Annotated in this window: 42 protein-coding genes and 1 pseudogene; 16 read left to right on the top strand and 27 right to left on the bottom strand. The window is 74.8% G+C overall.

Annotated elements, in window-relative coordinates; genetic code table 11:
* Nucleotides 1-112: 112 nt before the first annotated feature.
* From ABTX81_RS37465 to ABTX81_RS37450, 4 genes are all read right to left on the bottom strand, one after another.
* The gene (locus tag ABTX81_RS37465; protein WP_350555022.1) at nucleotides 113-466 is read right to left on the bottom strand and encodes a DUF2516 family protein; all 354 of its coding nucleotides are present in this window, start codon (nucleotides 464-466) and stop codon (nucleotides 113-115) included.
* Between the two features lie 114 nt (nucleotides 467-580).
* Complete coding sequence (locus ABTX81_RS37460; protein WP_350555020.1) at nucleotides 581-1,099, bottom strand: hypothetical protein; 519 nt, start codon at nucleotides 1,097-1,099, stop codon at nucleotides 581-583.
* A 20-nt stretch (nucleotides 1,100-1,119) separates the two neighbouring features.
* Nucleotides 1,120-1,533: a helix-turn-helix domain-containing protein gene (locus tag ABTX81_RS37455; protein ID WP_350555018.1), complete on the bottom strand. Its 414-nt coding sequence runs from the start codon at nucleotides 1,531-1,533 to the stop codon at nucleotides 1,120-1,122.
* A gap of 75 nt (nucleotides 1,534-1,608) precedes the next feature.
* A complete protein-coding gene (locus ABTX81_RS37450; RefSeq protein ID WP_350555016.1) occupies nucleotides 1,609-2,739 on the bottom strand; it encodes a DNA polymerase III subunit beta family protein in 1,131 nt (376 codons plus the stop codon).
* Nucleotides 2,740-2,910: 171 nt separating this feature from the next.
* Here ABTX81_RS37450 and ABTX81_RS37445 point away from each other — a divergent pair, with 171 nt between their 5' ends.
* Nucleotides 2,911-3,525, top strand: coding sequence for a YceI family protein (locus ABTX81_RS37445; protein WP_350555014.1), 615 nt, complete (start codon nucleotides 2,911-2,913; stop codon nucleotides 3,523-3,525).
* Between the two features lie 228 nt (nucleotides 3,526-3,753).
* On the opposite strand, the gene ABTX81_RS37440 is transcribed toward ABTX81_RS37445, so the two are convergent.
* Nucleotides 3,754-4,719 (bottom strand): LysR family transcriptional regulator, encoded by a 966-nt coding sequence (locus ABTX81_RS37440; protein WP_350555012.1) that lies wholly within the window; start codon nucleotides 4,717-4,719, stop codon nucleotides 3,754-3,756.
* A gap of 147 nt (nucleotides 4,720-4,866) precedes the next feature.
* On the opposite strand from ABTX81_RS37440, the gene ABTX81_RS37435 reads away from it, so the two are divergent.
* Nucleotides 4,867-6,099, top strand: a complete 1,233-nt coding sequence (locus tag ABTX81_RS37435) for an MFS transporter (protein ID WP_350555010.1) — start codon at nucleotides 4,867-4,869, stop codon at nucleotides 6,097-6,099.
* 10 nt (nucleotides 6,100-6,109) lie between these two features.
* Nucleotides 6,110-6,595, top strand: a pseudogene (locus ABTX81_RS37430) (macro domain-containing protein).
* Here the strand turns inward: ABTX81_RS37430 and ABTX81_RS37425 are convergent.
* Nucleotides 6,583-7,122 carry a GNAT family N-acetyltransferase gene (locus ABTX81_RS37425; RefSeq protein ID WP_350555008.1) on the bottom strand — a complete coding sequence of 180 codons (540 nt, stop codon included), beginning with the start codon at nucleotides 7,120-7,122 and terminating at the stop codon, nucleotides 6,583-6,585. The pseudogene ABTX81_RS37430 and the gene ABTX81_RS37425 overlap by 13 nt on opposite strands.
* Nucleotides 7,123-7,302: 180 nt before the next feature.
* Between ABTX81_RS37425 and ABTX81_RS37420 the strand changes: the two genes are divergently transcribed.
* Complete coding sequence (locus ABTX81_RS37420) at nucleotides 7,303-8,130, top strand: TetR/AcrR family transcriptional regulator (RefSeq protein WP_350555006.1); 828 nt, start codon at nucleotides 7,303-7,305, stop codon at nucleotides 8,128-8,130.
* Nucleotides 8,131-8,184: 54 nt separating this feature from the next.
* Here the strand turns inward: ABTX81_RS37420 and ABTX81_RS37415 are convergent, their stop codons facing one another.
* The 6 genes from ABTX81_RS37415 to ABTX81_RS37390 all read right to left on the bottom strand — a co-directional run bounded on the left by ABTX81_RS37415 (nucleotide 8,185) and on the right by ABTX81_RS37390 (nucleotide 16,483).
* Complete coding sequence (locus tag ABTX81_RS37415; RefSeq protein WP_350555004.1) at nucleotides 8,185-9,498, bottom strand: GNAT family N-acetyltransferase; 1,314 nt, start codon at nucleotides 9,496-9,498, stop codon at nucleotides 8,185-8,187.
* 121 nt (nucleotides 9,499-9,619) lie between these two features.
* Nucleotides 9,620-11,089 carry a C40 family peptidase gene (locus tag ABTX81_RS37410; RefSeq protein WP_350555002.1) on the bottom strand — a complete coding sequence of 490 codons (1,470 nt, stop codon included), beginning with the start codon at nucleotides 11,087-11,089 and terminating at the stop codon, nucleotides 9,620-9,622.
* A gap of 260 nt (nucleotides 11,090-11,349) precedes the next feature.
* Nucleotides 11,350-12,465, bottom strand: a complete 1,116-nt coding sequence (locus ABTX81_RS37405; RefSeq protein ID WP_350555000.1) for a hypothetical protein — start codon at nucleotides 12,463-12,465, stop codon at nucleotides 11,350-11,352.
* Between the two features lie 69 nt (nucleotides 12,466-12,534).
* Complete coding sequence (locus ABTX81_RS37400; RefSeq protein ID WP_502892944.1) at nucleotides 12,535-14,445, bottom strand: threonine/serine exporter family protein; 1,911 nt, start codon at nucleotides 14,443-14,445, stop codon at nucleotides 12,535-12,537.
* 67 nt (nucleotides 14,446-14,512) lie between these two features.
* Complete coding sequence (locus ABTX81_RS37395; protein ID WP_350554996.1) at nucleotides 14,513-15,214, bottom strand: DedA family protein; 702 nt, start codon at nucleotides 15,212-15,214, stop codon at nucleotides 14,513-14,515.
* 60 nt (nucleotides 15,215-15,274) lie between these two features.
* Nucleotides 15,275-16,483 (bottom strand): TetR/AcrR family transcriptional regulator, encoded by a 1,209-nt coding sequence (locus tag ABTX81_RS37390; RefSeq protein ID WP_350554994.1) that lies wholly within the window; start codon nucleotides 16,481-16,483, stop codon nucleotides 15,275-15,277.
* Between the two features lie 265 nt (nucleotides 16,484-16,748).
* Here ABTX81_RS37390 and ABTX81_RS37385 point away from each other — a divergent pair, with 265 nt between their 5' ends.
* Nucleotides 16,749-17,906: an acyl-CoA dehydrogenase family protein gene (locus tag ABTX81_RS37385; RefSeq protein WP_350554992.1), complete on the top strand. Its 1,158-nt coding sequence runs from the start codon at nucleotides 16,749-16,751 to the stop codon at nucleotides 17,904-17,906.
* 60 nt (nucleotides 17,907-17,966) lie between these two features.
* Here the strand turns inward: ABTX81_RS37385 and ABTX81_RS37380 are convergent, their stop codons facing one another.
* Nucleotides 17,967-18,233: a hypothetical protein gene (locus tag ABTX81_RS37380; RefSeq protein ID WP_350554990.1), complete on the bottom strand. Its 267-nt coding sequence runs from the start codon at nucleotides 18,231-18,233 to the stop codon at nucleotides 17,967-17,969.
* Nucleotides 18,234-18,389: 156 nt separating this feature from the next.
* On the opposite strand from ABTX81_RS37380, the gene ABTX81_RS37375 reads away from it, so the two are divergent.
* Nucleotides 18,390-18,707: a cupin domain-containing protein gene (locus ABTX81_RS37375; protein ID WP_350554988.1), complete on the top strand. Its 318-nt coding sequence runs from the start codon at nucleotides 18,390-18,392 to the stop codon at nucleotides 18,705-18,707.
* Nucleotides 18,708-18,733: 26 nt separating this feature from the next.
* Here ABTX81_RS37375 and ABTX81_RS37370 read toward each other — a convergent pair whose 3' ends face one another.
* Nucleotides 18,734-19,366, bottom strand: coding sequence for a TetR/AcrR family transcriptional regulator (locus tag ABTX81_RS37370; protein ID WP_350554986.1), 633 nt, complete (start codon nucleotides 19,364-19,366; stop codon nucleotides 18,734-18,736).
* 109 nt (nucleotides 19,367-19,475) lie between these two features.
* Between ABTX81_RS37370 and ABTX81_RS37365 the strand changes: the two genes are divergently transcribed.
* Nucleotides 19,476-21,020: an MFS transporter gene (locus tag ABTX81_RS37365; RefSeq protein WP_350554984.1), complete on the top strand. Its 1,545-nt coding sequence runs from the start codon at nucleotides 19,476-19,478 to the stop codon at nucleotides 21,018-21,020.
* Between the two features lie 28 nt (nucleotides 21,021-21,048).
* On the opposite strand, the gene ABTX81_RS37360 is transcribed toward ABTX81_RS37365, so the two are convergent.
* Nucleotides 21,049-21,366 carry a type II toxin-antitoxin system Phd/YefM family antitoxin gene (locus tag ABTX81_RS37360; RefSeq protein WP_350555024.1) on the bottom strand — a complete coding sequence of 106 codons (318 nt, stop codon included), beginning with the start codon at nucleotides 21,364-21,366 and terminating at the stop codon, nucleotides 21,049-21,051.
* Here ABTX81_RS37360 and ABTX81_RS37355 point away from each other — a divergent pair.
* The 4 genes from ABTX81_RS37355 to ABTX81_RS37340 all read left to right on the top strand — a co-directional run bounded on the left by ABTX81_RS37355 (nucleotide 21,308) and on the right by ABTX81_RS37340 (nucleotide 23,697).
* Nucleotides 21,308-21,433, top strand: a complete 126-nt coding sequence (locus ABTX81_RS37355) for a hypothetical protein (protein WP_350555026.1) — start codon at nucleotides 21,308-21,310, stop codon at nucleotides 21,431-21,433. The two genes, ABTX81_RS37360 and ABTX81_RS37355, sit on opposite strands and share 59 nt — an antisense overlap.
* Before the next feature lie 203 nt (nucleotides 21,434-21,636).
* Nucleotides 21,637-22,275: a class I SAM-dependent methyltransferase gene (locus ABTX81_RS37350; protein WP_350554982.1), complete on the top strand. Its 639-nt coding sequence runs from the start codon at nucleotides 21,637-21,639 to the stop codon at nucleotides 22,273-22,275.
* Nucleotides 22,276-22,614: 339 nt separating this feature from the next.
* Nucleotides 22,615-22,917 carry a Sec-independent protein translocase subunit TatA gene (tatA, locus tag ABTX81_RS37345; RefSeq protein WP_350554980.1) on the top strand — a complete coding sequence of 101 codons (303 nt, stop codon included), beginning with the start codon at nucleotides 22,615-22,617 and terminating at the stop codon, nucleotides 22,915-22,917.
* Between the two features lie 153 nt (nucleotides 22,918-23,070).
* Nucleotides 23,071-23,697: a potassium channel family protein gene (locus ABTX81_RS37340; RefSeq protein WP_350554978.1), complete on the top strand. Its 627-nt coding sequence runs from the start codon at nucleotides 23,071-23,073 to the stop codon at nucleotides 23,695-23,697.
* Here the strand turns inward: ABTX81_RS37340 and ABTX81_RS37335 are convergent.
* From ABTX81_RS37335 to ABTX81_RS37325, 3 genes are all read right to left on the bottom strand, one after another.
* Complete coding sequence (locus ABTX81_RS37335; RefSeq protein ID WP_350554976.1) at nucleotides 23,694-24,068, bottom strand: VOC family protein; 375 nt, start codon at nucleotides 24,066-24,068, stop codon at nucleotides 23,694-23,696. The genes ABTX81_RS37340 and ABTX81_RS37335 overlap by 4 nt on opposite strands.
* Nucleotides 24,069-24,143: 75 nt before the next feature.
* Nucleotides 24,144-25,814 carry an alkaline phosphatase D family protein gene (locus tag ABTX81_RS37330; protein ID WP_350554974.1) on the bottom strand — a complete coding sequence of 557 codons (1,671 nt, stop codon included), beginning with the start codon at nucleotides 25,812-25,814 and terminating at the stop codon, nucleotides 24,144-24,146.
* Nucleotides 25,815-25,937: 123 nt separating this feature from the next.
* Complete coding sequence (locus ABTX81_RS37325) at nucleotides 25,938-26,867, bottom strand: hypothetical protein (RefSeq protein ID WP_350554972.1); 930 nt, start codon at nucleotides 26,865-26,867, stop codon at nucleotides 25,938-25,940.
* 308 nt (nucleotides 26,868-27,175) lie between these two features.
* On the opposite strand from ABTX81_RS37325, the gene ABTX81_RS37320 reads away from it, so the two are divergent.
* Entirely contained in the window at nucleotides 27,176-29,683 is a 2,508-nt protein-coding gene (locus ABTX81_RS37320) for a helicase-associated domain-containing protein (protein WP_350554970.1), read from the top strand.
* A 6-nt stretch (nucleotides 29,684-29,689) separates the two neighbouring features.
* Here ABTX81_RS37320 and ABTX81_RS37315 read toward each other — a convergent pair whose 3' ends face one another.
* Nucleotides 29,690-29,956 (bottom strand): hypothetical protein, encoded by a 267-nt coding sequence (locus ABTX81_RS37315; protein ID WP_350554968.1) that lies wholly within the window; start codon nucleotides 29,954-29,956, stop codon nucleotides 29,690-29,692.
* A gap of 129 nt (nucleotides 29,957-30,085) precedes the next feature.
* Between ABTX81_RS37315 and ABTX81_RS37310 the strand changes: the two genes are divergently transcribed.
* From ABTX81_RS37310 to ABTX81_RS37300, 3 genes are all read left to right on the top strand, one after another.
* Nucleotides 30,086-30,490, top strand: a complete 405-nt coding sequence (locus ABTX81_RS37310; protein ID WP_350554966.1) for a hypothetical protein — start codon at nucleotides 30,086-30,088, stop codon at nucleotides 30,488-30,490.
* 115 nt (nucleotides 30,491-30,605) lie between these two features.
* The gene (locus ABTX81_RS37305; protein ID WP_350554964.1) at nucleotides 30,606-32,243 is read left to right on the top strand and encodes a DNA repair helicase XPB; all 1,638 of its coding nucleotides are present in this window, start codon (nucleotides 30,606-30,608) and stop codon (nucleotides 32,241-32,243) included.
* Between the two features lie 196 nt (nucleotides 32,244-32,439).
* The gene (locus tag ABTX81_RS37300; RefSeq protein WP_350554962.1) at nucleotides 32,440-34,491 is read left to right on the top strand and encodes a HelD family protein; all 2,052 of its coding nucleotides are present in this window, start codon (nucleotides 32,440-32,442) and stop codon (nucleotides 34,489-34,491) included.
* A gap of 55 nt (nucleotides 34,492-34,546) precedes the next feature.
* Here ABTX81_RS37300 and ABTX81_RS37295 read toward each other — a convergent pair whose 3' ends face one another.
* The 3 genes from ABTX81_RS37295 to ABTX81_RS37285 form a co-directional block, all read right to left on the bottom strand.
* Entirely contained in the window at nucleotides 34,547-35,233 is a 687-nt protein-coding gene (locus ABTX81_RS37295) for a copper homeostasis protein CutC (protein WP_350554960.1), read from the bottom strand.
* Between the two features lie 160 nt (nucleotides 35,234-35,393).
* On the bottom strand, nucleotides 35,394-36,386 hold the full coding sequence (locus ABTX81_RS37290) for a hypothetical protein (RefSeq protein WP_350554958.1): 993 nt from the start codon (nucleotides 36,384-36,386) through the stop codon (nucleotides 35,394-35,396).
* Entirely contained in the window at nucleotides 36,383-36,787 is a 405-nt protein-coding gene (locus ABTX81_RS37285) for a PadR family transcriptional regulator (protein ID WP_350554957.1), read from the bottom strand. Before ABTX81_RS37285 ends, ABTX81_RS37290 begins: the two co-directional genes overlap by 4 nt.
* An 81-nt stretch (nucleotides 36,788-36,868) precedes the next feature.
* Here ABTX81_RS37285 and ABTX81_RS37280 point away from each other — a divergent pair, with 81 nt between their 5' ends.
* Entirely contained in the window at nucleotides 36,869-37,519 is a 651-nt protein-coding gene (locus ABTX81_RS37280; protein WP_350554955.1) for an HD domain-containing protein, read from the top strand.
* 44 nt (nucleotides 37,520-37,563) lie between these two features.
* On the opposite strand, the gene ABTX81_RS37275 is transcribed toward ABTX81_RS37280, so the two are convergent.
* The 5 genes from ABTX81_RS37275 to ABTX81_RS37255 all read right to left on the bottom strand — a co-directional run bounded on the left by ABTX81_RS37275 (nucleotide 37,564) and on the right by ABTX81_RS37255 (nucleotide 43,813).
* The gene (locus tag ABTX81_RS37275) at nucleotides 37,564-40,326 is read right to left on the bottom strand and encodes an FtsX-like permease family protein (RefSeq protein ID WP_350554953.1); all 2,763 of its coding nucleotides are present in this window, start codon (nucleotides 40,324-40,326) and stop codon (nucleotides 37,564-37,566) included.
* Nucleotides 40,326-41,072 (bottom strand): ABC transporter ATP-binding protein, encoded by a 747-nt coding sequence (locus ABTX81_RS37270; RefSeq protein ID WP_350554951.1) that lies wholly within the window; start codon nucleotides 41,070-41,072, stop codon nucleotides 40,326-40,328. Before ABTX81_RS37270 ends, ABTX81_RS37275 begins: the two co-directional genes overlap by 1 nt.
* 145 nt (nucleotides 41,073-41,217) lie before the next feature.
* Nucleotides 41,218-41,577, bottom strand: a complete 360-nt coding sequence (locus ABTX81_RS37265; RefSeq protein ID WP_350554949.1) for a DUF8819 family protein — start codon at nucleotides 41,575-41,577, stop codon at nucleotides 41,218-41,220.
* A gap of 96 nt (nucleotides 41,578-41,673) precedes the next feature.
* Complete coding sequence (gene groL, locus ABTX81_RS37260; protein WP_350554947.1) at nucleotides 41,674-43,296, bottom strand: chaperonin GroEL; 1,623 nt, start codon at nucleotides 43,294-43,296, stop codon at nucleotides 41,674-41,676.
* 313 nt (nucleotides 43,297-43,609) lie between these two features.
* Nucleotides 43,610-43,813: a cold-shock protein gene (locus tag ABTX81_RS37255; protein WP_030289665.1), complete on the bottom strand. Its 204-nt coding sequence runs from the start codon at nucleotides 43,811-43,813 to the stop codon at nucleotides 43,610-43,612.
* Between the last annotated feature and the right edge of the window lie 584 nt (nucleotides 43,814-44,397).

The following is a 44,397-nucleotide window of genomic DNA, read 5'->3' as shown; positions in this document are numbered from 1 at the left end:
GATCGGGATCGTCCGACGCATCAGGGGGGAATCCTGGGAGTCGGGCCCGGCCGTGGCCAGGACCTGTCCGCGCGGTGATCCCGCCGGACGCCGGGGCCCGGCCTCTCCGTCGTCACCAGGGCCCGTACGGCCCCATGTTGCGCTGGTCGCCCCGGCCGCCGCCCCGGTTGGTCAGCGCCCGGATCGCCGGGCGGACGTCGACCACGTAGACGATCGCGGCGACCAGGCCCGCCAGGGTGAGGAAGCTGGTCAGGAAGTTCGCGCCGAACAGCAGGTCCAGCCCGAAGGCGATGCCGAGGATCGCCAGCCAGAAGCCCTTGGTCTTCTTGTCGGCCGCCCGGTAGGCGTCCTCCGGGCGGGTGGCGGCGTCGACCAGCGCGTACAGCTTGTAGCCCAGGATGGCGACGGCCAGCCACCAGAACGGATTCAGGTAGTCCAGGAACAGGATCTGGGCCACTCCGCCCATCACGGCCTCCTCGTCTCGCTGTGGCACCCCGTCCGCCCATCCTGGCACGGCGGAGCGTCCGCCACGGGGTCAACGGCCCGGCGGCGCCCGACGGCGCCCCGGGATCCTGCGGTGCTACTCCGCGCTCTTGCGGGACCGGCCGCGCTTCGGGGCGGCGGGTGCCCCGTCCTCCACCAGCTCGCCCTCGACGACCTCGCCCTCGGCCGCACCGGCGTCGATCCGCTCGGCGACCGCCTCGCCCGCACCGGCCTCGGCGCCGCGCCCGCGGTCGACCGCGACCTTGCCGCGCTCGGCCAGCCCGTCGTAGGTCTCCTTGGCCTTCACCGCCAGCTCGACGGCGCGGCCGACCTGCTGGAGCGCGAAGGTCTGCGCCTTCTCCTGCAGGACCTTGAGGTCGGCCGGCAGCGCGCCGACCGTGTCGGTGACCTTCGCCTGCGCCTCGACCAGCCGGGCCTGGGCCTCGGCCAGCCTGGCGGTGGCCTTCTCCTGGGTGCCCTTGCGGTCGGCCGCGAGCGCCTCGACCTTGCCCGGCACCTCCCGCAGCTTCTCGTAGGCGAGTTCCCCGGCGCCGGCGAGGGCGTACAGCGGGGTCGGGTCGGTCAGGGTCTTCTTGATGTCGTCCGTGATCGGCACGGCCGGTCCTCCCGTGGTGTCTAGGGTGCCTTGCCCTCGTGCTCGTCCGCGCTCCCGCCCGCGTCCTCGTCCGCGCCGGACGGCTTCCCGGCGGCGTTCTCCTTGAGGAAGGCGTCGTAGACCGCGAGCAGCGCCTGCTTCTGCTGCTCGTTGATCAGTGGATCGGCCAGGATCGAGGCCCGCAGTTCCAGGCCCTCACCGCGCCGTTCCTCCAGGATCCCGGCCTGGACGTAGAGCGTCTCCGCCGAGATCCGCAGCGCCTTGGCGATCTGCTGCAGGATCTCCGCGCTCGGCTTGCGCAACCCTCGCTCGATCTGGCTGAGGTAGGGGTTGGACACGCCGGCGGCCTCCGCCAACTGCCGCAGCGAGTACTGCGCGTTGCGCCGCTGTTCGCGGATGTACTCGCCCAGCGAGCCGACGTTCAGGGAGGCCATGCGACCACCCTGCCCCACCCTGCTTGCTTTTGCAAGCGCACCGCTAGCACCAGCAAACGCCCGGGCGCGCCAGGGTCAGGCCGGGAGGCGGACCGGCATCAGGACGGAGAAGGTGCCGGGGCGGTCGGGGGTGCGGATGGCGAGGGGGGCGATCGGGCCGCCGAGTTCCAGGACGAGCTGGCCCGGGGCGCCGGCCGGGAGGGCCTCCAGGAGGAAGTCACGGTTGACCGCCACCCGGAGGGCGTCCGGACCCGGCGCGTCGGCGTCGCCGTCCGGGGCGGCGAGGGTGAGGCGGCCGGTCCCGTCGACGGCCAGCACGGCGACCTCGCAGTCGGCGCCGTCCGGGCCGGACGGGAGGCTGCGGGTCGGCGCGGACGCCACCGCCGCGCGCAGGTCGGCGGCGGGCAGGCCGACCCGGTGGACGGGGTCCAGCCGGACCAGCGCGCGGTAGTCGGGGTAGTCGTGGTCGAGCGCGGCGCCCTCGATCCGGTGGCCGTCCACCGCGACCCGCACCGCCGCACCGCCGAGCGCCAGCTCCACCGGCCCGGCGGCGGAGCCGAGCAGCGCCCGGAGGGCGTCGGCCAGGGGGGCCGGCACGATCGCGGCGGCGGAGGCGTCGGAGGCGTCGGGGGCAGGGGCGTCCGGGGTGTCCGGGGTGCCGACGAGGACCTCGGCGAGGGCCATCCGGTAACGGTCGGTGGCGACCAGCCGGAGCAGGCCGCCGTCCAGGTCGAACAGCACGCCGGACAGGACCGGCAGCTCCGGGTCGCCGCCGACGGCGAAGCGGACCGCGTCCAGGGCCTCGGCCAGCGCGCGGGCGGGGACGGTGAAGCGGTACTCGGCGGGGGCGGTGGTCATCGGGTTCTCCCTCTGGTCGATCAGCCGGCGGATCAGGGAGAGCTCCCGGCGCGCGTCGGCGAGGCCGTCCTCCAGCCGGCGCAGGTGCGCGTCGAGCACCCGGTGGGCGGCGCCGCCGGGGGCCGCGCCGAGCACGGCCCGGATACCGGCCAGCGGCAGGCCGATCCGGCGCAGCCGGGCGAGCAGCCGGGCGTCGGCGAGCTGCTCGGGCGCGTACCAGCGGTAGCCGGTGCGCGGGTCGACCCGGGCCGGGGCGAGCACGCCGGCACCGTCGTAGAAGCGCAGGGCGCTCACGCTCAGACCGCTGTCGCGGGCCAGCTCTCCGATGCTGCGCAGGTCGCTCTCCATGCCGGGGACTCTGGGGCCTCGACCGGGTCGAGGGTCAAGCCGGACGGCCGGACCGGATCCGACCCTACCGGCGGGCCCCGATCCGGGTGGTTGAAGTTTGAACGAACCCGGGCTACAGTGGAGCCAACAAGTTGAAGCCTAAACAAATGGCTTCGAACCCGAGGAGGAGCCATGGGCCTGTTCAACCGCAACAAGAACGTCGCCGCCGCGACCACCACCGCCGTCGCCGTCGCCGAGGGTCCGGACCTCGGCCACCTCTCGGGCGACTGGACCATCGACGCCACCCACAGCGAGATCGGCTTCTCCGTCCGCCACGCGATGGTCACCAACGTCAAGGGCCGCTTCACCGAGTACGACGGCAAGCTGCACCTCGACGGCACCACGCCGACCAACTCCAGCGCCGAGCTGGTGATCAAGGTCGGCAGCATCGACACCAACCAGGCCCAGCGCGACGAGCACCTGCGCACCAGTGACTTCTTCGCCGCCGAGACCTTCCCCGAGATGCGCTTCCGCAGCACCTCCGCCGAGCGGGTGCGCGAGGACTCCTACCGGATGACCGGCGAGCTGACCATCAAGGACGTCACCCGCCCGATCGTCCTGGACCTCGACTTCACCGGCACCGCCGTCGACGCGTACGGCGTGGACCGGGCCGGCTTCGAGGGCAAGGCCGTCCTGGACCGCACCGACTGGGGCCTGACCTACAACGCGGCGCTGGAGACCGGCGGCGTGCTGATCGGCGAGAAGGTGAAGCTCACCTTCGACATCTCCGCCGTGAAGGCGGCCTGACCCGGCCGACCGCGGCACCGGGCCCTGCGGGCCCTCCCCGACCGCGGGCGCGCAGCCCGCTCCCCCAGCACCTGCGCGCCCGCATCCACTCCCACCCCTGCCGACCCCCGAGCGGCAGGGGTGGGACCACATCAGGCTCGAACAACCCTCCGGCGCCGGGTGATTCCTGACCCCGGGCAGGTTCGTACACGTTCTCGCCGGCGGCCTCGCGCCCGGGCGGCGGACCGCTCAGGGCGCCAGCAGCGCGGCGTCCGGGGCCGGGAGCCAACTGCCCTCCGGCCGGCGCAGCCACGCCTCCCGGGCCCCGAGTCCGGCGGCCGCGGACACCAACGCGGTCAGCCCGGGATGCCGCAGGTCCGGGCGGTGCACCAGGCTCACCAGACTGAGCGGCACCGGCTCGACGAGCGGCACGGTCACCGCGCCCGGCAGCGTCGGGCCGCCGACGGTGGTCAGCATCGGATCGCCGTGCCGGGCCAGGTAGCGGGCCGTCTCCTCCACCCCCACCGGCGGGACCCGCGGCGGCGCCGGCGTCAGGCCGTGCTCGCCCAGCAGCCGCAGGCCGAGGTCGGCCCACTCGGTGGTGGCGGGGTTGCCCGCGCAGACGTCCACCGGATGGCCGGCCAGCTCGGCCACCCGCAGGACCGGCCGGCCGGCGAGCGGATGGCCGCCCGGCACCATCACCGCGACCCGCTCCAACCTGACCGGCCGCTGCACGAGTTGGGCGCGCACCCCGGCGGGCAGTCCGGCGAAGCGGCCGAACGAGACGTCCAGCCGGTGAGCGAGCAGTTCACCGGCCGCGGCCGCCAGCCCGCCGTGGAAGCGGGCCAGGAGTTCGCCCTCCGGCCAGGCGGCGCGCACCCGTTGGAGCAGCCGGTCGCCGGTGAGGTCCGGCCCGGTGACGTCGCTGTTGAGGTCGAGCAGCAGCGGACGGTGCGCGGCGCCGGCCACGATCTCGTCGTGCAGCGCCAGCAGCCGGCGCGCCTTGGGCAGCAACCCCTGTCCGGCTTCGGTGAGTTCGACGCTGCGCGTGGTACGGGTGAACAGCGCGTCGCCGAGCAGCCGTTCCAGCGTCCGGACGTCCCGGCTGAGCGCCTGCTGGGCCACGTGCAGACGCTCGGCGGCCCGCCCGAAGTGCAGCGTCTCGGCGGTCGCGACGAAGCCGCGGAGCAGACGGGGGTGCAGGTCACGGGGCATGGCGGCAGGCTAGCAACGCGACCGGGACGGGCGGCCCGGGGCATTGACACCATCCTGTTGTCGATCTGGCGGAACAGGTGTTGGACCACGCACCACCGGCGGCCCGAGGCTAGGGGGCCTTCCCTCCCCCTCTTTCCGCGGAGTCCCATGCTCGCCCCCTACCGACGTCTGTTCGCCCGGCCCGGCACCACCGCCTTCACCCTGGCCGGGCTGCTCGGCCGGCTCTCGCTGTCGATGACCGGCGTCTCGCTGGTGGTGCTGATCGCCGAACGGCGCGGCTCGTACGCGCTGGCGGGCACCGTCGCGGCGGCCGGCCTGGTCACCGGGGCGATCGGCATGCCGGTGATCGGGCGGCTGGTCGACCGGTTCGGACAGGCCCGGGTCACCGTCCCCGCGGTGCTCTACTGCGTGGTGCCGTTCTCCGGGCTGCTGCTCTGCGTCCGCGCGGGCGCCCCCGACTGGACCCTGTACCTCTGCTGGGCGGCCGCCGCGGCGGCGCCGAACCTCGGCGGCATGGCCCGGGCCCGCTGGGCGCACCTGTTCCGGGACGAGCCGGACGAGCTGCACCTCGCCAACTCCTTCGAGCAGGTGCTGGACGAGCTCTGCTTCATGGCCGGACCGGTGCTCGGCATGGTGCTGTGCACGACGATCGCGCCGGAGGCCGGCATGCTCGCCGCCGGCGGGTTCGGCACGGTCGGCGGCCTGCTCTTCGCGGCCCAGCGCCGCACCGAACCGCCGATCGCCGACCGCCCCGCCGCCGAACGGCACGGCTCGCCGCTGCGGGTACCGGCGCTGCGGGTGCTCACGCTGACCTTCCTCAGCACCGGCATGATCTTCGGCGCGCTCGACCTGACCACCGTCGCCTACGCGGACGCGCTGGGGCACCGGCCGGTCGCGGGCGGGCTGCTGGCCCTGGTGGCGGCCGGGTCCTGCGTGGCCGGGCTGGTGTTCGGCACGCTGCGGCCGAGCGGGCTGGCGGGCACGCGCTTCCTGCGGGGCGTCGCGGCGATGGCGGGGCTGCTGCTCCTGCCGCTGGCCGCCGGGCTGGGCGGCGCCGGGCTCGCACTGCTCGGGGTCGCGCTGTTCGCGGCCGGGACCGGGACCGCGCCCACCATGGTCACCGGGATGACCCTGCTCCAGGAGCTGCTGCCGCAGCGGCAGTTGAACGAGGGCATGGCGATCGCGGTGTCCGGCATCGTGGTCGGCATCTCGGGCGGCTCGGCGCTGGCCGGCACGCTCGCCGACCACGCGGGGCCCGGCGCGGGCTACTGGGTCCCGGCGGGGGCGGCGGCGCTCGCCCTGCTGATCGCCCTCGCCGGCCGCCGCCACCTGGGCGTTCCGGCGGAGGAGTCCGAACGCGCTGTCAGTGGGGCGCGCTAGCGTTCGGGCCATGGCGGAGGCGAGCACCATCACGTACGTCCGTGGCGATGCCACGGCGCCCCAAGGCAAGGGGGTGAAGGTGATCGCGCATGTCTGCAACGACCTCGGGGGGTGGGGGAAGGGGTTCGTGGTCGCGCTCTCCGACCGGTGGCGCGAGCCGGAAGCGGCGTACCGGCGGTGGCACCGGGAGCGGGCGTCGAACGACTTCGGGCTCGGCGCCGTGCAGTTGGTCCGGGTCGGGGAGTACCTCTGAGTGGCCAACATGGTCGGACAGCGGGGCATCCGCACGAGCCGCTCCTCCGGGACGCCGGTGCGCTACGAGGCGATCGACACCGCGCTGGCGACGCTCGGCGGGCACGCGCTCGACCTGGGCGCCTCCGTGCACATGCCGCGGATCGGGTGCGGACTGGCGGGCGGGCGCTGGACGGCGGTGGAGCCGCTGGTGACGGCCCGGCTGACCGGTCGGGGGGTGCCGGTGACCGTCTACGACCAGTGACGGGCGAGCTCGGAGGCCGGCCAGGTGTACTCGTACTCCGGCAGCGTGTGGCCACCGGGGAAGACGCCCTCGCGCGCGTCGGTGCGATGGGCGCCCTCGCGCTCGTAGAAGGCGACCGCCCGGGTGTTGGCCTGCAGCACCTCCAGGTAGAGGTCGGCCCCGGGGTGGCGGCGGGCCGTGTGGCTCCGGGCGGCGTCCACCAGCCTGCGGCCGATGCCGCCGCCGGTCAGTCCGGGGCGGACGTGCAGGTTGTCGAGCAGGATCCGGCCGTCCCCGTGCGGGACGACGTAGGCGAACCCGACGACGTCACCGTCCTGTTCGGCGATCAGCAGCTCGGGGGTCGTCTCCGGGCCGCCGTAGTCGGCGGCGAGCCGCAGCTCCCAGATCTCGCGCCGCTGCCCGGCCAGCCCGTCGCCGAGGGCTTCGTCGGGGACGATGCCGGCGTACGCGGTGCGCCAGCTGGTGGCGTGCAGTTCGGCGACGGCCCCGGCGTCCCGGGCGGTGCCCTGCCGTATCAGGGTGCTCATGGAGCCAGCATCTCATCCATGCTTGAACGCGTTCAACTCATGACTTATCGTCAGAGCATGTCTTTGAACGCGTTCGAAATCAGCGTGAGGACGGCGTCGGCACCGGATGCGGAGGGGGCATCCGGTGCCGCACGCGCCGACACCGCCTGGGACTGACCCGATCGGGCTAGGCTCGGGACCGTGGACGACCTGGCAGCGACGAACGGCACGAGCGCGACGAACGGCGGCGACGGTGTGGACGGGGGCACCGACGCCGCCGGGGGCGCCGGAACCCCCGCCGGAAACCCCGCCGAGGCGCGCGGCAGCCGCGCGCGGCCGAAGACCGACAAGAGCGAGCAGACCCGGGCCCTGATCCTGGAGACCGCGATGCGGCTCTTCCAGGAACGGGGCTACGAGAAGACCACCATGCGCGCCATCGCCACCGAGGCGGGCGTCTCGGTCGGGAACGCCTACTACTACTTCTCGGCCAAGGAATTCCTGATCCAGGGGTTCTACGACGGCATGACCCACGACCACGCGGCGGACGCCAGGCGCCGCATGGCGCACACCAGGGACTTCGCCGAGCGGCTGGAGATCGCGCTGGCCTCCTGGCTCGACACGGCGGCGCCGTACCACGAGTTCGCGGCCCAGTTCTTCCGCACCGCCGCCGACCCGAACAGCTCGCTGAGCCCGTTCTCCAACGAGTCCCACCCGGCCCGGGCGACTGCGGTCGAGCTGTTCCGCGAGGTGCTGCAGGGCTCCGACCTGGCGCCGAAGCTGGACGCCGAACTGGTCGAACTGCTGCCCGACGTGCTGTGGCTGCACCTCATGATCGTGGTGCTCTACTGGGTCTTCGACCGGACCGAGGACACCGAGCGGACCCGGGAGTTCGTCCGGCGCTCGACCCCCATGGCGGCCCGGGTGATCAACCTGTCGCGCTACCGGGTGTTCCGGCCGATCGTCCGCGACGCCAAGGGCCTCATCCAGGACTTCATCCTGCCCACCATCGGGAAGACGGCCGTGAAGTGACGACGGTCTGCGACCCCGGCCCGCGCGGGCCGGGGTCGCAGACCTGGCGGCCGGTCAGAAGCCGTCGATGTTCCAGGCCAGCAGCGGCGTGCGCAGCAGCAGGTCCGCGGCGGCCACCGCGCCCGGGCGCAGTTCGGTGATCAGGCCGGCCACCGCGAGCCGGGGCAGCGTCTCGCCGGCCAGGTAGAGCGCGCCGAGCGCCGAGGCGTCCAGCGCCAGGTCGGCCTCGTCGGTGGTCCGCACGCAGCGGCCGGTGCCGTCCGCGGCGACCTCCAGCGCCCAGCGGCCGGCGGCGTAGCCGTCCCGGTCCTCGACGTCCAGCACCACGCGGCCGGGCGCGCCGTACGTCCGGGCGTTGAAGGCGGCCTCGACGTCCAGCACCCGCAGCCACATGAAGTCGGCGTTCTCCGCGTGCGGGGTGGCGGCGCGCGGCTCGTTCAGCAGCATCGGCAGCGGGTCGTCCGGGCCGACGTTCTCGACCGAGATCTTGCGCACCCAGTCGACCGAGAAGAGGTAGCGCCACAGCGCGGTGGCCGTGGGCCGGTCGAGGGCGAAGAAGTCCAGCACGGTGAGCGTGCAGTTCGGGTAGGAGCCGTCCCAGGTGTCGTCGACCTTGTAGACGGCCTGGCCGGTGGGGATGCCCTCGGCGTCCCGGTGGATGACGGCGAAGGGCTCCTTCCAGTCGAAGCCGGGGACCTCGATCTCACCGGTGTGGCGCTGCCAGGTCAGCTCGTCGCGGTCGATCACGCCGGCCTGGGTGACCCGCCAGCGGTCGAACAGCTCGGGGCCGGTCTTGCGCAGCTCCTCCATGCTCACCAGGTCGATCCGCCCACCGGGCACGGTGGGCAGGCCGGCCCGCAGGCCGCCGGCGCGCAGCAGGTCGATGTTCCAGCCGTGGCCGCGGGTGGCGGGGCCGAAGCCGTACCGGCCGTAGATGTTGTACTCGGCGGCGACCAGGATGGCGACGGCGGCGCCGCGCTCCCGGGCGGCCGCGAGGTCCCCGGTCATCATCCGGCGGAGCAGGCCGCGACGCCGGTGGGTGGCCGTCACGGTGACGGCGGTGATCGCGTCGGCCTTCACTACGGCGCCGCCGGGGACGGTCAGTTCGGCGTCGAAGCTGCGGAAGGTGGCGACGATCCGTCCGTCGTCGAACGCCCCGGTCATCCGGCCCGGCTCCCACTGCCGGCGGCGGAACTCCGTCGCCCGCCCGACGTGCGAGCGCAGGAAGCCGACGGCGAGCGCCCGGTCCCACTCCTCGACCTCGTCCTCGCCGACCGCCCGGATCTCGATGCCGTCGACGATGTCGCCCTGCTCCTTCACGCGGCCGCTGCCCGGATCACGGGGCCCGCCGTTCGTCTCGTTGCCCATTCGCTCACCGTACGGCGGGATTTCGGCGAGGGCACCCGATTTATTCCCGCCCTCCGGCGCCCCGGCGCCCGAGGCTCGCCCACTGCCCGCCCGGGACGGGCGGCGGGCGTCCGGGCCGGGGTCAGGGGCGGGCGTAGAAGTCCGGGGTGCCCATGATCCAGAGGCTGGCCTGCTTGATCGGCACGCCGGCCCGGGGGGCCTCGATCATCTGGTCGTCGCCGATGTAGAGGCCGACGTGGTGGATGTCGGCGGCGCGGCCGGTGGTGCTCCAGAAGACCAGGTCGCCGGGGCGGAGCTGGCGGTAGGTGACCGGGGTGGACTGGGCGTACTGGTCGGCGGCGAAGTGGTTGAGGCGTTTGCCGCCCTGCCGCCACGCCATCATGGTCAGCCCGGAGCAGTCGTAACCGCCCGGGCCCTCGCCGCCCCAGACGTAGGGCAGGCCGATCTTGGAGCGGGCGAAGGCGATGGCGTCCGCCGCGCCCTCGGCCGACCACGGGCGCGGCGGCGGGGGTGCGGCGGAGCCGGCGGGCGGAGCGGCCTTCGCGGCCGCGGCGGCTTCGGCGGCCTCGGCCGCGGCCCGCTCGGCGGCGGCCCGTTCCGCGGCAACCCGTTCGGCGGCCGCCCTGGCCTCGGCCTCCCGGGCGGCCTGCTCCGCCGCGGCCTGTTCGGCGGCCGCCCGCTCCGCCGCCTCGCGTTCGGCCGCCGCCTTCTCGGCGGCCGCGCGGGCGGCGGCCTCGGCCTCCCGGGCGGCGATCGCCTCCAGCGCCTCGCGCCGCTGGCGTTCCAGCTCGACGGTGGTGTGGCGGGCGGCGGCCAGCTCGGCGAGCAGCTGCTCGCGCCGCAGTGCGGTGGCCGCGACCTGGTTCTGCTGGTCCGCCAGCCTGGCCTCGGCGCGCTGCCGGGCGGCGCCGACCGCGGCGGCGGCGCGTTCGGCGGCCTCGCTCGCGGCGCGCGCGGCGGCGGCGGCCCGGGCCGCCCCGGCGGCCGTGGAGACCGCCGCGTCGAGGATCTGCCGGGTGCGGTCGCTGGCGACCCCGACCACCGCGGCCCGGTCCCCGGCCTCGCGCGGGCCGTGCGCGCCCAGCAGGGCGTTGATCGCGGAGAGTTCGGCGGTGGTGCCCTGACGGTACGTCTCGGCGGCCAGGGCGGCGGCGTCCTCGGCGGCCGCGGCCCGCTCGGCCTCGGCGGCGGCCGCCCGGCCGGCGGCGGCGGACTGCTCGGCGCGGGCCCGGGTGAGGGCCAGTTGGGCGCCGTTGTAGGCCTCGACGGCCTGTTCGGCGGTCCGGGCGGCCCGGTCGGCCTCGGCCTTGGCGGCGGTGAGCCCGGCCTCGATGGCGGTGACCGCGCCGGCCTGGCGGTCGGCCTCGGACCGGGCGCGGTCGATCTCCTCGGCGGAGGGGAAGGCCTGCTCCCCGGCTGCGGCGGCCCCGGCTGCGGCGGCCCCGGACGGGACGGAGACGGACGGCCCGACGGCGGGCGGGCCCGACGGGTCGACCGTGGACGGGTCCGCGGGGACGGCCGATGCGGCGGGGAGCAGTCCGAGCAGGGCGGTGAGGGACAACAGGAGGGTCGGCAGGAGCCTGCGCGCCACGGTGCACCCCTTCGAACGGTCACGAGGGAGTGGAGCGGCGCACGCGCGAGCCGCCGCGGGACCGGGGTGACGACGGGACCTGCCGGTGCCCGCCACCGCCGGAGGCCCGGCGAAGCATCCCATTCCGTGACAAGACGGTCACTGTCCGCCATGTTCTCAAGCCGGGCCGCTTTCACACCTCAAGCCCGTGCCGCCAGCCGGGTGACCATCAGATGATCCGACCGCGACTCACCTCCGGCCGGATGCTCCGGGTGGAGGACCTACCGGCTCATCCGGCGGGTGCGCGTCCGCAGCCGGCGCTGCCGGCCCGGCCGGGGTGTCCGGTCGGCCGGGCCGACCGCGTACGTCCGGCTGCGCCCGGCCCGGACCACCCGCCGCCGCTGCTGGGACCGGCCGTGCCGCCCCGCCCGGTCGGCCGTGCCGCCGTACCCGTCCGGCCCTCCGTACGCCGCCGAGGTGCCGGGGCCGGCGCTCCGGTGGCTCCCGGACGGGTGCTCGGCGACGCCCGCCGCCGAGCGGCGGTCGGCCAGCCGGGCGGAGCGCCGGGCCAGTGCCCGGGCCGCGTGCGCGTCCAGGTGGGCGGTGGCCCGGGCGGCCATCCGCTCGGCCACCCGGTGGGCCGCCGGGTGGTTGGCCGGCACCTTGTCGGGAGCCCCGGCGATCAGGTCGAAAAGCCAGGTGCGGGCCCGGTCCGCGCGCCGGTGCAGCAGGCGCTCGCGCCGGAGCGCCCGGGACCGCAGGCGCGGGCTCGCGGCGTACCGCCAGCGCGCCCAGGGGCTGCTCGGGCGGGCCAGCCGGACCGCGCCGATCCAGGAGAGGCCGGGCACCATGATGCCGAGCAGGCCGGTCCACACCTTGCCCTTGAGCAGGGTGACGACCATCGCCAGCGCGTTCACCGAGATGATCGTGACCAGCCCCCACCTGGTCTCCCCGGTGGGCTCGGCGCCGAGCGGGACGTAGCCGACGAGCAGCAGGCCGGTGAAGAGGATGCCGAAGATCACCGCGTCCACCGACTTGCGGCCCTGCTCGCCCCAGTAGACGTCGTCCAGGTGCAGGATCAGCGCGAACTCGTCCAGCACCAGGCCGCAGCCGATGCCGAAGAGCAGCCCGAAGACGTCGATCCACGGGTGCCCGCCGTAGGTCGCGAACACCCCGATGCCCCCGGCCAGCAGGAAGCCCAGGCCGAAGACCATGTGGTGGATGTGCAGCCCGCCGGGCGTCACGTTGCCGGGCCACCAGCGCACCTGGGCCCTGATCATCCGCACGCTGAACCGGATGAACACGAACGAGGTGATGAACCCGACCAGCAGCAGGAACAGCGGTTGCTTGTGCGTGGCGACGATGTGCTCGCGGTAGCCGTCCAGCAGTGTGGTCATGGGTCTTACCTTCGTTCCTGGTGCTGCGTGCGGCCTGCCGCGACATGGCCCGGGGGCCAACGGTCGGCGTCAGAAGCCGCGGGTGCGCTTGGCGGCCCGGCGCGGGATCACCGGGGCGAGCGAGGGCCGCTCCACCCCGACCGGGAGCTTCATGAAGAGCCGGGCGATCTCGCCGCCCAGGTTCACGCCGATGGCCAGCGCCATCGCGATCGCGGCGGCCCGGGTGATCTGGACCAGGCCCCCGCTGGGGTGGCCCTGGGCGAACGACAGCATGCCGAGGTAGAGCGCCGAACCGGGCATCAGCGGACCGATCGCGGCGGTGACGTACGGCAGCGCGGACCCGTTGCGGTAGCGCGCCATCAGCTGGCCGAAGAGGCCGACCAGGCCGGCCGCCACCCCGGTCGCGACGATCGGCGAGACCCCGGCGTTGTAGGCGAGCACGCCGTAGCTGGCCCAGCCGATGCCGCTGTTCAGGGTGACCAGGGCGAGCGAGCGGCGGTCGGTCTGCAGCAGCATCGCGAAGGCCAGCGTCAGCACCATCGCCGCGACCATCTGGACCGGCGGGTAGCTGATCCCGGCCAGCGACTCGTCCGGTTTGAGCTTGGCGTTGAAGCCGACGCCCAGGTAGAGGATCAGCATCACGCCGATGACGATGCCCGCCACCAGGTAGATCACCTCCAGCAGGCGGGCCGCGGCGGTGATGTAGAAGCCGGTCAGACCGTCCTGCACGGCGGCGACCAGGGCGCGTCCGGGCAACAGCGCGAACAGCCCACCGGTGATCACCACGGAGCCGCGCAGGCCGAGGTCGTTGAAGGAGAGCACGATGCCGGAGGCCGCGGCCGGCATCGCGGCCAGCACGAACTGGTAGAACTCCGGCAGCCCGCGACGGGCGACCAGCGAGGCCAGCCGGTCACCGAGCACGGCGGCGACGAAGGCGCTGAGGAAGACCAGCCAGGCCTTGTCGTCGATCCGCCCGCCGACCAGGAAGGTCGCCGCGCCGGCCAGCAGACCGGTGTTCAGCGCGAGCAGCCAGGCCGCGTACGGGTGCCGGTTGCGGCGGATCACCGCGAGCCGGCGGTAGGCGTCGTTGACGCTCACCTGCTCGGCGGTGATGTCCGCGACCAGCTCGTACACCGCGTTCAGCCGGGTGTAGTCGGAGGTGCGGCGGCGCACCACGCGGTCGGCGGTGATCGGCGGCTCGACCAGCGAGGGCTGGTGCGAGATGCCGATCAGGGTGAAGGTGACCTGCGGCTCGCAGCGGTCCAGCCGGTAGGCGTGCGCGATGCCGAGCATGGCCGCCTCGACGTCCTCGGCGGCCTCGCCGCTGGCCAGCAGCAGTTCGCCGATGCGCAGGGTCAGGTCGAGGATGCGCGGCACGTTGCGGGCCGCGGCGGCGGAGGGGTGCAGCTCGCGGGCGGTGCGCTCGAAGGCGGGGCGCTCGGACATCGGGGTGCGCAGCAGGGTGCGCATCCGGTCCGGCCAGGGCGCCTCGCCGGGGGCGCCGGGGCTGAGCGCGCTGAGCGGGATGCCGGTCGGCGGGGTGTAGCCGGCGGCCCGCCACTCCTCGGGGGTGAGGGTGTCCTCGGCCACCGAGCGGCGGTAGACCGGGGGGATCGGCTCCGGGCCCGTCGGCGGCTTCGCGGAGCCCGCCCGGCCGGCGCCCGGCGCGGTCTGCGGCGCGGGCTCCGGCTCGGGTTCCGGGGCCAGCAGGCCCTTGGTCTCGGGGACGGGCAGGGCGAGCGGGATCTCCACGGTCGGCTCGGCGACCGGGGCGGGGTGCCCGAGCAGCCCCTCGGTGGGCGGCGCCTCGGACGGGTGGACCGGCCGCGCGCCGGCGGCCGGGCGGGCCTGCCGCTGCGGGCGGCCGCCCCGGCCGCCCCTGGCCCTCTTGCCGCCGCCCGGTCGGCCCCGCTTCGGCACTTCCGCTCCTTGCCGCCCCTGGCGGTGCCGGTCCCCCGGGCCGCCGTTCGATCTCCGCATACACCTTGCCTGATCGAACTGCCGGACGCACATGTACGCGACGGCGGGCGCGGGCGCTCCCGGACGCCTACCCGGCGCGGTGGCGGCCGGTCCCGGCGGCCGGGGCGGCGTCGGCCCGAGCGGCGTCGGCGCCGGCCGGGACGGTCCGGCCGGAGCGGCGGGCGCGCAGCAGTTCGACGGCCACCGGGATCACCGAGACCAGCACGATGCCGACCAGGATCGCCTCGATGTTGTCCCGGACGAACGGGATCTGTCCGAGGAAATAGCCGAGCACCGTGACGCCGCCGCCCCACAGCACGCCGCCGATCACGTTGAAGAGGACGAAGACGCGGTAGTTCATCCCACTCACCCCGGCGACGATCGGGGTGAAGGTGCGCACGATCGGCACGAAGCGGGCCAGCACGATCGCCTTCGGCCCGTGCCGCTCGAAGAAGGCCGCCGCCTTCTCCACGTTCTCCTGCTTGAACAGCCGGGAGTCGGGGCGCCGGAACAGGCTCGGGCCGACCTTCCGTCCGAACAGGTAGCCGACCTGGTCGCCGGCCACCGCCGCGAGCACGATCAGCGTGCAGATCAGCCAGAGCGGCTGGTGCAGGTAGCTGCCGTCGGCCACCAGCAGACCGGTGGTGAAGAGCAGGGAGTCGCCGGGGAGGAAGAAACCGATCAGCAGGCCGGACTCGGCGAAGACGATGGCCAGGATGCCGATCGGCCCGAACGTGGAGATCAGGTGGGTCGGATCGAGCCAGGACGGGCCGAGGGCGAGGCTGGTCACGGTGCGGACTCCTGAGGGCCTGAAGGAAGGTCGACTTTTGGCAATGAAACAGTAAAGCATTCACCAAGAGACCGTCGGGCGCCCCTGCTCCGGCAGGCCCAGCACCGCCCGGCCGAGCCGCAGCAGGCAGTCGCCGAGGTCCGGCCGGGTGCTCGACGGCCGGTTCCGCACCCCGTCGTTGACCAGCGAGAACAGCGCGTGCACCCGGATCCGGGCGGCCACCGCGTCCTCCTCCGGACGCATCCTCCCGAGCAGCTCGACCCAGCCGCGCAGGAAGTCCCGCCGGAAGTCCACCGCGGCCCGGCGGTCCGCCGGCGCCAGCCGCTCCGTCTCGCTCAGCATCACGCCGAGGCAGTCGCCGTCGCGCCGGGCGAAGCCCACGTACGCAACGAGGCCCGCCGCCAGCGCCGCCTCCGGCCCGCCCGGGGTGGCGGTGATGGCGCCGCCGACCTCGTGCCGAAGGCGCTCCCGTCCGCGCACCAGGGCCGCCGCGAGCAGCTGCGCCTTGCTGTCGAAGTGCCGGTAGACGCTGGGCCCGGAGATTCCGACGGCGGCGCCGAGGCGGTCGGTGCTGACGTTGTCGAAGCCCCGCCGGTGGAACAGCCGCACGGCCGCCGTCAGCAGTTCCTCCCGGCGCGACGGCCGGCCCGGCCCGCTCCCGTCGGCGGACGCGGGCGCTGCTTCCGAGTCGGGTGCGGGGTCGGGCGCGGTGCCGTCGAGCCGGACGGCGAGCACCGCGGTGAGCAGCTCGCGGAGCACCCGCTCGGCCCGGCGCGGCGACGGGGCGGCGGAGAGGCAGGAGAGCCCGGCGCCCGCCGAGAGCGCCGACCAGCAGAGCAACTCGGCGTCCGCGGCGGTGAGTCCGGGGCGCTCGGCGCGCAGCAGGGCCGCCATCCGGTCGACGACGGCGCGAAGTTCGCGGCGCAGTGCCGCCCGCCGCTCGGACGGCAGCAGCCGGGCGTCGCGCTGCACCAGGGTGCCGAGCGGGCGGTGGGCGACCGCCACGGCGGCCAGCGCGGCGGCGAGTCCGGCCGTCGAACCGGCGCCGCGCACCCCGTCCGCCAGCGCGTCCAGGCCCACCCGGACGGTGCGGTCGAGCAGTTCGGGCTTGCCCCGGAAGTGCCGGTAGAGCGCGGGGGCGGTGATGCCGACGCCGGCGGCGACCTCCGCCATCGAGACCCGGTGGTAGCCGGCGCGGTGGAAGCGTTCGGCGGCCACGGCCAGGATCCGCGCCCGCCGGACCTCCGCGGGCGGCCGCCGCACCACCATGACGCCCGCCCCTCCCCGCCCCCGGCACCCGCTGCGAGATCCGCTCCGGCGCCTGCCGGACAGCTGCCCGGCAGGCTAGCAGGGGTTCACTTGAGGGCCCGCCGAGCCGGTCACCGGGCCGTTCGCAGCAGCGCGGACTCCACTCGCCCCACCCTGGACAGCCGAAGCTACCCGCGATTAACTTGTCGGGCGATCGGCGGGGCCGTCCGGGACCGCCGCGCCGGGCTCCACCGAACGTCAGGCACCGTCGAAGGGAGGCGCCGCCGTGCGCCGCACCGTGTTCACCGAGGACCACGAGGCCTTCCGGGAGACCATCCGGGACTTCATCGCCAACGAGGTCGTCCCCGTCTACGAGAGCTGGGAGGCCGAGGGCCACCCGCCGCGGGACTTCTACCGGCAGCTCGGCGCGCTCGGCGTCTTCGGCATCGAGGTGCCGGAGGAGTACGGCGGCGCGGGCGAGAGCGGTTTCAAGTACCAGGCGGTGGTCGCCGAGGAGACCGCGCGGGCCGGCGTCAGCTTCGGCTCCTCCGGGGTGCACACCGGGCTGGTGCTGCCCTACCTGCTGGAGTACGCGACCGAGGAGCAGAAGCGGCGCTGGCTGCCCGGCTTCGTCTCGGGCGACCTGATGACCGCGATCGCGATGACCGAGCCGGGCGCCGGCTCCGACCTCGCCGGCATCTCCACCACCGCGCGGCTCTCCGAGGACGGCACCCACTACGTCCTCAACGGCGCCAAGACCTTCATCACCGGCGGCGTCCTCGCCGACCTCGTCCTGGTGGTCTGCCGCACCTCGCCGCACGACCCGGAGAACCGCCGGGCCGGGCTCTCCATCCTCTGCGTGGACACCGACTCCCCCGGCTACAGCGTCGGCCGCAAGCTGCAGAAGATCGGCCTGCGCACCTCGGACACCGCCGAGCTGGCGTTCTCGGACGTCAAGGTGCCGGTGGAGAACCTGCTGGGCGAGGAGGGGAAGGCGTTCGCCTACCTGACCCACAACCTGGTGCAGGAGCGGCTGGCGATCGCGGTCGGCGCGTACGCGGCCGCCGCGGCGGCGGTGCGGTTCGCGGTGCAGTACGTCAAGGACCGCAAGGTGTTCGGCAAGGCGGTGGCCGAGTTCCAGAACACCAAGTTCACGCTGGCCGACTGCGAGTCCCAGGTGATGGCGCAGCAGTCGATGGTCGACCGCGCGCTGGAGCTGTACCAGAACGGCGAGCTGACGGTCGCGGACGCGGCGGCGGCGAAGCTGTTCTGCACCGAGTCGGCGTCCGTCGTGATCGACAAGTGCCTGCAGCTGCACGGCGGTTACGGCTACATCCTGGAGTACCCGATCGCCCGGCTCTACACCGACAACCGGGTGTTCCGGATCTACGGCGGCACCAGCGAGGTCATGCGCAGCATCGTCGCCAAGTCGCTCGGCCTGTAGGGCGTGCTCCCGTTCACCCGTCCGGCGGAGTCCGGCGGGTGAACGGGACGCGCGCCGGGATCAGTTGGGCGAGTGGTGCTCGGCGCGCCATGCGTCCCAGCCGGCCGACGAGGCCACCTTGGCCTCGTGCAGGGCCCGCTGGGCCAGGGCGGTCGGCGGGCTGTCCAGCCCCCGCACCCAGTTGCGGCCGGCCGTGGCCAGCGCCGCGCACACCATCACCGCGCCCGCTGTCCCGAACAGCGCGCCGATGCCCGTCAGCACCGCGCCGCCGGCCAGCAGCGAGCGGTTGACCTGGAACCCGCTGAAAGAACGCTCGTTGGTCGCCATGCCTCCACGATGGAGGCAGTCGGCCGCCGCCGCACGCCGAGCGCACCCGCGTGCGGCCCGGCCCTCCTCGGCGTGCGGGCGCGGGGCGCGTCCGGGACGCTGGGCCGCAGGAGCGCCCGCGCAGCAGACGGCACCCGGACGGCAGGAGGACGCGCGATGGTCGATCTCGAACAGCTCGTCGCGGAGCACGCGGCCATGGCGGCCGAGAGCCCGCACGGCCGCAGCGCCCATCTGGTGCTGCACGACGGGGTGCTGCGGCAGACGGTGATCGCGCTGACCGCCGGCACCTCGCTCGACGAGCACAACGCCCCGGCCGCCGCCAGCGTCCAGGTGCTGCGCGGGCGGGTCTCGCTCACCATCGCCGGGCGGCGCGAGGAGCTGTCGGCGGGACAGTTGCAGGCCGTCCCGCAGGAGCGGCACGGCCTGCTGGCCCACATCGACTCGGTGGTGCTGCTGACGGCCGTCACCGTCTGAGGCCCGGGCCCGGGCCCGGGCCCGGGTCAGGCCGCCGGGCCGTGCCAGTCGGGGGATCCGTGCCAGTCCGGCGCGGGCTTGGGCTTCAGCACCGCACCGCCGACCAGCTCCAGCCCGCGCAGCAGCTCCCGCCCGCCGGGCGCCAGCTCGGGGGCGGCCAGCCACTGCCCGGCCAGGCCCACCAGCAGCGCCTGGTAGAAGGTGCCGAGGGCCAGCTCCTCCTCGGTGTCCGGCACCTCGGGGAGCCCCTGGAACAGCGCCGCCAGCCCGAGCCGCCCGGCCTTCTGGATCCCGGCCATCGCCTCCCGCAGCTCCGGCGCCCGCTCCACCTGCACCATCGCCTCGAACTGCGAGGCCCAGAGGCCGCGGTTCTCGGCGATGGTCTCGCGCACGCCGTCCCAGACCGCGACAAACCGCTCCTCCGGGTCGTCGGAGGCCTCGTTGGCCCGCGCCACCACGGCCCCCACCATGAGGCCCCACTCCCCGGTCGCCTCGATCAGCGCCGCGTTGAGCAGCGCCTCCTTGGAGCCGAAGTGGTAGCCGATGGCCGCCAGGCTGACACCGGAGGCGGTGGCGATGTCCCGGGCGGTGGTGCGCCCGTAGCCCTTCTCGATCAGGCAGCGCTTGGCGCCGGCCATGAGGTCCTCGCGATTTCCCATGCCCGCATGCTACGTCCGAACAAGACGGATGTCTTGCACAGACGTCTAGCACGAATGATTGAGACGCCTGTACTAGACAGCCGTCTGACACATCCGTACTGTCTTCCCCATGACCGCAACCACCGGCCGCGCAGGCCGTCGCGAATGGATCGGCCTCGCCGTTCTGCTGCTCCCGACCCTCGTCCTGACCATGGACATGGGCGTGCTCTTCTTCGCCGTCCCCTACATCTCCACCACGCTGGCGCCGAGCGGCACCCAACAGCTGTGGATCATGGACATGTACTCGTTCCTGCTGGCCGGGCTGCTGATCACGATGGGCGCGCTGGGCGACCGGATCGGCCGCCGCCGGCTGCTGATGATCGGCGCCACCGGCTTCGCCGGCGCCTCGCTGCTCGCCGCCTACGCGGACGGCGCCGGCCAGCTGATCGCCGCCCGCGCCCTGCTGGGCGTCGCCGGGGCCACCGTGATGCCCTCGACCCTCGCGCTGATCCGCAACATGTTCCACGACCCCAAGCAGCGCCAGATCGCGCTCGGCGCCTGGGGCGGCATCCTGACCGCCGGCGCCACCCTCGGGCCGGTCGCGGGCGGCCTGCTGCTCGACCACTTCTGGTGGGGCTCGGCCTTCCTGCTCGCCGTCCCGGTGATGGCCCTGGTCCTGCTCACCGCCCCGGCGCTGCTGCCCGAGTACCGCTCCCCGCAGCAGGGCAGCTTCGACCTGCTCGGCGCCGTCCTCTCACTGGCCGCCGTCCTGCCGCTGGTCTACGGCGTCAAGACGCTCGCGGTGGACGGCTGGGACCCGCTCGCCGCGCTCGCCGTCCCGGCCGGCCTGCTCCTCGGCGGCGCGTTCTACTGGCGCCAGCGCACCGCCGCCAACCCGCTGCTCGACCTCGGCCTGTTCCGGATCCGCGCCTTCAGCGGGGCGATCAGCGTCAACACCGTGGCGATGTTCGCGATGATGGGCTTCACCCTCTTCACCTCGCAGTACCTGCAGCTGGTCAAGGGCATGAGCCCGCTCACCGCCTCGCTCTGGTCGCTCGTCCCCAGCGTGGGCGTCGGCGCCGCCGTCGGCCTGAGCTCCGCGCTCGCCGGGAAGGTCCGGCCTGCGGTGATGATGGCCGGGGGCTTCCTGATCGGCGCGGCGGGCTTCGCGATGATGACCCAGGTCGGCGCGGACTCCCCGCTGGCGCTCATCCTCACCGCGGCGGGCGTGCTGGCCGCCGGCACCGTCGGCACCATGACCCTCACCGCCGAGCTGGTCGTCTCCGCCGCCCCGGTGGAGCGGGCCGGCGCCGCCTCCGCCACCTCGGAGACCGCCGTCGAGCTCGGCAGCTCCCTCGGCATCGCGCTGCTCGGCGCGGCCGGCGCCGCGGTCTACCGCTCCCACCTGGACGGCGCCCTCCCGGCCGGCCTGGACGGCGAGGCCGCCCGCACCGCGCAGGACACCCTCGGCGGCGCGGTCACCGTCGCCGCCCAGCTGCCCGGCCGGCTCGGCGCCGACCTCCTCACCACCGCCCGCACCGCCTTCACCGACGGCCTGCACGTCGCCGCCGTCGTCGGCCTCGTCCTCGCGATCGGCGCCTCCCTCCTCGCCTACCGCCTCATGCGCCACCTCCCCGCCGCCGCCACCCCGACCCCCGAACCGGCCACCGCCTGACCCCACCGCCGATCCCCCGCCCCGCGCGTCATCGCAGCCCCCGCCACCCCGGCGGGGGCTGCCGCGCTCCCGCCCCCTCCGGCTCACCGCCGCCGACGCTCCCGGCAATGCCCGAGGGAGTGCACGCACACCTCGCCACGCACTCAGGCGATGGGGCCGACACCTCCGCCCGCCGCCCGGCCCCGTCCCGATCGGCCGCTCCGCCGCGCGGCTCCCCCGCGAGGCACCTCGGCCGAAGGTACTCGGAGTGGTCCATCACCACGGCCTCCTCCCGCCCATGGCGCGTGATGATCGTGGGGGTCCCGGAGAGAGCGCGGTCGACGACCCTGGTCAAGTGGCGGCGCACCTCGCTCAGCGGCTCGACGACCGGCTCGGCACGCGGCCTCGACTGCTCCACCGTCACGCCCGCCTGAAGATCAAATACCGAGCCCTGCTTCGACATGCCGCCCCCTCGAGTTCCGCCGAGCACCGGCCGCGCACAGAACGCCCGAGGCCCTGGCCTCGGGCGCTCAGAGGTATCCCCGCATGCGCGGGGAGCAGCACAACAGCGAGCAGAGCGACCGGCACCGCCGGTAAAGCGGCTGCGGCGGGGGGAGGCCCGTGTCAGGGTGCCTGAATGAACAACGAGTCGAACCATGGGCGGGTGCGGGGGAGTTATGACGTGGTGGCGGAGGAGTACCGGGTGCGGGTGGGGGGTGAGCTGGGGTTCAAGGTGATGGACCGGGCGTTGTTGGGGGTGGTGGTCGAGGGGGCGGCCGGGGGGACGGTGGCGGACCTGGGGTGCGGGCCGGGGCATGTGGCGGGGTGGCTGGCCGGGCAGGGGGTCGGGGTGGTCGGGGTGGACCTGTCGCCGGCGATGGTGGCGGTCGCCCGGCGGGACCACCCCGGGGCGGAGTTCCGGGTCGGGGACCTGCTGGGGCTGCCGGCCGGGGACGGCGAGTTCGCCGCCGCGGTGGCGCTCTACTCGGTGATCCACCTGGAGCCGGAGGAACTGCGGCCGGCCTTCGAGGAGATGCGGCGGGTCCTGCGACCGGGCGGCGCGCTGCTGGTGGCGTTCCATCTCGGCACCGAGGTCCGGCGGCTGGACGAGTGGTGGGGCCACCGGGTCGACGTCGACTTCCACTTCCTGGAGACCGCGGCGGTCGCCGACCTGCTGACCTCGGCCGGCTTCACCGTGACCGCCCGGCTGGAGCGCGGCCCGTACCCGCAGGAGGCGCAGACCCGCCGCGGCTACCTGTTCGCCCACCGGGACTGACCGCGCCCGCCGCGCGGCGCCCGGAACCGGCCAAAACCCGGGCGCGGCACGGTCCCGGGTGCCGTGGTCCCCGCCCGTCCGCTTCCCCGCCGCCCCGGCCGGCCCCGGTGGCGGACCCCCGGCGGGACCCGCCGGCACCCGGCCTGACCTCGGCCGATGCGGGCGTCCCTGGCGGGCCCGGCGGGCCGGCTCGCCGTCCGCCGGCGCAACATCTGGTTTTTGACCAGCGTTTCCCGGCCGGTGTATACGTTCGCCGCCACGGGCAGGCATACTGGCCAGGAGGGCGCTTTGCCCAACTGTGACGTATGACTCTAGACGAGAAGGGACCGGTGGCCAGGGATGCTGCGTAACGGTCTTGAGCCCTGGCACGTGCTCGTGGTGCTGGCTGTCGTGATCCTGCTGTTCGGGTCGAAGAAGCTGCCGGAGATGGCCCGCGGCCTCGGCAAGTCGATGCGGATCCTGAAGGCGGAGACGAAGGCGATGCGCGAGGACGACACTCCCGCCACCGCCGACGCCGCCCAGGGTACCGCTCAGAGCACCGCCGCCCCGGCGCAGCCGGCTGCCGAGCAGCCCCGCCAGGCCGTGACCCCGACTCATGTGGCCAAGGCCACCGAGCAGCCGCGGTCCACCACCACCGCCTGAGACCCGGCGGCGCGAACCCGGCCGGAGCCCCCGCCCCACGGCGGGGGCTTCGTCGTGTCCGGCTGTTCGGCCGCTCCGCTCCCGGACTCGACTGGCCGTCCCTTTTGATCCGTTGTCTCCTGGTGTGCACGACCGGAGGAACGGAGGCGGCGCATGGCGAGCGAGGAGCCCGGCGGACCCCCCGCTCCCCTGCCCCGGGACAACCCCGACCTCCAGGCCTGGGGCCTGCTGCTCGGCTCGTTCACCCTGCTGATGGCCGGCTACTTCACCCTGCCGCTGCGCTCCCTGGGCGACAACCGGCCGGTGCTGAGCTGGGTGCTCTTCGGGGTGGTGCTGACCGGGCTGACCGGGCTGCTGGTGGCCCGGATCGTCGACACCTTCCGCGGCACGGGCCGTCACCCCGGGGTCTGGCTGGCCTTCCTGATCTGCCTCTCGCTCACCGTCTTCGCCTCCACCTACTACGTCCTGGCCGACCGTCCGGGTGAGTTCGAGGGGCTGGAGACCCGGCTCGACTCGCTGTACTTCACGGTGGTCACGATGGCGACCATCGGCTACGGCGACATCACCGCGGCCGGGCAGGGACCGCGGCTGGTGGTGCTCCTCCAGATCGCCTACAACTTCGTCTTCCTGGCGGCGGCCGCCGGCGCGCTGGGCCGGACCGTCCGCAGCGGCATGGAGACCCGCGCCGCCCACCGCGACGAGCACCCCCGCGAGCACCGTCACGGCCGCAGGCGCCACAGGGGCGACCAAGGCGACCAGGACGAGGCCGAGGACGGCTAGGACCGGCCGGCGTCGATCACGCAGAAGCGGTTCCCGTCCGGGTCCTCGACGACCACGAAGTCCGGGTCCTCGGGGTAGAGGTCCCAGTCGACCCGCCGGGCGCCGAGGCCGACCAGCCGCTCCACCTCGGCGGTCTGGTCCGCCGCGTCCGCCGCGTAGAGGTCCAGGTGGACGCGCGGGTGCCGCTGCGGCGGCGTGACGCTCCGGCCGAGCGCCACCTGGACGCCGGGCGCGCCGTCCGCCGGGACGAGCACCACCCAGCGCTCCTCGACCACGCCGTCGCGGGGGACGTAGCCGAGGGCCTCGCCCCAGAACGCCGCCGCGCGGCGGACGTCCGCCACCCCGAGCACCACCGAACCGATTCTCAGCACGCCGCCGATTCTGCCGGACGGGCGGGCCGCCCGTCCGGCGGAACCGGCAGGCGGCAGACGGCAGACGGGTGCCGGTCAGGCGGGGACCAGGCCCGGCTCGCCGGCCACCACGGCCCAGGAGGCGGAGGTCCGCACCGGCGACTCGCGCACGGCGACGCTGTCGACGGTCCGGGCGTCGGTCAGCCACCGCTCCCGGTCCACGTCCAGGCGCAGATAGCCGCGGCGCAGGCCCTCGAAGTACCGCACATGCGGGTTGAGCGAGGGGTTGAGCGCCTTGAGCGGCCCGTCGAAGGCGGCCGGGAACTCCGAACTGACGCTGGTGGCCGTGAACTCGACGGCGACCGGGGCGGTGGCGAGGTCGTCGCGGTCGATCCGCAGGTCGCTGAACCAGGAGGAGTGGATGTCCCCGGCGAGCACCACCGGGTTGGCCACCGCGGCGTCCCGCAGGAAGCGCAGCAGCCGGGACCGGGCGGGGTCGTAGCCGTCCCACTGGTCGAGGTTGGCGAGCGGCGGCAGCGGGTGGGCCGGGTCCAGGAAGTTGGGGAAGCGGATCTGGCTCATCATCACCTGCTGGGCGATGACGTTCCAGCGGGCCCGGGAGCCGGCGAGGCCGCGGCGCAGCCACTCCTCCTGCTCGGCGCCGGTCAGGGTGCCGGCGGTGTTCCCCAGGCCGTCCGCGACGGGCCCGAAGTCCTGGCTGTGGCCGCCGGGTTGGTCGGTGCGGTACTGGCGGGTGTCGAGCACGTTGAGGCGCAGCAGGTCGCCGAAGTCGAAGCGGCGGTACAGCCGGTAGTCCGGGGAGCCGTTGCGGTACGGGTTCCGCAGCGGCATGTGCTCGTAGTACGCCTGGTAGGCGGCGGCGCGCTCGCGGGCCATGGCGGCGGTGTCCTGGTGGGCGGCGCCGGTGTCGTCCACCTCGTCGACCAGGCCGGCGTAGTTGTTCTCGACCTCGTGGTCGTCCCAGGTGACGATCCAGGGGAAGGCGGCGTGCGCGGCCTGCAGGGCCGGGTCGGTCTTGTACTGCGCGTGCCGGGCCCGGTAGTCGGCGAGGGTGACCAGCTGGTTGAGGCCCGGGGTCTGCGGGGTGGTGTGCAGGCGGTCCGGGTGGACGCTGTTCGGGTCGGTCTCGTAGATGTAGTCGCCGAGGTGCACGACGGCGTCGAGGTCCTCGGCGGCCAGGGCGGTGTACGCGGGCCAGTAACCGTGCTGCCAGTCCTGGCAGTTGACCACGCCGAGGCGGAGCCGCCCGGGGCTGGCGGCGGCGGCCGGGGCGGTGCGGGTGCGGGCGGCCGGGCTGAGGTGGCGGCCGGTCCGGAAGCGGTACCAGTAGTCGCGGCCGGGCTGGAGTCCGCGCACGTCGACGTGGACGCTGTGGGCGTGCTCGGCCTCGGCGGCGGCGACGCCGCGCCGCACGACCCGGCGGAAGCCCGGGTCCGCCGCGACCTCCCAGGAGACGGGCACGGTGCGGGTGCCCAGGGAGGCGGCGTCGAAGGGATCGGCGACCAGCCGGGTCCACAGGACCACGGCGTCGGGCAGTGGGTCGCCGCTGGCCACGCCGAGCAGGAACGGGTCGCGGCGGACCGGTTCCGCGTGCGCCGTACGGACGTTGAGCGCCTGGGCGCCCGCGGCGACGGCGGCGCCGACGAGCAGTCCGCGACGGCTGAGCGCGGCGGACCGGAACCGCGACGGGCCGGACGGCGGGGGCGTCGGGGACGCCGGGGGCACGGGCGACGGGGACGGCGGCACGGGGGACCTCCTGCGGCTGCGGAAACGTCGGGACACCGAGGCCGACATTCCATCAGAGCGGCGTGCGGCGGACCATGAACAGGAGGCGACGTCTTCCCCCTTCTCCCCTGTGCTGCCCGGGAGTTACCCGCCCGCGTCGGCCGCTGCGCCGCCGCGCCGGCGCAGCGACATCAGGAGCAGGAAGGCGGCCGACAGCACGGCCGCCACCCGCAGGACGCCCGGCGCGGACTCCCAGACCACCTGGTTGGCCTGCTGGCCCGGGTTCAGGTCCGCGCCCCAACGGCCCTGGGCGCGGCCCCAGACCCAGAGCGAACTGCCGCTGATCGTCATCAGCGGGATCCCGAACACGGCCACCTTGCGGGCGAGGTCGGACAGTTGGCGGGAGAGGTAGCCGATCGCCCAGCCGATCAGCATGGCGATCAGCTGTCCGGTGACGGCGCCGCCGATCAGCACGGCGGCGGAGAGCAGCAGCAGCGGCGAGGGGCGGCGGGCGGCGGGGGTCTTGGCCTTGGCGGGCTTGCCGCCGGCGTCGGGGGCCGCGGGGGCGGCGTCGCCCTCGGCCGCTTTGCCCTTGCGCGCCTTGGCCTTCTTCTTCGCCCGGCCCTTCTCCTTCGGGGCGGTGGCGGGCGGCGCGGCCGGATCGGGCGCGGCCGTTCGGCCCTGCGCGGCGTCCTCGCCCGCCGGGTCCGGTCCGGTCTCGTCCTCGGGGGCGGTCCGCTGTGCGGGAATCGGCCGGTTGGAGGCGGCCGGGCCGTCCCCGAAGTCGATGCTCACGTAGTCCCAGTCGCCCGTGTTCATGGCGCGGTAGGCGGGGGGCAGCGCCTCGGGGTCGACGGGGGCGCCGTCGACGGGCTTGGCGATCCACGGCGAGCCGCCGTCGTGCCCGGACGGCGCGGACGGCCCGGACGGCGTGGAGCGCCCGGACCTCGGGGCCCGCGTGGGAGGCGGCAGGAACCCGGCGTCCCGGGTGTCCGGCGCGGACGGCGGGCCGGCCGGGCGCGGCGGCACCGGGGGGCGCGGCGGCGCGGCGGGCGCCGGCTCCTGCGCGTACACGCTGTCCCCGTCACCGCCCCCGCCCGGGCCCCCGCTCCCGGGCGCACCCGGCGGCTCGCTCCAGGGTCCCTGCTTGCGCCACCACTCGCCGTCCGACATCCCACACACCCCGCCTTGCCGTACCCGAACCGGACCCGCCACGCGTCCGGACGCGGCGCCGTCCCCGCCGACCGTGACGGTACCCACCCGCCGCCCCGCCACGCGAGCCGCAACGCCCCGGACGGCCCCCGCCGCACCGGCCGTTCCGCCGGCGCCGGGGCGACGCCGGGACCCTCCCGTCCCGCCGCCACCCGACTAACCTAGGTCGAATGACCACACAGCAGGGCCCCCAACGCCAGGCCAAGTCCGCCGCCGGCCCCCGCACCCTCGCCGAGGAACTGCGCGCGCGCCCCGACGACGACCTCGCCGCCCTGCTCCGGTCCCGCCCCGACCTGCTCAACCCCGTGCCCGGCGACCTCACCCAGCTCACCGCCCGGCTCTCCTCCCGCGCCTCGGCGCTGCGCGCGCTGGAGCGGCTGGACCGCTTCACCCTGCAGGTCGCCGAGGCCCTCGCCGCGCTCCCGGACGGCGCCACACCCGCCGCCGTCCGCACCCTGCTGGCGGGGCCGACCAAGGTGAAGCCGCACCCGGGCGCCACCCCGCTGAGCGCTGCCGACCGGTCCGCCGTCGCCGCCGCGCTCCCCCGCGCGCTGGCCACCCTGCGCGACCGCGCGCTGCTCTGGGGCCCGGACAACGGCCTGCGCCTGGTCATCGCGGCCCGCGAGGCGCTCGCCCCGACCGCCGCCAACCCCGGACGCACCGGCCTCGGCCCGACCTTCGCCGAGGCCACCACCGGGATGTCCCCGGCCCGTCTCCAGCAGCTGCTCGCCTCCGCCGGTCAGCCCCCGACGCCGGACCCGGTCACCGCCGTCGCCGCGTTCACCGCGCTGCTCACCGACCGCGCCCGCTGCGAGGAGCTGCTCGCCACCGCGCCCGAGCCCGCCCTGCGGCTGCTGGAGCGGCTGCTCTGGGGGCCGCCCACCGGCACCGTCCCGGACGCCACCCGCCCGGTCACCGCCGAGGACGCGCAGAGCCCGGTCGAGTGGCTGCTGGCCCGCGGTCTGCTGCTGCCCAGCAGCCCGGGCAGCGTGGTGCTGCCCCGCGAACTCGCCCTCCACCTGCGCGGCGGCCGCTCGCACCGCACCGTCGAGCCGCTCCCGCCCGAGCCGGCGCCCGCCGCCGCGCCGCGCGAGCCCCGGGTGGTGGACGGCGCCGCCGCCGGGCAGGCGCACACCGCCGTGCGGACCGTCGAGGAGCTGCTCGACCTCTGGGGCCTGACCCCGCCGCCCACGCTGCGCGCCGGCGGGCTCGGGGTGCGCGACCTCAAGCGCACCGCCCAGGCCCTGGAGAGCACCGAGCCGATCGCCGCCTTCTGGCTCGAACTCGCCTACACCGCGGGCCTGCTGGCGCCGGACGGCGAGGTCGACGAGCGCTGGGCGCCGACCCCGGGGTACGACGAGTGGCTGCGGCTGGACACCGCCGAGCGCTGGACCGTGCTCGCCCGCGCCTGGCTCGCCGCCACCCGCGTCCCGGCGCTGGCCGGCACCGCCGACGGCAAGGGCAAGCCGCGCGCCGCGCTCGGCCCGGAGCTCGACCGCACCCTCGCCCCGTCCGTCCGCCGGGCCGCCCTCGCCCTGCTCGCCGAGCTTGCGCCCGGCACCCCGGCGACCCCCGAGGAGCTGCTGCCCACCCTGCGCTGGCAGCGCCCGCTGCGCGGCGGGCCGACCGCCCCCGACGGCGGCGGCGACCTGCGCGACCAGCTGGTCGGCTGGACCCTCGCCGAGGCCGAACTGCTCGGCATCACCGGCCGCGGCGCGCTCGCCGCGCCCGGCCGCGCCCTGCTCACCGCCGAGCACGACCCGGCCGCCGTGCTCGCACCCCTGCTGCCGCAGCCGCTGGACCACGTCATCCTGCAGCCGGACCTCACCGCGATCGCCCCCGGCCCGCTGCTCACCCCGCTCGCCCAGGCGCTCGCGCTCTGCGCCGACATCGAGTCCAAGGGCGGCGCGACCGTCTACCGGTTCACCCCCGGCTCGGTGCGCCGCGCCCTCGACGCCGGGCGCACCGCCGCCGACCTGCGGACCTTCCTGGCGCAGCACTCCCGCACGCCCGTCCCGCAGCCGCTCGCCTACCTGATCGACGACGTGGCCCGCCGGCACGGCCTGCTGCGGGTCGGCGCCGCCTCGTCCTACCTGCGCTGCGACGACCCGTCCCTGCTAAACGAGATCCTGGCCGACCGCCGCTCCGCCGACCTGCGGCTGCGGCTGCTCGCGCCCACCGTGCTGGCCGCCCAGGCCGCGCCCGACGTCCTGCTCGCGAGCCTGCGCGCGATGGGCTACGCGCCGGCCGCCGAGTCGGCCGAGGGCGATGTGCTGATCACCCGGCCGGACAGCCACCGCACCCCGCCGCGCTCGGCCCCGGTGCCCGTCCCGGACGGCCCGCCCGCGCCGGACGACACCCTGCTGGCCGCCGCCGTCAAGGCGATCCGGGCCGGCGACCGGGCCGCCACCGCCGCCCGCCGCGAGCCCGCCGTCCCGACCGGGCGTCAACTCCCCCGCACGGCGGCCGCCGAGACGCTGGCGGCGCTGCAGACGGCGGTCCTGCTCGGCGAGCGGATGTGGATCGGCTACCTCAACGCGGAGGGCCTCGCCAGCCAGCGGATCATCGACCCGGTGAAGGTCGAAGGCGGCTACGTCACCGCCTTCGACCACCACGACGGCGAACTGCGCACCTTCGCGCTGCACCGGATCACCGGCGTCGCCGAACTGGACGAGTGACCGGCCTCAGTGGCCCTGCTGCTGGGCCGCCTGCTCCGCCTGCTTCTCCTTCAGCGCCTTCTCCGCCAGGGCGGCGAGGTCGCCCTGGCCGACCGGCATCGCGGCACTGGCACCGGTGAGGTCCATGACCAGGAACCCGGGGGCCGCCAGCAGGCCGCCCGGCCCCTCCCCGACGCCCGCGACGGCGTGCGCGGATCCGGCCGAGGAGGCGGTGGCGGCGAAGGCCGTCCCGGCGAGGGCGAGGGCGGTGAGGACACGCTTCGACTTGTTCATGCCCTGCCCAACGAGCCGCCCCGCCGCCGGTCACCCCCCGCCACCCCTTCCGCACCGCCCGTACCGGCAGTTGACGGCCCGCCCCCACCGGCGTAGTCCGGAGTGCGGGGGGTGACGAAAGGAGTCATCATGCTCGGCGATCCGATCGGCAACACCCAGGGCCGTGACATCGGCCGGCGCGTCCTCGACGCCGGGGACGGCCATGTCGTCGTCGAGGTCTCGTTCGAGGGCAGCGGCAGCTACTACGGCACCGCCGTCACCGGCTTCGGCACCTACGAGTCCGAACTGCGCGCCGACGGCACCCTGCACGGCGAGGGCCAGGGCGTCGACATGACGGCCGACGGCCAGAGCGTCGTCTGGCACGGCATCGGCCTCGGCCACTTCACCGAGGGCGGCGGCACCAGCTGGCGCGGCTCGCTCTTCTTCAGCACCGCCTCGCCCCAGCTCGACCGCCTCAACCACGTCGTCGGCCTCTTCGAGTACGAGGTCGCCCCGGACGGCAAGTCCACCGGCACCTACCACGAGTGGAAGTAGCCTTCCCGCCCGCAGCGGTCCCACCCACCCGGCCGGATGCGCGACACTGGAGGGTCGGCGTCCCGAAGGACCCGCAGACCCGACAGACCTGTCAGCCAGTGGAGGGCACCCCCGCGTGAACGACGGACCGCTCATCGTCCAGAGCGACAAAACTCTTCTCCTGGAGATCGACCACCCCAAGGCCGCCGACTGCCGCCGGGCCATCGCGCCGTTCGCGGAGCTGGAGCGGGCGCCCGAGCACGTCCACACGTACCGGGTGACGCCGCTCGGGCTGTGGAACGCGCGGGCGGCCGGCCACGACGCCGAGCAGGTCGTGGACGCCCTGGTGACGTACTCGCGCTACCCGGTGCCGCACGCGCTGCTGGTCGACGTGGCCGACACGATGGCCCGGTACGGGCGGCTGCGGCTGCTCAAGCACCCGACCCACGGGCTGGTGCTCACCACCACCGACCGGCCGGTGCTGGAGGAGGTGCTGCGGTCCAAGAAGATCGTCCCGCTGGTCGGCGCCCGGATCGACCCGGACACCGTGGTGGTGCACCCCTCCGAGCGCGGCCAGATCAAGCAGGTGCTGCTGAAACTCGGCTGGCCCGCCGAGGACTTCGCCGGCTACGTGGACGGCGAGGCGCACCCGATCGACCTGGAGGAGAACGGCTGGAGCCTGCGCCCCTACCAGGCGCAGGCGGTGGAGGGCTTCTGGCACGGCGGCTCGGGCGTCGTGGTGCTGCCCTGCGGCGCCGGCAAGACGCTGGTCGGCGCGGCGGCGATGGCGCACGCCAAGTCGACCACGCTGATCCTGGTGACCAACACCGTCTCGGCCCGCCAGTGGAAGCACGAGCTGGTCAAGCGGACCTCGCTCACCGAGGACGAGATCGGCGAGTACAGCGGCACCCGGAAGGAGATCCGCCCGGTCACCATCGCCACCTACCAGGTGATGACCACCAAGCGGAAGGGCGTCTACGCCCACCTGGAGCTCTTCGACGCCCGCAACTGGGGCCTGGTCGTCTATGACGAGGTCCACCTGCTGCCGGCCCCGGTGTTCAAGTTCACCGCGGACCTCCAGGCCCGCCGCCGGCTCGGCCTGACCGCCACCCTGGTGCGCGAGGACGGCCGCGAGGGCGACGTGTTCAGCCTGATCGGCCCGAAGCGCTTCGACGCCCCGTGGAAGGAGATCGAGGCGCAGGGCTACATCGCGCCCGCCGACTGCTGCGAGGTCCGGGTCACCCTCACCGACTCCGAGCGGCTCGCCTACGCGACCGCGGAGCCCGAGGAGCGCTACCGCTTCTGCGCCACCACGGCGACCAAGCGCCGGGTGGTGGAGGCCCTGGTCAGGAAGCACGAGAAGGACCAGACGCTGATCATCGGCCAGTACATCGACCAGCTGGACGAGCTCGGCGAGGCCCTGGACGCCCCGGTGATCAAGGGCGAGACCAGCAACGCCCAGCGCGAGAAGCTGTTCGACGCCTTCCGCAACAAGGAGATCGGCGTCCTGGTCGTCTCCAAGGTCGCCAACTTCTCCATCGACCTGCCGGAGGCGACCGTCGCCATCCAGGTCTCCGGCACCTTCGGCTCGCGGCAGGAGGAGGCCCAGCGCCTCGGCCGGGTCCTGCGCCCCAAGGCGGACGGCCACGCCGCCCACTTCTACTCCGTGGTCGCCCGCGACACCGTCGACCAGGACTTCGCCGCCCACCGCCAGCGCTTCCTCGCCGAGCAGGGCTACGCCTACCGCATCGTCGACGCGGACGACGTGCTGTAACGGAGGAGGCGGGGGTGGATCGGAGGGGCGGACGCGGCTAGGATCGTCCGTCTGCCCCTCCCGAACCGTGGTACCTGCTGAAGTCGCGCAGGCAGCCGGGGGAGGTACCGGCCGTTCGGCAACCGGTCGGCTGTATCCACTGTGAGCTCCTACGATCCGCTGCGCCCGCGTCCGGGGGCAGCCGGGAAGGTTCGCTGTGCCCGCCACCCCCACCACCGACCCCCTGCAGCGCGAACGCGACCACCTGGCCGCGTCCAGGGCCGCGCTGCGCGCGATGCGCGAGGACGTCGAGTCCCTGGACATCCGCGACGTCACCGGCACCTGGGTCACCGCCCTGGTGCTGCAGAACCAGATCGAGGCCAGGATCGCCGCCCTGGCCGACCTCTCGCACACCCCGCTGTTCTTCGGCCGGCTCGACTACCTGCACGCGATCAGCGAGGAGCTGAGCGAGGGGTCCGGCGGAGAGAGCTTCTACATCGGGCGCCGCCACGTCCACGACGCCGACGGCGACCCGATGGTGATCGACTGGCGCGCGCCGGTCTCCCAGCCGTTCTACCGGGCCAGCCGCACCGAGCCGCTGGACGTCGAGCGCCGCCGCCGCTTCGGCTACACCGGCGGCGAGCTCACCGCGTACGAGGACGAGCACCTCTGCGACCCGGCGGAGGACGACACCTCCTCGGCCCTGCTGGCCGCCGAGATCGAGAAGCCGCGCGTCGGCCCGATGCGCGACATCGTGGCGACCATCCAGCCGGAGCAGGACGAGATCGTCCGCGCCGACATCTCCGGCACCCTCTGCGTGCAGGGCGCCCCCGGCACCGGGAAGACCGCCGTCGGCCTGCACCGTGTGGCCTACCTCCTGTACGCGCACCGCGAGCGGCTGGCCCGCACCGGCACCCTGGTGATCGGCCCGAACAACGCCTTCCTCTCCTACATCGAGCAGGTGCTGCCGGCGCTGGGCGAGCTGGACGTCGCGCAGGCCACCGTGCAGCAGCTGGTCGGGCACGTCGAGGTGCGCGGCGAGGACTCCCCCGAGGCGGCCCGGCTGAAGGGCGACGCCCGGATGGCGGAGGTGCTGCGCCGGGCGGTGCGCTCGGGCATCGCGCTGCCCACCGAGCCGTGCGTGGTGATCCGCGGCTCCCGCCGCTGGCGCGTCCCGGTCCACGAACTGGTCGCGATCATCGAGGAGTTGAAGGACCGCGAGATCCGCTACGGGGCGGCCGCGGAGGCGCTGCCGCAGCGGATCGCGCACGCCGTGCTGCTGAAGATGGAGCAGGGCGGCGAGGCCCCGGACGACCGGGTGCAGGACGCGGTGGCCCGCAACTCCGCCGTGAAGGCGGTGGTCAAGGCCTGCTGGCCGGCGGTCGACCCGGCCAAGCTGGTGCTGCGGCTGCTCTCCGACCCGGAGTTCCTGGCCGCCTGCGCGGACGGCGTGCTGACCGCCGAGGAGCAGGCGGCGGTGCTGTGGCTCAAGCCGGGCCGTTCGGTGAAGTCCGCCCGCTGGACCGCCGCCGACGCCGTCCTCGTCGACGAGGCCACCGATCTGGTGCGGCGCACCGCCTCGCTGGGACACGTGGTGCTGGACGAGGCGCAGGACCTCTCGCCGATGCAGTACCGCGCGGTCGGCCGCCGCTGCACCACCGGCTCGGCGACCGTGCTGGGCGACCTCGCCCAGGGCACCACCCCCTGGGCGACCGCGAGTTGGCCGGAGGCGCTGCACCACCTGGGCAAGCCGGCCGCCCACATCGAGGAGCTGACCAAGGGCTTCCGGGTGCCGGAGGAGGTCATCGCGTACGCCTCCCGGCTGCTGCCGTCGATCGCGCCCGGCCTGAATCCGGCCAGTTCGGTGCGTGAGGCCCCGGGGTCGCTGACGATCCGCCAGGTCGCCGGGGAGGAGCGGACCGGGGCCGTGGTCGAGGCCTGCCGGCGGGCGCTGGAGCGGGAGGGGTCGACCGGTCTGATCGCGGCCGACGCCCGCGTCCCGGCGCTGGCGCGGGCGCTGGCCGAGGCCGGTCTGGCGCACCTCGCGCCCGGCACCGAGACCAGTGCCGAGGCGCGGCTGACGCTCGTCCCGGCGTCGCTGGCCAAGGGTCTGGAGTACGACTACGTGGTGCTGGACGAGCCGGCCGCGGTGGTCGCGGGCGAGCCGGACGAGCGGACCGGCCTGCGCCGGCTGTACGTGGCGCTGACCCGTGCGGTCTCCGGCCTGGAGGTGCTGCACGCCGAGCCGCTGCCGGAGCAGCTGCGCTGAACGGGCGGGGCCGGCCCGTCGGTACGGCGGGCCGGCCCCGGTTCCCGGACGGCGCTCAGCCGTCGATCATCGCCCGCCACTCGGCGACCTTGGCGGCGTCCACCGGCGACTGCCAGCCGTCGGCCCGGACCGCGCCGCCGACGTGGAAGGCGTCGAAGCCGGCCGCCCGCAGCCCCGGCAGGTGCTCGGCCCGCAGGCCGCCGCCGATCAGGATCCGCTGGGTGTGGCCGGGCTCGCCGGCCCGGGCCAGCTCGGCCAGCAGGACGTCCCGGCCGGCGTCCACCCCGCCGGCCGCGCCGGAGGTGAGGAAGGTGTCCAGGCCGGGCAGCGCGCCGACGGCGGCGCGCGCGGCGGCCCGGTCGGCGCTGTGGTCGATCGCCCGGTGGAAGGTCCAGCGGCAGCCGGCCACCGCCTCGGCGACGGCCTCGGTGGCGGCCAGGTCGACCGCGCCCTCGGCGTCGAGGAAGCCGAAGACGAACTCGTCGGCGCCCTCGGCCCGGAGCGCGGCGGCGCGGGCGCGCAGCTCGTCCAGGTCGCCGGGGGCGAAGCCGTCCCGGATGCGGAGCATGACGCGCAGCGGCAGCCCGACGGCGGCCCGGATCCTGGCGAAGTCCTCGACCGACGGGGTGAGCCCGTCGGCGGCCATGTCCGTGACCAGTTCGAGCCGGTCGGCGCCGCCCGACTCGGCGGCCTGGGCGTCCTGGGGCGTCAGCGCGATGACTTCGAAAATTGGTCTAGACATATCAGATAGCCTGCCACATCGGTCCGCCCCCGGCGAGCCCCGTGCGGCCGGTTGGCCGGACGACGCGCCCGCCCGGAGAACGCGGAACGGCCGGACGTCCGGGTCCCACAACCCGTCCGTCCGGCCGTTCGAGAAGCGGCGAGGCTCCGGCCGTCCCCGCTCAGGCGAGGCTCCGGGCACCTCCCGCACCCGCGCCGCGCCGCTGCCCGGCGCCCGCCCGGTGCAGCATCCAGCCGGTCGCCACCAGCCCGACCACCACCGCGAGGGTCAGCGGGGCCATCCGCCACATGCCGCCGACCGACTGCCAGGTCCGGAAGGCGTTGAAGCCGAAGGTCATCGGCAGCGCCGCCAGGCCGATCGCCGCCGGTGCCAGCCGTCCCCGTGCCGCGAACAGCAGCGCGGCCGCCGGCACCAGCAGCAGCGCCACGGCCGCGTCCCGGTCCAGCAGGCCGAAGGAGCTGTAGTAGCCCTCCGCGGTCAGGATCAGCCCGCCACCGACGGCGGCGGCCAGCACCGCGGTCCGGCCGCGCGCACCCGGCCGCTCCGCCATCAGCTCCTGCGGAGCGACGGCGAACATCAGGCCGGCCAGCAACAGCGGGGTCGCCTCACCGGACCGCAGGAGGAAGCTCCAGAGGGAGGGGTCCTGCACGGCCGCGATCACCACCCCCAGCGCGCCGACGCCGGCCACGCCGAACGCCGCGTACCGGGCCTCCCGCCGGCGGCCGGCCAGGACGGCGGCGACCAGCAGCAGCGGCAGCAGCGCCTGGCCGAGGAACCAGACGAAGTCCGGCACCCGGCCGATCCGGTCCGGCAGCGCCCACGCCGGGACCCAGGCCGGGTTGACCACCTGGTCGACCGTGTAGGCCGCGCACAGCCCCGCGACCGCACCCGCGACCAGCGGCGCGGCCAGCGCGAACAACTGCCCGACGGCGGAGGAGGCGGTCAGGCCGGTGCGCATCCGCAGGCCGTACGCACCCAGGTCGAACACCTCGCGGACGGTGGCCAGCCGGCCGGCCCCGGCCGTGCTGTCGGCGAAGACCGCGGACAGCTCGTCACCGCGCTCGCGCCGATAGCGGGCCGGGTAGAGCCGCAGCGCGGCGCGGAACGCCACCGGATCCGGCATCATGCCCGGGAAGCCGTGCGTCGTGGTCATGCGAACACCCCCGTCGAGTTGGCGAATCCGAGACCGGCGGCCCCGCCGACGGCCTTCCCCAGGGCCGGCCGGGAGCCCGGACGGACGGCGGCGAGCCGCCGTTCGGCCTCCTGCGCGACGGAGCGCAGCCGCTCCGCCTCGACGGTCAGCGCGGCGCGCCCGTCCTCGGTGAGGGCGTAGGTGCGCCGGGCCCGGCCGTCCACGATCTCCTCGGCCGCGACCTCGATCAGGCCCTGCTGGAGCAGCCGGTCGAGCGCGCCGTACAGCGTCCCGGTGCGCATCTTGACCCGGCCGTCCGAGATCGCGGCGATCTCCTGGATGAGCGCGTAGCCGTGCCGCGGGGCATCGGCCAGCGCGGTCAGCAGGAGCAGGGTCGGCTCTTGCATCGCCCGTTCAGTCATGAGGCTACATATACCTTTCATCGACATATCGCGTCCAGTGGAATCTGTCGTTCGAACGCCCCCGCCCACCACAATGGCCGCATGCCCGACGCCGAAGCCCCCGCGGACCTGCTCGCCGCCTGGACCGACCTGCTGCACCGCTGCGGCGCGGACGCCGACCCCGACCCGGCCGGCCGGGAACTGCTGCGCCGCTGGTCCGAGCCGCAGCGCCGGTACCACACCACCGACCACCTGCGGGCGGTGCTGGGCCACGTCGACGCGCTCGCCGGGCACGCCGGCGACCCGGACGCCGTCCGGCTGGCCGCCTGGTTCCACGACGCCGTCTACCGCCCGGACCGCTCGGAGAACGAGGAGCGCAGCGCCGTCCTCGCCGTCCGGGCGCTCACCGGGCTGGGGCTGCCGGCGGCCCGGGTCGAGGAGGTGGCCCGGCTGGTGCGGCTCACCGTCACCCACCACCCCGCGCCGGGCGACCGCGACGGCGAGGTGCTGTGCGACGCCGACCTCGCCGTGCTCGGCGGCCCGCCGCAGGACTACGCGGCGTACGCGGCGGCCGTCCGGGAGGAGTACGCCTTCGTGCCCGCGCCGGACTTCCGCGCCGGGCGCGCGGCGGTGCTCCGGCAGCTGCTCGCGCTCCCCGCGCTGTACCGCACGCCCACCGCGCACGCCCGTTTCGACGCCTGTGCCCGGACCAACCTCGCCGCCGAACTCACCCGGCTGGAGACCGTCGGCTGAGCGCACCCACCCAGCCGACGGCCGGACCGTCCCCCCGACCCGCGTCACCCCGCCCGGCGCGCCAGCGGCAGCCGCGACCGGGTGAACGCGGCCGCACCCAGCCCCGCCACCACCGGCAGCACCACCGTGATCATCACCAGCAGCCCCCACGGCGCGGTGAACGGGGCCGCCGGCTCACCGATCCGCCCGCCGGCGTGCGAGCGCAGCAGCGCCACCGCGGGCACGAACCCGCTGACCGTGCCGATCGCCGCCCCGAGCCCCGCGATCAGCGTGCTCTGCAGACCGGCCAGCACCCGGTGGATCCGCGGCGGCGCACCGACCGCGGCCAGCGTGGCCCGGTCATTGCGGGAGTCGGCGGCGGCCAGACCGGTGGCCACGGCCGCCGCGCCCAGCACCACCACCACGGCGAACCCGGCGAGCGCGAGGCCGATCACGTCGTCCTTCGGCTGGAAACCGCGCTCCACGTGCAGCTGCGCCCGCGGGACGACCTGGGCCAGATCGGCCTCCACGCGCTGCTGCGCCTTGGCGGTGGGCGGGTGCGCGGGCCGCCACACCGAGCCGATCGACTCGGTGGAGAGACCGGCCCTGCGCACCGCGTCCGGGCTCATCAGCAGCCCCCCGTACCGGGCGGCGTCCGGGTTGTCGACCAGGAGCGCGTCGACCGCGATCTCCTTGCGGCCCGGCTGCGGCGTCTCCCCGGGCCGGACCGGACCGCCGCCGGCCGCGCCCTGCATGGTGAGCACCGCCCGGCCGTCGTGCATCCGGTCGCGGTCGAAGACGATCGCCCGGCCGGCGGCCAGGGCCTCCTCGACGGCCCGGTCGTTCACCCCGAACAGGTGGTGCAGCACCGTCGCGTCGCCGACCAGCGCGCGGCTGCCGGGGCCGCCGTCGTCGAACCGGGCGCCCGTGCCCTTGGCCCGCACCACGCTGGAGCAGCCCTCGCAGAAGACGTACAGCATGCTGTGGACGTCGGCGCGGGTGCCCGCGTCCGGCAGGTCCCGCTCGACGGCTGCGCGCAGCCGCGGCAGCTGCGGGTCGTCCGCCTTCATCGGGGCTTCGACCACCACGGCCCCCATCGGGGCGGTGGGCCGGTAGGCGGCCCGGTCCTGGGCCTCGGTGCCGGTGGTGTAGACGCCGACGGCGACGGCTCCGGCGACGGCGGCCATCACCGCGGCCACGGCGGGCGCGGTGCGGCCGCGGTGGCGGGCCGAGTCGCGCAGGGCCAGCCGGGGGCCGAGCGGCAGCCCGGCGGCGAGCCGGCCGAACAGCGCGATCAGCATCGGGGTGAAGAGCAGGAAGCCGAGTTCGGCGGTGACCGCCCCGGCGAGCACGGTGAGCGCCTTCCTGGTGAGCCCCTGGAACACCGGCAGGCCGGTGGCGTCCTGGCCGCCGGCGCCGTAGAGCGCCAGGCCCGCGCCCGCCACGACCAGGACCAGGCCCAGCAGCGGGAGCCGGCGGCTCGGCGCGCCCACGCTGTCCCGGCCGGTGAGGCCGGCCACCACGTCGCGGCGCGCGGCCTGGACGGCGGGCACCACGGCGGCCAGCAGCGCGGTGACCACCCCGACGGCGGCGATGGCCAGCAGGTCGAGCGGCGCGATCGCGAAGTGCCCGAAGCGGCTGCCGCCGGCCTCCTCGGCCCGGGTCCGCAGCAGGGCGACCAGTCCGACGCCCGCCACCAGGCCGACGGCCGCGCCGACGGTGCCGAGCACCAGTCCGGAACCGAGCACGACCGCGCGGACGTGGCCGCGGTTGCCGCCGGCGGCGCCGATCAGGGCGAGCTGGCGGCGCGAGCGCCGGGCGCCCACCGCGAAGGCCGGGCCGGCCAGCAGGGCGACCTCCAGCAGCGCCATCCCGGCCACCGTGGCCAGCACGACGACCCGCTTGTCCGCGTCCGGGAGCCGGAACAGATCGGGGTCGTAGGTGACGGCGGACGCGGGCGGCGGATCGAGCGCCACGGCGCGCGAGGTCACCGTGAAGCCGTACCGGTTGAGCTGCCGGACGGACGGCCAGTCCAGGGCTGCGCCGCCGGGCATCCGCACCAGCCAGCGCTCCGGGCGGGCCTCGTCCGCCCCGGCCGCGGTCAGCCCGGACGAGCCGCCCGCGGCGGGCGGGGTTGCCGCGGCCAGCGGGGCGGTCAGCTCGCCGGGCCGGGCCACCAGTTCGACCTTGTCGAGGTCCCCGGGGTACTCGACCACGGCGGTCAGCCGGAACGGCGTCCCGTCGAGGCCCTTGACCGTGGTGGAGTCACCGATCCGCAGTCCGGCCTCGGCGAGGAAGGCCCGGGTGACGGCCGCCTCGTGCGGCGCGCTCGGCGCCCTCCCCTCGACCAGGTCGAGCCGCCCCTGCCAGATCCGGTCGGCCAGGTCCGCCTCGGAGGTCGCGGTGGTGAACAGGCCCTCCCGGGTGGAGGTGCTGACCGCCGGCCCGGGGGTGGCCGGCAGCAGCGCCGCGCCCGCGGGCAGCAGTCCGGCGACCAGGCCGGCGGGGGAGGCCGCCGCGGCGGCGGCCGGCGCCGCGGCCGGATCGGTCCGGTCCTCCGGCAGCACCAGCACGCCGTCCTCGGCGAACGGCCCCTGGTCGACCGAGCGGCCCGGCCGGTGGGCGGTGATCAGGGCGTCCGCCCCGCCCATCAGCCGCTCGACCCGCTCGCCGGGGGTGAGCTGTCCGCTGCGGTGGACGACGTCGGCGCCGGCGACACCGAGCACCGGAAGCGCGACCATGGCGGCCACCAGGACGCTGCGGCCCTTGGCGCGCAGGGCGTCGCGGCGGGCGATCCGCAGGGCGACGCGCAGGGCTGAGAGCTTCATCACCGGCCGCCGTTCCCGCCGGCGGACAGCAGCTGCGCGGCCTGCCGCCCGGTGGTCTCCTGGACCACCAGGCCGTCACGCAGGACGACCACCCGGTCGGCCCAGACGGCGTGCCGGGCGTCGTGGGTGACCATCATGGCGGCGGCCCCCGCGTCGCAGCGCGCCCGCAGCACGCCCAGCACGGCCTCGCCGGTGGCGGAGTCGAGGGCGCCGGTGGGCTCGTCGGCCAGCACCAGCCGCCGGTCGCCGACCAGGGCGCGGGCGATCGCGACCCGCTGCTGCTGGCCGCCGGACAGCTGCTCGGGGAAGCGGTCGGCCAGCTCGCCGATGCCCAGCTCGGCCAGCGCGGCCCGGGCCTCGCGGCGAGCGGTCCGCCCGGGGACGCCGTCCAGCTCCCGGGGCAGCGCGATGTTCTCGGCGGCGGTCAGCGCCGGGACGAGGTTGTAGTCCTGGAAGACGTAGCCGACCGAGCGGCGCCGCACGGCGGCCAGGCCGGTGCGGCTCAGCGCGCCGAGCTCGACGCCCTCGACCAGCACCTGTCCGCGGCTGGGCCGGTCCAGGCCGCCGGCCAGCGTGAGCAGGGTGGACTTGCCGGAGCCGGAGGGCCCCATGACGGCGACGAACTCGCCGGGACGGACGGCCAGGTCGATGCCGCGCAGTGCCTGCACCTCGGCCGCGCCCGCGCCGTGCACCCGGGTGACCGCCCGCAGTTCCAGGACGGGCCGGGTCGGATCTGGCTGGGACATGGGTCTCCCCCTCGCTTGCCGTGAAGGCTCAGACGGACTGTATAAGTCGGTAGACTACATATGCCGTCCATCGGTTCCAACCGGCAGGAAAAAACCGCCGCCGCACCCGGGGGCACGACGGCGGTAGGGCCTGCGAACAGGAGGATTACGACAGCTTGCCCACCGGCGCCACCACGGCGCCGCGCTTGCCGCACACCCAGTGCGGGTCCGGCCCCAGCTCCGGCTCCACGCCCAGCGCGTGCGGGTCGCCGTCCGCCGCGCATTCCGCGCACAGCGGCCAGCGCCCGTGGCTCTCCAGCAGCGCGTCCTGGACGTCCTGGGCGACCAGGCCCAGCACGTACTCGGTGCCGTCCGGCCACTGCTCCAGCCACCAGCGGCGGTGCGCCACGGCCTTCTCCACCAGGGACACCACGGCGGCGTCGGCGGCGTCCCGCGCGGTCAGGTCGGCCAGGATCAGCGCCCGCGCGGTGTGCAGCGCCGTCTCGATGTCGTCTGTCGTAGCCATCCGTCCAGTCTCCCAAGAACGTCCGAGAACGCCGCACGGGCGGCTCCCCGGAGGGAACCGCCCGTGCGAGCGAGAACAGCCGATCCGACCAGCGGATCAGAAGTCCATGTCACCGCCCGGCATGCCGCCGCCGGCGGCCGCGGCGGCCTTCTCCGGCTTGTCGGCGATGACGGCCTCGGTGGTGAGGAACAGCGCCGCGATGGAGGCGGCGTTCTGCAGCGCGGAGCGGGTGACCTTGGCCGGGTCGATGATGCCCTCGGCGACCAGGTCGACGTACTCGTTGGTGGCGGCGTTCAGGCCGTGACCGGCGGGGAGGTTGCGCACCTTCTCCACCACGACGCCACCCTCCAGGCCGGCGTTGGTCGCGATCTGCTTGATCGGGGCCTCCAGCGCGACCTTGACGATGTTGGCGCCGGTGGCCTCGTCGCCGTCCAGCTCCAGCTTCTCGAAGGCGACACCGGCCTGCAGCAGCGCGACGCCACCACCGGCGACGATGCCCTCCTCGACGGCGGCCTTCGCGTTGCGGACGGCGTCCTCGATGCGGTGCTTGCGCTCCTTGAGCTCCACCTCGGTGGCCGCGCCGGCCTTGATGACGGCCACGCCGCCGGCCAGCTTGGCGAGGCGCTCCTGGAGCTTCTCGCGGTCGTAGTCCGAGTCGCTGTTCTCGATCTCGGCGCGGATCTGGTTCACGCGGCCCGCGACCTGCTCGCTGTCGCCGCCACCGTCGACGATGGTGGTCTCGTCCTTGGTGATGACCACCTTGCGGGCGGTGCCCAGCAGGTCGACGCCGGCGTTCTCCAGCTTCAGGCCGACCTCCTCGGAGATCACGGTGCCACCGGTGAGGATGGCGATGTCCTGGAGCATGGCCTTGCGGCGGTCGCCGAAGCCCGGGGCCTTGACGGCGACGGACTTGAAGGTGCCGCGGATCTTGTTCACGACCAGGGTCGACAGGGCCTCGCCCTCGACGTCCTCGGCGATGATGACGAGCGGCTTGCCGCTCTGCATGACCTTCTCCAGCAGCGGCAGCAGGTCCTTGACCGAGCCGATCTTGGAGTTGGCGATCAGGATGTAGGGGTCCTCGAACGAGGTCTCCATACGCTCCAGGTCGGTGGCGAAGTAGGCCGAGATGTAGCCCTTGTCGAAGCGCATGCCCTCGGTGAGCTCGAGCTCCAGACCGAAGGTGTTGCTCTCCTCGACGGTGATGACGCCTTCCTTGCCGACCTTGTCCATGGCCTCGGCGATGAGCTCGCCGATCTGGGTGTCGGCGGCCGAGATGGAGGCGGTGGAGGCGATCTGCTCCTTGGTCTCCACGTCCTTGGCCTGGGCCAGCAGCTGGTCGGAGACGGCGGCGACGGCCTTCTCGATGCCGCGCTTCAGGGCCATCGGGTTGGCGCCGGCGGCGACGTTGCGCAGACCCTCGCGGACGAGCGCCTGGGCCAGCACGGTGGCGGTGGTGGTGCCGTCACCCGCGACGTCGTCGGTCTTCTTGGCGACCTCCTTGACGAGCTCCGCGCCGATCTTCTCGTACGGGTCCTCGAGCTCGATCTCCTTGGCGATGGAGACACCGTCGTTGGTGATCGTGGGGGCGCCCCACTTCTTCTCCAGCACGACGTTGCGACCCTTGGGGCCGAGCGTGACCTTCACTGCGTCGGCGAGCTGGTTCATGCCACGCTCAAGGCCGCGGCGAGCTTCCTCATCAAAGGCGATGATCTTGGCCATCTGAAGTGGTCCTCCGGGACACGGTCGACTGCTCGGACCAAGGGGTGCCCGCGACGGACGGCCCTGGTGTGCGGGGGTCCATTCCCCTACCGCTCCCGGGGGCCTCACCGACCCGGTCCGCTTGTCACTCTCAAGCTCAGAGTGCTAACGCCAATGATTAGCACTCTGGGTGGGTGAGTGCAAGCCCAATCGGCGACCCGCGAGCCGCGGACATGACGGCGGGCCCGTGCGACCTGGGGTCGCACGGGCCCGCCGTGAAGCAAGAGGCGCACCAGCCCGATGGGCCGAGCCGAACTCCTGGGTGTCGGAAAGGTCAGACCGCCGCGCGGACCATGTCCGCCTGCGGGCCCTTCTGCCCCTGAGAGATCTCGAACTCGACCCGCTGGCCCTCCTCAAGGGTGCGGTAGCCGTCCATCTGGATCGCGCTGTAGTGGACGAAGACGTCCGCACCACCGTCGACCGCGATGAAGCCGTAGCCCTTCTCCGCGTTGAACCACTTGACGGTGCCCTGAGCCATTCCGAACTCCCCTAGTGCTGTGCTGGCCCTTCACGCCCCCGCAGGTCTGCGGACGCGGGTCTGGTTGGAGGCCGGCCCGGGGAACCCCCCCTGGGCGCGGCCGTGCACGCCGCAATCCTCCCGAGGCCGCCGAACGGCATCCGGCGAACGGGCGATTGCGTCGACCGCGGCTGAATGTATCCGGATCGACGCCCTCTGCAACAGGGCCAATGTCCGGGAATTCAGCCGGAGTTCCAACGGACAGGACGGGCGCAATCACCGGGAAAGCCGCAATTCCCACCGGACATAGCGGACGTAATACCCAAAATCCCTGCCAGAATTCTGACACCGGCCTGACATGTTTCCCGGGTTCCGCACCGGTGCCCGGTCTCGCGGGGCGGACGGCGGCGGTGGTGGCGGTGCGGTGGATTCGTTCCCGGACCAGGGGGAGGGCGGCCCCCGTTCCCGGTCGAGCGACACTTTACTCCGAGCGGGACGGAAAATATTCCCGCCAAAATACGGGCGGCCGTCCGCGGCACGGCGCAGGCCCTCGACGACCTTCTGGCGGTTGACGTCCGAGCCGAGCGACCTCAGCACCTGGATGT

This window comes from Kitasatospora sp. NPDC097605 (assembly GCF_040302725.1).
In the GTDB taxonomy this organism is placed as follows: domain Bacteria; phylum Actinomycetota; class Actinomycetes; order Streptomycetales; family Streptomycetaceae; genus Kitasatospora.
Note: the sequence above shows the minus strand (reverse complement) of the source record. Positions and strands in the feature narration are given on the sequence as shown.

Bases quoted from the DNA above. Each gene is read 5' to 3' on its own strand.
- ABTX81_RS37465 (WP_350555022.1), bottom strand. From the start codon at position 466: ATGGGCGGAGTGGCCCAGATCCTGTTCCTGGACTACCTGAATCCGTTC.
- ABTX81_RS37455 (WP_350555018.1), bottom strand. From the start codon at position 1,533: ATGGCCTCCCTGAACGTCGGCTCGCTGGGCGAGTACATCCGCGAACAG.
- ABTX81_RS37450 (WP_350555016.1), bottom strand. From the start codon at position 2,739: ATGGAGAGCGACCTGCGCAGCATCGGAGAGCTGGCCCGCGACAGCGGT.
- ABTX81_RS37445 (WP_350555014.1), top strand. From the start codon at position 2,911: ATGGGCCTGTTCAACCGCAACAAGAACGTCGCCGCCGCGACCACCACC.
- ABTX81_RS37440 (WP_350555012.1), bottom strand. From the start codon at position 4,719: ATGCCCCGTGACCTGCACCCCCGTCTGCTCCGCGGCTTCGTCGCGACC.
- ABTX81_RS37435 (WP_350555010.1), top strand. From the start codon at position 4,867: ATGCTCGCCCCCTACCGACGTCTGTTCGCCCGGCCCGGCACCACCGCC.
- ABTX81_RS37425 (WP_350555008.1), bottom strand. From the start codon at position 7,122: ATGAGCACCCTGATACGGCAGGGCACCGCCCGGGACGCCGGGGCCGTC.
- ABTX81_RS37415 (WP_350555004.1), bottom strand. From the start codon at position 9,498: ATGGGCAACGAGACGAACGGCGGGCCCCGTGATCCGGGCAGCGGCCGC.
- ABTX81_RS37405 (WP_350555000.1), bottom strand. From the start codon at position 12,465: ATGACCACACTGCTGGACGGCTACCGCGAGCACATCGTCGCCACGCAC.
- ABTX81_RS37400 (WP_502892944.1), bottom strand. From the start codon at position 14,445: ATGCGGAGATCGAACGGCGGCCCGGGGGACCGGCACCGCCAGGGGCGG.
- ABTX81_RS37390 (WP_350554994.1), bottom strand. From the start codon at position 16,483: ATGGTGGTGCGGCGGCCGCCCGCGGAGGTCCGGCGGGCGCGGATCCTG.
- ABTX81_RS37380 (WP_350554990.1), bottom strand. From the start codon at position 18,233: ATGGCGACCAACGAGCGTTCTTTCAGCGGGTTCCAGGTCAACCGCTCG.
- ABTX81_RS37375 (WP_350554988.1), top strand. From the start codon at position 18,390: ATGGTCGATCTCGAACAGCTCGTCGCGGAGCACGCGGCCATGGCGGCC.
- ABTX81_RS37370 (WP_350554986.1), bottom strand. From the start codon at position 19,366: ATGGGAAATCGCGAGGACCTCATGGCCGGCGCCAAGCGCTGCCTGATC.
- ABTX81_RS37365 (WP_350554984.1), top strand. From the start codon at position 19,476: ATGACCGCAACCACCGGCCGCGCAGGCCGTCGCGAATGGATCGGCCTC.
- ABTX81_RS37355 (WP_350555026.1), top strand. From the start codon at position 21,308: ATGATCGTGGGGGTCCCGGAGAGAGCGCGGTCGACGACCCTGGTCAAG.
- ABTX81_RS37350 (WP_350554982.1), top strand. From the start codon at position 21,637: ATGAACAACGAGTCGAACCATGGGCGGGTGCGGGGGAGTTATGACGTG.
- tatA (WP_350554980.1), top strand. From the start codon at position 22,615: ATGCTGCGTAACGGTCTTGAGCCCTGGCACGTGCTCGTGGTGCTGGCT.
- ABTX81_RS37340 (WP_350554978.1), top strand. From the start codon at position 23,071: ATGGCGAGCGAGGAGCCCGGCGGACCCCCCGCTCCCCTGCCCCGGGAC.
- ABTX81_RS37320 (WP_350554970.1), top strand. From the start codon at position 27,176: ATGACCACACAGCAGGGCCCCCAACGCCAGGCCAAGTCCGCCGCCGGC.
- ABTX81_RS37315 (WP_350554968.1), bottom strand. From the start codon at position 29,956: ATGAACAAGTCGAAGCGTGTCCTCACCGCCCTCGCCCTCGCCGGGACG.
- ABTX81_RS37310 (WP_350554966.1), top strand. From the start codon at position 30,086: ATGCTCGGCGATCCGATCGGCAACACCCAGGGCCGTGACATCGGCCGG.
- ABTX81_RS37295 (WP_350554960.1), bottom strand. From the start codon at position 35,233: ATGTCTAGACCAATTTTCGAAGTCATCGCGCTGACGCCCCAGGACGCC.
- ABTX81_RS37290 (WP_350554958.1), bottom strand. From the start codon at position 36,386: ATGACCACGACGCACGGCTTCCCGGGCATGATGCCGGATCCGGTGGCG.
- ABTX81_RS37285 (WP_350554957.1), bottom strand. From the start codon at position 36,787: ATGACTGAACGGGCGATGCAAGAGCCGACCCTGCTCCTGCTGACCGCG.
- ABTX81_RS37280 (WP_350554955.1), top strand. From the start codon at position 36,869: ATGCCCGACGCCGAAGCCCCCGCGGACCTGCTCGCCGCCTGGACCGAC.
- ABTX81_RS37275 (WP_350554953.1), bottom strand. From the start codon at position 40,326: ATGAAGCTCTCAGCCCTGCGCGTCGCCCTGCGGATCGCCCGCCGCGAC.
- ABTX81_RS37270 (WP_350554951.1), bottom strand. From the start codon at position 41,072: ATGTCCCAGCCAGATCCGACCCGGCCCGTCCTGGAACTGCGGGCGGTC.
- ABTX81_RS37265 (WP_350554949.1), bottom strand. From the start codon at position 41,577: ATGGCTACGACAGACGACATCGAGACGGCGCTGCACACCGCGCGGGCG.
- groL (WP_350554947.1), bottom strand. From the start codon at position 43,296: ATGGCCAAGATCATCGCCTTTGATGAGGAAGCTCGCCGCGGCCTTGAG.
- ABTX81_RS37255 (WP_030289665.1), bottom strand. From the start codon at position 43,813: ATGGCTCAGGGCACCGTCAAGTGGTTCAACGCGGAGAAGGGCTACGGC.